The 57,671-nt window shown below is 42.3% G+C and carries 58 protein-coding genes, 1 other RNA gene, 2 pseudogenes and 2 other annotated features (1 of these 63 running past the window's edge); of the genes and pseudogenes, 49 read left to right on the plus strand and 12 right to left on the minus strand.

The genetic code is table 11. The features are described 5' to 3' along the window. The first annotated feature begins 348 nt into the window (after nucleotides 1-348). From AOQ70_RS01890 to dtd, 6 genes and pseudogenes are all read left to right on the plus strand, one after another. Nucleotides 349-837, plus strand: coding sequence for a cation:proton antiporter regulatory subunit (locus tag AOQ70_RS01890; RefSeq protein WP_058838998.1), 489 nt, complete (start codon nucleotides 349-351; stop codon nucleotides 835-837). Nucleotides 838-938: 101 nt separating this feature from the next. Continuing rightward, nucleotides 939-1,289, plus strand: a complete 351-nt coding sequence (locus AOQ70_RS01895) for a LapA family protein (RefSeq protein ID WP_039180309.1) — start codon at nucleotides 939-941, stop codon at nucleotides 1,287-1,289. A gap of 81 nt (nucleotides 1,290-1,370) precedes the next feature. Then, nucleotides 1,371-3,694 (plus strand): annotated as a pseudogene (gene recJ, locus AOQ70_RS01900) (single-stranded-DNA-specific exonuclease RecJ). A 23-nt stretch (nucleotides 3,695-3,717) separates the two neighbouring features. Next, the gene (locus AOQ70_RS01905; RefSeq protein ID WP_024423133.1) at nucleotides 3,718-4,230 is read left to right on the plus strand and encodes an adenine phosphoribosyltransferase; all 513 of its coding nucleotides are present in this window, start codon (nucleotides 3,718-3,720) and stop codon (nucleotides 4,228-4,230) included. Between the two features lie 142 nt (nucleotides 4,231-4,372). Beyond that, nucleotides 4,373-6,583, plus strand: a complete 2,211-nt coding sequence (locus AOQ70_RS01910; RefSeq protein ID WP_024427858.1) for a RelA/SpoT family protein — start codon at nucleotides 4,373-4,375, stop codon at nucleotides 6,581-6,583. 18 nt (nucleotides 6,584-6,601) lie between these two features. Further along, a complete protein-coding gene (gene dtd / locus AOQ70_RS01915) occupies nucleotides 6,602-7,045 on the plus strand; it encodes a D-aminoacyl-tRNA deacylase (protein ID WP_059374662.1) in 444 nt (147 codons plus the stop codon). 98 nt (nucleotides 7,046-7,143) lie between these two features. Here the strand turns inward: dtd and AOQ70_RS01920 are convergent. After that, nucleotides 7,144-8,723, minus strand: a pseudogene (locus AOQ70_RS01920) (SH3 domain-containing protein). A 137-nt stretch (nucleotides 8,724-8,860) separates the two neighbouring features. Between AOQ70_RS01920 and AOQ70_RS19640 the strand changes: the two are divergent. From AOQ70_RS19640 to AOQ70_RS01940, 5 genes are all read left to right on the plus strand, one after another. Next, nucleotides 8,861-9,031 (plus strand): YrzK family protein, encoded by a 171-nt coding sequence (locus tag AOQ70_RS19640; protein ID WP_003216250.1) that lies wholly within the window; start codon nucleotides 8,861-8,863, stop codon nucleotides 9,029-9,031. 58 nt (nucleotides 9,032-9,089) lie between these two features. Further along, nucleotides 9,090-9,328 (plus strand) — a binding site (T-box leader). Between the two features lie 73 nt (nucleotides 9,329-9,401). After that, the gene (hisS, locus tag AOQ70_RS01925) at nucleotides 9,402-10,676 is read left to right on the plus strand and encodes a histidine--tRNA ligase (RefSeq protein ID WP_024423129.1); all 1,275 of its coding nucleotides are present in this window, start codon (nucleotides 9,402-9,404) and stop codon (nucleotides 10,674-10,676) included. Between the two features lie 18 nt (nucleotides 10,677-10,694). Beyond that, a complete protein-coding gene (gene aspS, locus AOQ70_RS01930) occupies nucleotides 10,695-12,473 on the plus strand; it encodes an aspartate--tRNA ligase (protein WP_099663571.1) in 1,779 nt (592 codons plus the stop codon). Between the two features lie 77 nt (nucleotides 12,474-12,550). Further along, a non-coding RNA gene (ssrS, locus tag AOQ70_RS01935) (6S RNA) lies at nucleotides 12,551-12,731 on the plus strand. 92 nt (nucleotides 12,732-12,823) lie between these two features. After that, nucleotides 12,824-13,588, plus strand: a complete 765-nt coding sequence (locus AOQ70_RS01940) for a tRNA threonylcarbamoyladenosine dehydratase (protein ID WP_039180291.1) — start codon at nucleotides 12,824-12,826, stop codon at nucleotides 13,586-13,588. 37 nt (nucleotides 13,589-13,625) lie between these two features. Here AOQ70_RS01940 and AOQ70_RS01945 read toward each other — a convergent pair whose 3' ends face one another. Continuing rightward, nucleotides 13,626-14,891 (minus strand): replication-associated recombination protein A, encoded by a 1,266-nt coding sequence (locus AOQ70_RS01945; protein WP_059374664.1) that lies wholly within the window; start codon nucleotides 14,889-14,891, stop codon nucleotides 13,626-13,628. A 208-nt stretch (nucleotides 14,892-15,099) separates the two neighbouring features. Between AOQ70_RS01945 and cymR the strand changes: the two genes are divergently transcribed. The 8 genes from cymR (at nucleotide 15,100) to AOQ70_RS19040 (ending at nucleotide 22,155) form a co-directional block, all read left to right on the plus strand. Next, the gene (gene cymR / locus AOQ70_RS01950; RefSeq protein WP_024423125.1) at nucleotides 15,100-15,519 is read left to right on the plus strand and encodes a cysteine metabolism transcriptional regulator CymR; all 420 of its coding nucleotides are present in this window, start codon (nucleotides 15,100-15,102) and stop codon (nucleotides 15,517-15,519) included. 18 nt (nucleotides 15,520-15,537) lie between these two features. Further along, nucleotides 15,538-16,680, plus strand: coding sequence for a cysteine desulfurase family protein (locus AOQ70_RS01955; RefSeq protein WP_059374666.1), 1,143 nt, complete (start codon nucleotides 15,538-15,540; stop codon nucleotides 16,678-16,680). Nucleotides 16,681-16,774: 94 nt separating this feature from the next. Next, complete coding sequence (gene mnmA, locus AOQ70_RS01960) at nucleotides 16,775-17,893, plus strand: tRNA 2-thiouridine(34) synthase MnmA (RefSeq protein ID WP_039180282.1); 1,119 nt, start codon at nucleotides 16,775-16,777, stop codon at nucleotides 17,891-17,893. 60 nt (nucleotides 17,894-17,953) lie between these two features. Next, nucleotides 17,954-18,607, plus strand: a complete 654-nt coding sequence (locus AOQ70_RS01965) for a tetratricopeptide repeat protein (protein WP_025092425.1) — start codon at nucleotides 17,954-17,956, stop codon at nucleotides 18,605-18,607. A gap of 19 nt (nucleotides 18,608-18,626) precedes the next feature. Continuing rightward, the gene (recD2, locus tag AOQ70_RS01970; protein WP_024423121.1) at nucleotides 18,627-21,011 is read left to right on the plus strand and encodes an SF1B family DNA helicase RecD2; all 2,385 of its coding nucleotides are present in this window, start codon (nucleotides 18,627-18,629) and stop codon (nucleotides 21,009-21,011) included. Between the two features lie 268 nt (nucleotides 21,012-21,279). After that, nucleotides 21,280-21,798: a PRC-barrel domain-containing protein gene (locus tag AOQ70_RS01975; RefSeq protein ID WP_052196552.1), complete on the plus strand. Its 519-nt coding sequence runs from the start codon at nucleotides 21,280-21,282 to the stop codon at nucleotides 21,796-21,798. Between the two features lie 13 nt (nucleotides 21,799-21,811). Beyond that, complete coding sequence (locus AOQ70_RS01980) at nucleotides 21,812-22,003, plus strand: hypothetical protein (protein WP_003216308.1); 192 nt, start codon at nucleotides 21,812-21,814, stop codon at nucleotides 22,001-22,003. Between the two features lie 20 nt (nucleotides 22,004-22,023). Next, complete coding sequence (locus AOQ70_RS19040) at nucleotides 22,024-22,155, plus strand: YrzQ family protein (RefSeq protein WP_064497881.1); 132 nt, start codon at nucleotides 22,024-22,026, stop codon at nucleotides 22,153-22,155. Nucleotides 22,156-22,240: 85 nt separating this feature from the next. Here AOQ70_RS19040 and AOQ70_RS01985 read toward each other — a convergent pair whose 3' ends face one another. The 4 genes from AOQ70_RS01985 to AOQ70_RS02000 all read right to left on the minus strand — a co-directional run bounded on the left by AOQ70_RS01985 (nucleotide 22,241) and on the right by AOQ70_RS02000 (nucleotide 25,189). Beyond that, nucleotides 22,241-22,891 (minus strand): amino acid ABC transporter permease, encoded by a 651-nt coding sequence (locus tag AOQ70_RS01985; protein WP_059374669.1) that lies wholly within the window; start codon nucleotides 22,889-22,891, stop codon nucleotides 22,241-22,243. Nucleotides 22,892-22,906: 15 nt separating this feature from the next. Further along, nucleotides 22,907-23,560 (minus strand): amino acid ABC transporter permease, encoded by a 654-nt coding sequence (locus AOQ70_RS01990; RefSeq protein WP_039180271.1) that lies wholly within the window; start codon nucleotides 23,558-23,560, stop codon nucleotides 22,907-22,909. Nucleotides 23,561-23,637: 77 nt separating this feature from the next. Then, entirely contained in the window at nucleotides 23,638-24,447 is an 810-nt protein-coding gene (locus AOQ70_RS01995; RefSeq protein ID WP_059374671.1) for a transporter substrate-binding domain-containing protein, read from the minus strand. A 13-nt stretch (nucleotides 24,448-24,460) separates the two neighbouring features. Next, nucleotides 24,461-25,189, minus strand: coding sequence for an amino acid ABC transporter ATP-binding protein (locus AOQ70_RS02000; RefSeq protein ID WP_024423116.1), 729 nt, complete (start codon nucleotides 25,187-25,189; stop codon nucleotides 24,461-24,463). A 230-nt stretch (nucleotides 25,190-25,419) separates the two neighbouring features. On the opposite strand from AOQ70_RS02000, the gene AOQ70_RS02005 reads away from it, so the two are divergent. The 13 genes from AOQ70_RS02005 (at nucleotide 25,420) to udk (ending at nucleotide 38,671) form a co-directional block, all read left to right on the plus strand. Continuing rightward, nucleotides 25,420-26,484, plus strand: coding sequence for an AI-2E family transporter (locus AOQ70_RS02005; RefSeq protein WP_059374674.1), 1,065 nt, complete (start codon nucleotides 25,420-25,422; stop codon nucleotides 26,482-26,484). A 44-nt stretch (nucleotides 26,485-26,528) separates the two neighbouring features. After that, nucleotides 26,529-26,736, plus strand: a binding site (T-box leader). 80 nt (nucleotides 26,737-26,816) lie between these two features. Further along, nucleotides 26,817-29,453, plus strand: a complete 2,637-nt coding sequence (alaS, locus tag AOQ70_RS02010) for an alanine--tRNA ligase (RefSeq protein ID WP_059374675.1) — start codon at nucleotides 26,817-26,819, stop codon at nucleotides 29,451-29,453. An 89-nt stretch (nucleotides 29,454-29,542) separates the two neighbouring features. After that, nucleotides 29,543-29,809, plus strand: a complete 267-nt coding sequence (locus AOQ70_RS02015; protein ID WP_008358522.1) for an IreB family regulatory phosphoprotein — start codon at nucleotides 29,543-29,545, stop codon at nucleotides 29,807-29,809. A gap of 3 nt (nucleotides 29,810-29,812) precedes the next feature. Then, entirely contained in the window at nucleotides 29,813-30,229 is a 417-nt protein-coding gene (ruvX, locus tag AOQ70_RS02020; protein WP_034279935.1) for a Holliday junction resolvase RuvX, read from the plus strand. 15 nt (nucleotides 30,230-30,244) lie between these two features. Next, the gene (locus tag AOQ70_RS02025; protein ID WP_024423112.1) at nucleotides 30,245-30,526 is read left to right on the plus strand and encodes a DUF1292 domain-containing protein; all 282 of its coding nucleotides are present in this window, start codon (nucleotides 30,245-30,247) and stop codon (nucleotides 30,524-30,526) included. Between the two features lie 154 nt (nucleotides 30,527-30,680). Then, the gene (locus AOQ70_RS02030; RefSeq protein WP_059374677.1) at nucleotides 30,681-31,247 is read left to right on the plus strand and encodes a biotin transporter BioY; all 567 of its coding nucleotides are present in this window, start codon (nucleotides 30,681-30,683) and stop codon (nucleotides 31,245-31,247) included. Next, a complete protein-coding gene (locus AOQ70_RS02035; RefSeq protein ID WP_059374705.1) occupies nucleotides 31,247-32,707 on the plus strand; it encodes an acyl-CoA synthetase in 1,461 nt (486 codons plus the stop codon). Before AOQ70_RS02030 ends, AOQ70_RS02035 begins: the two co-directional genes overlap by 1 nt. Beyond that, nucleotides 32,695-33,783 carry an acetyl-CoA C-acyltransferase gene (locus AOQ70_RS02040; protein ID WP_059374680.1) on the plus strand — a complete coding sequence of 363 codons (1,089 nt, stop codon included), beginning with the start codon at nucleotides 32,695-32,697 and terminating at the stop codon, nucleotides 33,781-33,783. The genes AOQ70_RS02035 and AOQ70_RS02040 overlap by 13 nt, the downstream gene beginning before the upstream one ends. 73 nt (nucleotides 33,784-33,856) lie before the next feature. Then, nucleotides 33,857-34,939: an endolytic transglycosylase MltG gene (mltG, locus tag AOQ70_RS02045; protein ID WP_039180252.1), complete on the plus strand. Its 1,083-nt coding sequence runs from the start codon at nucleotides 33,857-33,859 to the stop codon at nucleotides 34,937-34,939. Nucleotides 34,940-35,150: 211 nt separating this feature from the next. Continuing rightward, nucleotides 35,151-35,816: an O-methyltransferase gene (locus AOQ70_RS02050; RefSeq protein WP_039180249.1), complete on the plus strand. Its 666-nt coding sequence runs from the start codon at nucleotides 35,151-35,153 to the stop codon at nucleotides 35,814-35,816. After that, the gene (locus AOQ70_RS02055) at nucleotides 35,813-36,742 is read left to right on the plus strand and encodes a peptidase U32 family protein (protein ID WP_059374682.1); all 930 of its coding nucleotides are present in this window, start codon (nucleotides 35,813-35,815) and stop codon (nucleotides 36,740-36,742) included. The genes AOQ70_RS02050 and AOQ70_RS02055 overlap by 4 nt, the downstream gene beginning before the upstream one ends. 20 nt (nucleotides 36,743-36,762) lie before the next feature. Beyond that, nucleotides 36,763-38,031, plus strand: coding sequence for a peptidase U32 family protein (locus tag AOQ70_RS02060; protein ID WP_059374684.1), 1,269 nt, complete (start codon nucleotides 36,763-36,765; stop codon nucleotides 38,029-38,031). A gap of 7 nt (nucleotides 38,032-38,038) precedes the next feature. Continuing rightward, the gene (udk, locus tag AOQ70_RS02065) at nucleotides 38,039-38,671 is read left to right on the plus strand and encodes a uridine kinase (RefSeq protein WP_024423106.1); all 633 of its coding nucleotides are present in this window, start codon (nucleotides 38,039-38,041) and stop codon (nucleotides 38,669-38,671) included. 52 nt (nucleotides 38,672-38,723) lie between these two features. On the opposite strand, the gene AOQ70_RS02070 is transcribed toward udk, so the two are convergent. Further along, complete coding sequence (locus tag AOQ70_RS02070; RefSeq protein WP_059374687.1) at nucleotides 38,724-39,071, minus strand: Ig-like domain-containing protein; 348 nt, start codon at nucleotides 39,069-39,071, stop codon at nucleotides 38,724-38,726. 623 nt (nucleotides 39,072-39,694) lie between these two features. Here AOQ70_RS02070 and greA point away from each other — a divergent pair. The 3 genes from greA to AOQ70_RS02085 all read left to right on the plus strand — a co-directional run bounded on the left by greA (nucleotide 39,695) and on the right by AOQ70_RS02085 (nucleotide 42,694). Then, nucleotides 39,695-40,168: a transcription elongation factor GreA gene (gene greA / locus AOQ70_RS02075; RefSeq protein ID WP_047202506.1), complete on the plus strand. Its 474-nt coding sequence runs from the start codon at nucleotides 39,695-39,697 to the stop codon at nucleotides 40,166-40,168. Nucleotides 40,169-40,218: 50 nt separating this feature from the next. Continuing rightward, the gene (locus tag AOQ70_RS02080) at nucleotides 40,219-41,961 is read left to right on the plus strand and encodes a peptidoglycan D,D-transpeptidase FtsI family protein (protein WP_059374688.1); all 1,743 of its coding nucleotides are present in this window, start codon (nucleotides 40,219-40,221) and stop codon (nucleotides 41,959-41,961) included. 67 nt (nucleotides 41,962-42,028) lie between these two features. Then, nucleotides 42,029-42,694, plus strand: coding sequence for a YrrS family protein (locus tag AOQ70_RS02085; RefSeq protein ID WP_058839014.1), 666 nt, complete (start codon nucleotides 42,029-42,031; stop codon nucleotides 42,692-42,694). 38 nt (nucleotides 42,695-42,732) lie between these two features. Here AOQ70_RS02085 and AOQ70_RS02090 read toward each other — a convergent pair whose 3' ends face one another. Then, the gene (locus AOQ70_RS02090; RefSeq protein WP_024423103.1) at nucleotides 42,733-42,936 is read right to left on the minus strand and encodes a YrzA family protein; all 204 of its coding nucleotides are present in this window, start codon (nucleotides 42,934-42,936) and stop codon (nucleotides 42,733-42,735) included. A gap of 186 nt (nucleotides 42,937-43,122) precedes the next feature. Here AOQ70_RS02090 and AOQ70_RS02095 point away from each other — a divergent pair, with 186 nt between their 5' ends. From AOQ70_RS02095 to AOQ70_RS19500, 7 genes are all read left to right on the plus strand, one after another. Next, nucleotides 43,123-43,764 carry a class I SAM-dependent DNA methyltransferase gene (locus tag AOQ70_RS02095; RefSeq protein WP_059374690.1) on the plus strand — a complete coding sequence of 214 codons (642 nt, stop codon included), beginning with the start codon at nucleotides 43,123-43,125 and terminating at the stop codon, nucleotides 43,762-43,764. Nucleotides 43,765-43,779: 15 nt separating this feature from the next. Continuing rightward, nucleotides 43,780-44,475 carry a 5'-methylthioadenosine/S-adenosylhomocysteine nucleosidase gene (gene mtnN / locus AOQ70_RS02100; RefSeq protein WP_024423101.1) on the plus strand — a complete coding sequence of 232 codons (696 nt, stop codon included), beginning with the start codon at nucleotides 43,780-43,782 and terminating at the stop codon, nucleotides 44,473-44,475. Nucleotides 44,476-44,521: 46 nt separating this feature from the next. After that, the gene (locus tag AOQ70_RS02105) at nucleotides 44,522-45,445 is read left to right on the plus strand and encodes a PLP-dependent cysteine synthase family protein (protein WP_059374692.1); all 924 of its coding nucleotides are present in this window, start codon (nucleotides 44,522-44,524) and stop codon (nucleotides 45,443-45,445) included. Between the two features lies 1 nt (nucleotide 45,446). Then, complete coding sequence (locus AOQ70_RS02110; protein ID WP_059374695.1) at nucleotides 45,447-46,595, plus strand: bifunctional cystathionine gamma-lyase/homocysteine desulfhydrase; 1,149 nt, start codon at nucleotides 45,447-45,449, stop codon at nucleotides 46,593-46,595. A gap of 72 nt (nucleotides 46,596-46,667) precedes the next feature. Next, on the plus strand, nucleotides 46,668-46,898 hold the full coding sequence (locus AOQ70_RS02115) for a YrhC family protein (RefSeq protein WP_034279976.1): 231 nt from the start codon (nucleotides 46,668-46,670) through the stop codon (nucleotides 46,896-46,898). Nucleotides 46,899-47,348: 450 nt separating this feature from the next. Continuing rightward, nucleotides 47,349-47,483: a YrzI family small protein gene (locus tag AOQ70_RS19045; protein WP_064497892.1), complete on the plus strand. Its 135-nt coding sequence runs from the start codon at nucleotides 47,349-47,351 to the stop codon at nucleotides 47,481-47,483. 160 nt (nucleotides 47,484-47,643) lie between these two features. Further along, a complete protein-coding gene (locus AOQ70_RS19500) occupies nucleotides 47,644-47,805 on the plus strand; it encodes a hypothetical protein (RefSeq protein ID WP_155267112.1) in 162 nt (53 codons plus the stop codon). Between the two features lie 43 nt (nucleotides 47,806-47,848). Here the strand turns inward: AOQ70_RS19500 and AOQ70_RS20145 are convergent, their stop codons facing one another. Then, nucleotides 47,849-47,974, minus strand: a complete 126-nt coding sequence (locus AOQ70_RS20145; RefSeq protein WP_008342643.1) for a YjcZ family sporulation protein — start codon at nucleotides 47,972-47,974, stop codon at nucleotides 47,849-47,851. A gap of 267 nt (nucleotides 47,975-48,241) precedes the next feature. Between AOQ70_RS20145 and AOQ70_RS02120 the strand changes: the two genes are divergently transcribed. From AOQ70_RS02120 to AOQ70_RS02150, 7 genes are all read left to right on the plus strand, one after another. Then, nucleotides 48,242-48,844: a class I SAM-dependent methyltransferase gene (locus tag AOQ70_RS02120; RefSeq protein WP_059374696.1), complete on the plus strand. Its 603-nt coding sequence runs from the start codon at nucleotides 48,242-48,244 to the stop codon at nucleotides 48,842-48,844. Between the two features lie 413 nt (nucleotides 48,845-49,257). Continuing rightward, nucleotides 49,258-50,472, plus strand: coding sequence for a formaldehyde dehydrogenase, glutathione-independent (fdhA, locus tag AOQ70_RS02125; protein ID WP_024423097.1), 1,215 nt, complete (start codon nucleotides 49,258-49,260; stop codon nucleotides 50,470-50,472). 85 nt (nucleotides 50,473-50,557) lie between these two features. Further along, the gene (locus tag AOQ70_RS02130; protein WP_059374698.1) at nucleotides 50,558-51,331 is read left to right on the plus strand and encodes a class I SAM-dependent methyltransferase; all 774 of its coding nucleotides are present in this window, start codon (nucleotides 50,558-50,560) and stop codon (nucleotides 51,329-51,331) included. Between the two features lie 45 nt (nucleotides 51,332-51,376). Next, nucleotides 51,377-52,126: an SDR family NAD(P)-dependent oxidoreductase gene (locus AOQ70_RS02135; RefSeq protein ID WP_059374707.1), complete on the plus strand. Its 750-nt coding sequence runs from the start codon at nucleotides 51,377-51,379 to the stop codon at nucleotides 52,124-52,126. A gap of 373 nt (nucleotides 52,127-52,499) precedes the next feature. After that, complete coding sequence (locus AOQ70_RS02140) at nucleotides 52,500-53,720, plus strand: MFS transporter (RefSeq protein WP_059374699.1); 1,221 nt, start codon at nucleotides 52,500-52,502, stop codon at nucleotides 53,718-53,720. Between the two features lie 70 nt (nucleotides 53,721-53,790). After that, nucleotides 53,791-54,831 (plus strand): 2,3-butanediol dehydrogenase, encoded by a 1,041-nt coding sequence (locus AOQ70_RS02145; RefSeq protein WP_017358082.1) that lies wholly within the window; start codon nucleotides 53,791-53,793, stop codon nucleotides 54,829-54,831. 126 nt (nucleotides 54,832-54,957) lie between these two features. After that, nucleotides 54,958-55,788, plus strand: coding sequence for a manganese catalase family protein (locus AOQ70_RS02150; RefSeq protein ID WP_058839021.1), 831 nt, complete (start codon nucleotides 54,958-54,960; stop codon nucleotides 55,786-55,788). Nucleotides 55,789-55,823: 35 nt separating this feature from the next. Here AOQ70_RS02150 and AOQ70_RS02155 read toward each other — a convergent pair whose 3' ends face one another. The 3 genes in view from AOQ70_RS02155 to AOQ70_RS02165 are tightly spaced (at most 13 nt apart) and all read right to left on the minus strand, a layout consistent with a single transcriptional unit that may run on beyond the window. Beyond that, entirely contained in the window at nucleotides 55,824-56,537 is a 714-nt protein-coding gene (locus AOQ70_RS02155) for an amino acid ABC transporter permease (RefSeq protein ID WP_058839022.1), read from the minus strand. Between the two features lie 13 nt (nucleotides 56,538-56,550). After that, the gene (locus AOQ70_RS02160) at nucleotides 56,551-57,249 is read right to left on the minus strand and encodes an amino acid ABC transporter permease (protein WP_059374700.1); all 699 of its coding nucleotides are present in this window, start codon (nucleotides 57,247-57,249) and stop codon (nucleotides 56,551-56,553) included. Further along, nucleotides 57,246-57,671, minus strand: the end of a protein-coding gene (locus AOQ70_RS02165; protein WP_039180202.1) for an amino acid ABC transporter substrate-binding protein. 435 nt of this gene lie beyond the right edge of the window; 426 of the gene's 861 nt are visible here — the last part of the coding sequence; its start codon lies off the right edge, out of view; the stop codon is at nucleotides 57,246-57,248. The genes AOQ70_RS02160 and AOQ70_RS02165 overlap by 4 nt, the downstream gene beginning before the upstream one ends.

The following is a 57,671-nucleotide window of genomic DNA, read 5'->3' on the forward strand; positions in this document are numbered from 1 at the left end:
TCGTTGCCTTGGCAGTCTCAGCGTGTAGACAAACCCTCGCATTCTTTGTCGGTCCTGCGTGCCGGTGCTCACGAATGTCAAATTCGCTCCGCTCCGGTACTCGTCCTTCCTAGGGCTGCAAAGGTTTTCTATCACGCTGAAAAGAAGAAAAAGGGCTAAAATAAATATCATTTTAGCCCTTTTTCAACAATCTGAGACTGCCTTATCGGCAGTCTTTTTCTATTGAAAAAACATTTCGGGTTTCATTGATCTTAAAATGGTCTTTTGCTATAATGACTTACGTTTAGATCAGTATAGAAAGCGGGTGTCTGTTTAAGGCATTTTGCTTTATTCATTGGAGGGGCTGTGATGAAGGTTCGGGAAACTGAACTGCCAGGTATCGGTCATAAAGCCGAAATGATCACAAGAAATAATGAGAAGCTTGCCATCATTACACATAATGACGGCAGAAGAGAAATGTATCATTTTCAGGAGGACGACCACGAAGAAACGATTTCTGGTATCCTGCTAAACGATGAAGAAGCAAGACAAATTGCGGCTATTTTAGGCGGCATGGTCTATAAGCCGAAAGCGCTTGAAACCGTAGAGGTAGCCATTGATGATCTAGTGATTGAATGGTTTAAAATTGAAAAGAATGCACCAGCTGTTCAGAGAAGCATCGGTGAACTCAATGTCCGCCAAAACTATCAAGTAACAGTCATCGCCATTATGAGAAAATCACACGAGAAGATTTTAAATCCAGGACCAGATACCATCATCGAAGAAGGCGATACCCTTGTTATTTCTGGAGAAAGAAAAGAATTAAAGAACCTGATTAAAGAAAAACTCAGCAGCTGATGAAGCCCATGCTGATAGGTTTTCTTCCGCTGCTTTCTTTCTGTGTTTAAAAAAGGCAGTGAAAAGGGAAGAATAAAAGAAAAAGCTTGGGGGATTTGTAGATGAACAAACAACAATGGACCATCATACTCGCATTTATTTTCGTATTAATTGTCTCAGTATTTGCCGTGATTAATGTACGGCCTGTCGAGGTAGACTACTTATTTGGAACGGCTGAATGGCCGCTGATCCTCGTCATTATCGGTTCTGTTTTAATGGGCGGACTGATTGTGGCATTTGCAGGGATCTTCCAAATTGTGAAACTGAAACGTGAACTAAAGGCATTAAAAGCTGAGCGTGCAGCCGCTGCACCTGCTGCTTCGACGAAAAAGGCAGACAAAGATCTTCAAAAAAAATCGCATGTTACGCCTTTAAAAGAACAGCCAGCATCATTTGACCGGAAGGAAAAATAATCTTCCAGCACAATTTCATAAAATAAAAATTGAAACCCCTCAGGCCACTCTAGTATAATAGTGTGGTTGAGGGGTGAATTTATGTTATTATCCAAAATGCGCTGGGAATATGAACATCCAAGCGAAGAAAAAGTGAAATCACTCTCTGAAAATCTGAATATTTCAGCGCTGACTGCATCGCTTCTCGTAAAAAGAGGACTTGAAGAAGTAGAAGAGGCGAGGTCTTTTTATTTGATCAAAAAGCCGAATTTCATGATCCATTCTTATTAAAAGGAATGAAAGAAGCAGTAGAGCGCATCAACAAAGCGATCGAAGAGCAGGAATCGATTGTGATCTTCGGAGACTATGATGCAGATGGTGTGACAAGTACGTCTGTACTTTTACATACATTAAAAGAGCGGTCTGCGATAGTAGACTTTTATATTCCAGATCGGTTTAAAGAAGGCTATGGGCCTAATGAACAGGCTTTTCGATATATCAAGGAGCAAGGAGCATCGCTTGTCATCACGGTTGATACAGGCATTGCTGCTGTAAATGAAGCACGTATTGCAAAAGAAATAGGGCTAGACCTGATCATTACAGATCACCATGAACCAAGTGAGGAGCTGCCTGAGGCACTTGCCATTGTCCATCCTAAGCAGCCAGGCTGTGAGTATCCCTTTAAAGAACTTGCTGGTGTAGGTGTAGCGTTTAAAGTGGCGCATGCACTTCTTGGGGAGCTGCCAGTTCAGCTGTTAGATCTTGCAGCAATCGGGACAATTGCGGATCTTGTACCGCTTCATGATGAGAATAGATGGCTCGCCAAAAAAGGGCTTATGCAGCTTCGTCAGTCGAATAGACCGGGGCTGAAAGCGTTATTGAAAGAAGCGGGAGCCACTTTAGAAGAAGCGAACGAGGAAACGGTCGGCTTTCAAATTGCGCCAAGGCTGAATGCTGTAGGACGAATTGAACAGGCAGATCCAGCTGTTCACCTTCTTATGACTGAGGATAAGGATGAAGCAGAAGAGCTCGCTCGTTTTGTACAGGAACTGAATAAAGAACGACAAAAGATTGTCAGTACGATCACAGAAGAAGCCATTCAAATGGTGGAAGAGGCAGGCGATGACCAGTCTGCGATCGTTGTAGCGAAAGCTGGCTGGAATCCGGGCGTTGTCGGAATTGTTGCCTCTAAATTGACGGATACTTTTTCTCGTCCGGCGATTGTGCTTGGAATAGATGAAGAAACGCAAATGGCAAAAGGATCAGCCCGGAGCATTCCTGGCTTCGATCTATTCTTCCATCTAAGCAAATGCCGCGACATCCTGCCGCATTTCGGCGGGCATCCGATGGCAGCAGGGATGACACTTCGAGCGGATGATGTCGCTTTACTAAGGGAAAGATTAAATCAATATGCCAATGAAACATTGACGGAAGAAGATTTTATTCCCATTCAGCGGGTCGATGCTGTGTGTAAGGTAGACGAATTGACGGTTCAAGCGATTGAAGAAGCAGGGATGCTGTCACCATTTGGTATGTCAAACCCAAAACCGTTCATTATGATTGAAGATGCGAAGCTTGAAGATATCCGAACAATTGGGGCAAATCACAACCATATTAAAATGTCTCTGAAAGACGAAGACAAGCTGCTTGACTGTGTCGGCTTTCACCAAGGGAAATTAAAAGAAGAAATTGTTCCAGGAAGCCGCATTTCCGTGATTGGAGAAATGTCCGTCAATGAATGGAATAACCGGAAAAAGCCCCAGCTGAAGCTAAAAGATGCACGAGTTGATGAATGGCAGCTGTTTGATCTGCGCGGGAAAAAGGATTGGGAGAAGAAAGTTTCGACGCTTGATTCAGAAAAATCTTTGGTTGTCTGTTTTGATGAAGCAACGAAACAAAACGTCGATATCCCCATTCATCATGTTCATGCAGAAAATGTATCAACATTTGATGTACACGGAAAGTATGTGGTCTTTGCGGATGTTCCGGCAGATGAGCAATTGCTGAAGCAGCTTTTAGAAAATCAGAAGCCTGCCAGAATTTATACGGTTTTTCAAAGAGAAGAAGATCATTTTATGTCCTCTTTCCCAAGCCGTGATCAATTCAAATGGTTTTATGGGTTCTTGTTTAAACGGGGAAGTTTTCCTATCAAAGAACAAGGAATGGAGCTTGCCAAACATAGAGGCTGGACAAAAGATACAATCATTTTTATGACAAAGGTGTTTTTTGAACTCGGTTTTGTTAAAATAGAGAATGGTGTGCTGTCAATAGTACTTGATGCCCCTAAAAAAGATTTAACGGCATCAGCGTCCTATACAGCAAAACAACGATTGATGGAACTCGATCAAACACTAACATATTCCTCAGCTAAAGAGCTGAAGGAATGGCTGAATAGCATGATGAGCGAAGTCTCACCTGTGCTTTGACGTACGAGGAGGAAAAGGAAAAGATGGATTTAAAACAATATGTGACAGTTGTACCTGACTACCCAAAGGAAGGTGTACAATTTAAAGATATTACAACGTTAATGGATAAAGGCGAAGTGTACCGTTATGCAACGGATCAGATCGTTGAATACGCGAAGGAAAGAGACATTGATCTCATTGTTGGACCTGAAGCGCGTGGATTCATTATTGGCTGCCCTGTAGCATACGCACTTGGTGTAGGTTTTGCACCGGTTCGTAAAGAAGGAAAGCTTCCTCGTGAAGTCATTAAAGTCGATTACGGCTTGGAATATGGTAAAGATGTATTAACGATTCATAAAGATGCGATTCGTCCTGGTCAGCGTGTCCTGATTACAGATGACTTACTGGCAACTGGTGGAACAATTGAAGCGTCCATCAAGCTTGTAGAGGAATTAGGCGGCGTTGTGGCAGGGATTGCATTTTTGATTGAGCTGACGTATCTGGACGGCAGAAAGAAGCTTGACGGCTACGACATCATGACGTTAATGCAATACTAATGGAGTTTTTCGTAAAAAGCACTCAGTAAGAAGGGTGCTTTTTTCCTATCAAAAATCTTTTAGCGGACTTCTTCTCTTTACATCTATCGAATTTTTCTTGATAATAAACTACAATACAGTTTTCATTTAAAAAGGTGATTCCATGGCGAACGAACAAGTTTTAACGGCGCAGCAGGTCATTGACAAGGCAAGAGAATACCTGTCCGCTGAACATATTCAATTTATAGAGCGAGCATATGAATATGCTGAAAATGCACACAAGGAGCAATACCGGAAATCTGGTGAGCCCTATATTATCCATCCAATTCAAGTGGCGGGCATTCTTGTTGACCTTGAAATGGATCCATCAACCATTGCAGGCGGTTTTCTGCACGATGTAGTTGAGGATACAGATGTGACATTACAGGATTTAAAAGAGCATTTTAACGAAGAAGTAGCAATGCTTGTTGATGGTGTCACAAAGCTCGGGAAGATTAAATATAAATCACAAGAAGAACAGCAGGCCGAAAACCATCGAAAAATGTTTGTTGCAATGGCGCAAGATATCCGCGTGATCTTGATTAAGCTGGCAGACCGTCTTCATAACATGAGAACGCTCAAACATCTTCCGCAGGAAAAGCAGCGGAGAATTTCAAATGAAACACTTGAAATCTTTGCACCGCTTGCCCACAGATTAGGGATTTCAAAGATTAAGTGGGAGCTTGAAGATACAGCACTCCGCTATTTAAATCCGCAGCAATATTACCGAATTGTGAATCTGATGAAGCGTAAACGAGCGGAACGTGAGGAATACTTGGACGAGGTTGTCAATGAAGTGAAAGACCGCGTGTCTGAGGTGAACATCAAGGCCGAATTTTCTGGAAGACCAAAACATATTTATAGCATTTATCGCAAAATGGTCTTGCAAAATAAGCAGTTTAATGAAATTTATGATCTGCTTGCCGTTCGTATTTTGGTCGACAGCATTAAAGACTGTTATGCGGTGCTCGGTATTATCCATACATGCTGGAAACCGATGCCAGGCAGGTTTAAGGATTATATTGCGATGCCAAAGCCGAACATGTACCAATCTCTTCATACAACGGTGATTGGGCCAAAAGGTGATCCGCTTGAAGTTCAGATCCGTACAGTGGAAATGCATGAAATTGCAGAATATGGGATTGCGGCACACTGGGCATATAAGGAAGGCAAAGAGTCAGCAGAATCAACGGAAGAAGCGGTCTTCCAGAAGAAGCTTTCTTGGTTTAGAGAAATTCTTGAATTCCAAAACGAATCCACAGATGCAGAAGAATTTATGGAATCGTTAAAAATCGATCTCTTCTCTGATATGGTGTTTGTGTTTACACCAAAAGGAGACGTCATTGAACTGCCGTCGGGCTCAGTTCCGATTGATTTCTCTTACCGAATTCACTCGGAAATTGGGAATAAAACGATCGGTGCCAAGGTCAATGGCAAAATGGTCACACTCGATCACAAACTAAAAACAGGTGACATTATTGAAATTCTGACATCAAAGCACAGCTACGGACCAAGTCAGGATTGGGTCAAGCTTGCCCAAACCTCCCAAGCGAAGCACAAGATCAGACAGTTTTTCAAAAAACAGCGCCGTGAAGAAAATGTCGAAAAAGGCCGAGAGCTCGTAGAAAAAGAAATCAAAAACCTTGAGTTTGATGTCAAAGACATTCTGACCGCTGAAAACCTGCAAAAAGTGGCTGACAAATTTAATTTTTCAAACGAAGAGGACATGTATGCAGCTGTTGGATATAACGGCATTACTGCACTACAAGTCGCCAATCGTTTAACGGAAAAAGAAAGAAAACAAAGAGATCAAGAAGAGCAAGAGAAAACCGTTCAAGAAGTGACGGTGGAACCAAAGACGTATCACGGGAAAAAACGGGAAGCTGGCGTAAGGGTCAAAGGGATTGATAACCTGCTTGTCCGCTTATCTAAGTGCTGTAACCCTGTTCCTGGCGATAGCATTGTCGGCTTTATTACGAAGGGCCGAGGCGTATCTGTTCACCGTGAGGACTGTCCGAACGTGAAGACAGGAGAAGCACAGGAGCGGTTAATTCCGGTCGAGTGGGAGCATGAGCAGCCTGCTCAAAACCGTAAAGAATACAATGTGGAAATTGAAATATTAGGATATGATAGACGCGGCTTACTCAATGAGGTGCTTCAAGCAGTTAACGAAACCAAAACGAACATCTCCTCTGTTTCTGGGAAGTCTGATCGTAACAAAGTGGCGACGATTCATATGGCGATCTTTATCCAAAATATTAATCATTTGCACAAAGTAGTCGAACGCATTAAACAAATCAAAGACATTTACTCTGTTCGCCGATTCATGAATTAGAAAGGAAGTATATCGTCTATGAGGCTTGTTGTGCAGCGTGTGACAAATGCATCTGTGAAGGTAGAAGAAGAGATCACAGGTGCCATAAGCGATGGATATATGGTGCTTGTTGGTGTCACACACGAAGATACAGAAGAAGATGTGCTTTACTTAGCTGAAAAACTTGCACATTTACGTATTTTTGAAGATGAAAACGGGAAAATGAATCGTTCACTATTGGACATAAAAGGAAGCGTTCTGTCTGTGTCGCAATTTACCCTTTATGGTGATACGAGAAAGGGCAGACGGCCGAATTTTATGAAAGCCGCCAAGCCGGATGCAGCCAATTCGCTTTACGAATGTTTCAATAAAACCCTTAGAGAAAAAGGCATCCATGTTGAAACTGGCCGTTTTGGTGCGATGATGGACGTGTCATTGACCAATTCAGGACCAGTCACGATCTTGATGGACAGCAAAGAATAGATTCTCTTTAGACTGTAGATGAACTCATGCGGGAGTTTGTTTAGAGTCTTTTTCTTTTGTGGTCAAATAAAAAAAGAGGCGCAGAGGCCTCTTTCTTTTTAACGGAAATATTTGTTTATCCTTCAGTCATTCCTTCTGTGACTCGTTCTTGGTAAGAGGCGCTATAAATGATCGCTTCCTCCTGAGGATTGCTTAAATACCCGAGTTCATATAAAAGGGAAGGGCGTTTGTTTTCTCTTAAAACAAAGTAATCTCCGAATTTGACACCCTTATCAGGGATTTGAGAGCGTTTTGCGACTTCGGAATGAACGCTTGACGCTAATTGCTGATCTTTTGCTGCGTGATAATAATACGCAGTACTTCCTCTAACACTTTGGTCCATAAAACTATCATAATGAAGACTAATAAATGCATCTGCATTTCGGTAATGAGATGTCGCCACCCTCGATTGAAGGCTGATAAATGTATCGTCACTTCTAGTTAAATATACATTTGCACCAGAAGCTCTTAATTTGCCTGCTAGTAAATTGGCGGTTTTGATGGTGATGTTCTTTTCAAAAGCACCGTCTGCGCCAATTGTGCCGCTGTCTTTTCCGCCATGACCAGGGTCAAGAACAATCGTTTTTCCTTTTAAAGAACCAGTTCCAGACGATGAATCATGCTGAGGTCTTGGCGCTTCGCTGCTATTTTTCTTCGTTTGAACGACCCAGCTCGCCACATAGCCAGTCCCGCCGTTCGATAGTGTCACCTCGTACCAGTCACCTTGCGTCCGAACAATGTGATAGGCAGTTCCTTTTGTTGCTCTTTCTGCAATCCCAGCAGAGGTAGAAGCGCTTTTTCGAATGTTGGTGCCATCATAGACAATGTACGCTTTTTGCTCAGAAGCCGAAGAGGATGAACTCTTTTCAGGTGCAGAGCCTGCTCCTTTGCCTGTGACAATGTAATAGCTTGCAACCCAGCCTTTTACGCCTTTCCCCTCAATTTCATACCAGCCGTTCTGCTCTCGCAAAATGGTGATCTGTGTGTTGCGGGCAAGTGAAGCGATGACTTGTGCATTTGGTGCCGCGGATTGCCTCACATTCAAGCTCGATACGCCAACTGTGCCTGTCTGGTTAGAGCGAGAAGACCCACCGGAGCTTGATTGAGGAGTTTTCTGCCCCCCTGAAACATAATCAGAGTGAACCCAGCCTTCTGCTTGTTTATAAGAAATTTTCGTCCATTCGCCGCTTGTCTCGAGCTTTTTAGCGGAAGCGCCTTGCGGGAAAGTACCAATCACTTGATAGGAAGTCCCAGGGCCTGTCCGGATGCGAAGGTCGGAAGCTGTCGATGTAATGGTACTGCCTCCAGCCGTGCTTTGACTTTGCGCCTTTGGTTTCTCTGTTTTTTGAGCGCCGGATGATGTGGTGATCAGCCATGAGACGACCCAGCCTTTTTGTCCGTTTGATAATTGGATCTGCACCCATTCTCCTTGTTCAGTGAGAATAGGATAACTTTCGCCGCGTTTTACAACAGCTGCAATTCCATAGCTTAAACCAGGGCCCGTTCTCACATTGATTTCATCTGTTGCGACCACAGCTTGATCTGTTTGTGCTGTAGCATGTGTCATAGGCAAAGAACTCGCGATGAGAACAAAACAAGTAAGCAGCATCATCATTTGATTGTGTTTTTTCAGATTCAAAACGGTGTTTTCCCCTCCCTTGTAAAACCGATGAATGTTAATTCGTTATGTAGTGGATGAATTCCTTGCAGTTTCCCTAATAAAAATGAATCAATCTGTTTATACTAAATAAAAATGTGATAAAAGGATGTACAAACATGAGATTAAGCAGAAAATTAGGACGAGTGCAATATAATGGACATCGTGATATCGACCGCTGGCAGCACGACGAAATGGATCAGCCAGGCTTCCTTGAAGAAACCGCATCTGAATACGGATGTACGTCAAAAGAAGAGCTGGAAAAGAAAAAGAGGCACGGCAAGGGTTGACAGAGTGGCAGCACCGACCTTATTATAATATAAATCAACACACTTGAAAATTTAAAATGTGGAACTGATGATAGAGAATAGTAGGGTAAATTGCGTGAGCAGAGAGGACTCGCCTTAGGCTGAAAGCGAATCCGCATGGCATTTATCACGAAAGAACACTCTGTAGGTTTCCTGCTGAACGCTCGAAAAATGAGTCAATAGGCGGAGAACGTGAATCTGCGTTAAGGATTTGAGCGGGAACATGCTTGATCATGTTCCAACTAGGGTGGCACCACGGGTATAACTCTCGTCCCTACTATACACATAGTAGAGGCGGGGGTTTTTTATATGTCCACATAAAAAATGAATGATGGTCGTAGGAGGACGAAAAATGAGTTTTAATATTCCAAGAGGCACACAGGATATTTTACCTGGAGAGTCAGAACGCTGGCAGTATGTTGAACAAATTGCGAGAGATACATGTGCAGCCTTTCAATACAAAGAAATCCGCACACCGATTTTTGAGCATACAGAGCTGTTTGCACGGGGAGTAGGCGAATCAACTGATATCGTTCAAAAAGAGATGTACACATTTGAAGATAAAAAAGGACGTAGCATCACACTCCGTCCAGAGGGAACAGCTTCAACCGTCCGTTCTTATGTTGAAAATAAATTGTTTGCACAGCCGGCTCAGCCAACTAAGCTGTATTACATCGGACCAATGTTCCGCTATGAACGTCCGCAAACAGGAAGATATCGTCAATTTTATCAATTTGGGATCGAAGCGATTGGTTCCAAAGATCCTGCCATTGATGCAGAGGTCATTTCACTGGCGATGAGTGTGTATGAGAAAGCAGGCCTTTCTAACTTAAAACTCGTCATTAACAGCCTTGGTGACAAAGAGAGCCGTGCAGACTACCGCACAGCACTGGTCAAGCACTTTGAGCCAAGAATTGAGGAATTCTGTCACGACTGTCAAACTCGTTTACACCAAAATCCGCTGCGTATTCTTGATTGTAAAAAGGATCGTGATCATGAACTGATGACAACAGCTCCATCCATTCAAGATTACTTAAATGAAGAATCACGGACGTATTTTGAAAAGGTCAAACAATACTTATCAGATATAGGCATTGAGTATGTCGTCGATCCAAATTTAGTGCGCGGTCTTGATTACTACAATCACACAGCATTTGAGATCATGAGTAATGCAGAAGGCTTTGGTGCGATTACAACATTAGCCGGCGGGGGCCGTTATGATGGACTCGTTGAAGGAATTGGCGGTCCTGAATCACCAGGGATCGGATTTGCGATGAGTATTGAGCGTTTCCTATCAGCGATCGATGCTGAAGGAATTGAGCTTCCTCTGCAAGATGGTATTGATCTATACATTGCTGCTCTCGGAGATGAAGCGAAGGATTATTCTGTTTCTTTATTAAACCGTCTGAGAAAAGAAGGTATCTCAAGTGAAATGGACTATACAGGGAAGAAACTAAAAGGACAATTTAAAGCAGCTGATCGTTTAAAAGCCAAATTTATTGCAGTTCTTGGTGAAGATGAACTTGCACAGCAAATTGTGAATGTGAAAGATACAACTACGGGTGAACAAATTGAAGTGAAGCTTGATGAGCTGATTCAAATGTTGAAGGCCCACCAGAAAGCGTAAAGAAGGAGTGGAATGTTTGTGTTTGGTAGAACTTTTTATTGTGGAGAAGTAACAGAAGACCAAATCGGTCAGTCAGTTGTATTAAAAGGATGGGTTCAAAAAAGGCGTGACCTAGGCGGTTTAATCTTTATTGATTTGCGCGACCGTTCAGGGATTGTACAAGTTGTCTTCAATCCAGACTTATCAAAAGAGGCGCTTGAGACAGCAGAATCAATTCGTAACGAATATGTCCTTGATATTAAAGGAACGGTTGTCGCAAGAGAAGAAGCAACGATCAACCCAAATTTAAAAACGGGCAAAATTGAAATTCAAGTCGAAACGGTCACCGTTTTAAATGAAGCGAAGACTCCTCCATTTGTGATTTCAGATCAAGCAGACGAGGTATCAGAAGATGTTCGTTTAAAATATCGTTACCTAGATCTTCGCCGCCCTGCAATGTTTGAAACAATGAAAATGCGACATGAAGTCACAAAAGCATTCCGCCATTTCTTAGACGACAACGGCTTTCTAGATATTGAAACACCAATTTTAACGAAAAGTACGCCAGAAGGTGCGCGTGACTATCTTGTTCCAAGCCGTGTACACGAGGGAGAATTTTATGCACTGCCTCAGTCTCCGCAATTATTTAAACAATTGCTGATGGTTTCTGGGATGGACCGTTATTATCAAATTGCCCGCTGCTTTAGAGATGAAGATTTGCGTGCTGACCGTCAGCCGGAATTCACACAAGTCGATATTGAAATGTCCTTTATGAGTCAAGAGGACATCATGACGCTTGCTGAAGAGATGATGGCGAAGGTAATGAAAGATGTCAAAGGTGTAGACCTTACATTGCCATTACCTCGTATGACATACGATGAAGCCATGAATTCCTATGGATCTGATAAACCGGATACACGTTTTGAGATGAAGCTGGTTAACATTTCAGATACGGTAAAAGACTCCGATTTCAAAGTGTTTAGTGGAGCTGTGAAAAATGGTGGAGCTGTGAAAGCCATCAATGTAAAAGGGGCTGCATCGAACTACTCAAGAAAAGACATTGATGCACTTGGTGCATTTGCAGCGAACTACGGTGCAAAAGGTCTAGCTTGGCTAAAAGCAGAAGGGACTGAATTAAAAGGTCCGATCGCTAAATTCTTTGATGATGCAAAGCAAGCTGAATTAAAAGAACAGCTGCAAGTTGAAGAAGGCGACCTTTTACTCTTTGTCGCAGATAAGACGTCTGTTGTTCATGATGCACTTGGTGCGCTTCGCTTAAAACTTGGTAAAGAGCTTGAACTGATCGATGAGTCTGTATTCAATTTCTTATGGGTTGTCGATTGGCCGCTGCTTGAAAAGGATGAAGAAGAAGGCCGCTTCTATGCTGCCCATCATCCATTCACAATGCCAGTTCGCGATGATCTTGAATTAATTGAAACAAGCCCAGAAGATATGAAGGCACAGGCTTACGATCTTGTGCTAAATGGCTACGAGCTTGGCGGAGGTTCTATTCGTATTTTTGAAAAGGACATTCAAGAAAAAATGTTTGGCTTACTTGGTTTTTCAAAAGAAGAGGCCTACGAACAATTCGGCTTCCTTCTAGATGCGTTTGAGCATGGTGTTCCTCCGCATGGCGGAATCGCGCTTGGGCTTGATCGTTTAGTGATGCTGCTTGCAGGCCGCTCTAACTTAAGAGATACGATTGCATTCCCGAAAACGGCAAGTGCGAGCTGCGTTCTCACAGATGCCCCTGGCCATGTGAGCGAGGCGCAGCTTGATGAACTGAGTTTAGCGATTAAAACAAAAGTAAAACAGTAAAATAGGTGCATGTTTATAGGTATGTAAACGCTTGAAAAAGAAATATGCCTATGATATGCTTTCATCAATCAATAAATAAAGTCCTGATACGTACGGTGGTTACCTAGTTTTGACCGAACATTTTTTTATACGGGAGCTTGCCTTTCCTTTCTGCATAAATGCCTCATTAGAGGACTTATAAAGTCAGGAAGAAAGCACCCACCTGCATGGTGCGGGGTTCAAAACGAAGGAAATGCTGGCGGCGTCATCGGGACTTTTTTGTGTTTTTTTCTTTTAGAGAAGGATGACGGAGAAGTCTGAATATGATATGATTCTTTCGATTCATTTTAAATAAAGGTGGAGTGAGGCACTTGTTACATCAGTTTTCAAGAAACGAGCTTGCCATTGGCAAGGAAGGCTTAAATATACTAAAAAACAGTACAGTTGCAGTGCTTGGTGTGGGCGGCGTTGGTTCATTCGCAGTAGAGGCACTCGCTCGTTCAGGCGTTGGCCGTATTGTTCTTGTTGATAAAGATGATATTGATATTACAAATGTAAACCGTCAGCTTCCAGCATTGTTATCAACAGTTGGCCAGCCAAAGGTTGACTTAATGCAGGCGAGAATCGCTGATATTAATCCAGAATGTGAAGTTGTTGCGCTTAAGATGTTTTATACAGAGGAAACATACGAGCAATTTTTTGAGTATCCGCTTGATTATGTCATTGATGCCTCAGATACCATTCACTATAAAATTCATTTAATGAAAGAGTGTCTGAACCGCGGTGTGAACATCATTTCAAGTATGGGAGCTGCGAACAAAACAGATCCGACACGCTTCAAAATCGATGATATTTCAAAAACACATACCGATCCTATTGCAAAAGTCGTGAGAACACGTCTGCGTAAGGAAGGGATTCGTAAAGGAATTGAAGTCATTTTCTCTGATGAAAGTCCGATTGTCATTCGCGAAGATGTCAGAAAAGAAGTTGGAAATGATGAAGCGAAGATTCGCAAGGCGCAAATGCCGCCATCATCCAATGCGTTCGTTCCGTCAGTTGCCGGACTGATCATGGGTGGTCATGTCATTATGAAGCTTTTAAAGGATATTCCGATTACACGTGTGAAGGATAAATAAACAGCCCGCCCGCCTGCTAATATGCAGGGGGCTTTTTTTATTTTTGGCGTTTTAAATTTTCATAGACCTGTTTCAATGCACCTTCAAATTTTCCGGTTTGCTTCGGTACATAGTATTGCTTGTTTTTCAGCGGATCAGGTAAATATTGCTGCTTCACCCAGCCGTTCTCGTAATCATGTGGGTATAAGTAATCGACACCTCTTCCGAGTGCAGTGGCGCCTTTGTAGTGTGCATCCTTTAAATGGACTGGAACTTCACCAATTTTCCCTGTACGAATGTCACCAAGTGCCGCATCAATCGCCTTATATGCCGAATTGGACTTAGGAGAAAGACACAGTTCAATTACTGCGTTCGCCAGCGGAATCCGTGCTTCTGGGAAACCGACTCTTTCTGCTGTTTGTACTGCGCTTAACACGCGGGGGCCTGCCTGCGGACTGGCTAAGCCAATGTCCTCGTAAGCCATCACGAGTAATCTTCTTGAAATGCTTTCAAGGTCTCCTGCTTCGATCAGTCTGGCAAGGTAATGCAGCGCCGCATCTGTATCAGATCCCCTAATGGATTTTTGAAAAGCCGAGAGGACATCATAATGAGCATCACCATTCTTGTCATGTGAGAAGCTCTTTTTTTGTAAGCATTCTTCTGCTGCGGCAAGAGTAATTTTGATATGCCCGGTCTCATCAGGTTTTGTCGATAAGACAGCGAGTTCTAGTGCATTTAAAGCAGAACGCACGTCTCCTCCGCATCCATTGGCAAAATGATTCATCGCTTCATCGTCCACGGTCACCTCATAACCGCCAAGCCCGCGATGCTCATCCTGTAAGGCTCTTGTTAACGCAGCTTTGATTTGCTCTGTTTCAAGCGGCTTCAGCTCGAATATTTGTGTCCGGCTTCGGATGGCGGGATTGATCGCATGATAGGGATTAGCCGTCGTTGCGCCAATTAAAATGATCATGCCATTTTCTAAATAAGGAAGGAGAAAATCCTGCTTTCCTTTATCAAGCCGGTGGACTTCGTCTAAAATAAGGATCACCTGTCCGCTCATTTTCGCTTCAGCGGCGACAGCTTCCATATCCTTTTTGTTATGAATGACCGCATTCAATGTACGAAAAGCAATGCTAGTACTACCAGCGATCGCCGTTGCAATCGATGTTTTGCCAATGCCCGGCGGTCCGTATAAAATCATCGAGGATAAATGTTTTGCCTCGACCATTCGTCTAATAATTTGACCTTCTCCAACAAGATGCTCCTGCCCAATAATGTCTTCAATATGACTTGGGCGCATCCGGTACGCTAAAGGTTTCATAATTATCTCTCCTAAAGCAATGTCTTGTTTGTATAGAGTACCGAAATTTCTTCAAATAGAAAAGGGTTGCGTCCTTCTATTATGCTCAGTACCCGTAAATGAAAGTTGGCTGAAAGTATGATATAATTGCTTTTGGTCTATATATCAGCGTATATGAAATCAGAAAAATAATTGATGACATAGAATAGAAAACGCAGAGGTGTTTAACTTGAAAATATCAACTAAAGGCAGATATGGTCTAACGATCATGATCGAATTAGCCAAAAAACATGGCGAAGGCCCTACATCATTAAAATCAATCGCTCAAAACAATGATTTGTCTGAGCATTATTTAGAGCAGCTTGTATCACCACTCCGCAATGCCCGTCTTGTAAAAAGTATCCGCGGTGCGTATGGCGGCTATGTTCTTGCACATGAACCAAACGAGATCACAGCAGGTGATATTATTCGTGTATTAGAAGGACCAATTAGTCCTGTTGAAGTCATCGAAAACGAAGAACCAGCAAAGCGTGAACTATGGATTCGTATTCGTGATGCAGTAAAAGACGTACTAGACAATACAACTCTTGAAGACTTGGCAAGCTACACAGATGACGGGGATCAAGACTCGTATATGTTCTATATTTAGATCAGAGGTGTACCGGAAATGGAACGAATCTATTTAGATCATGCAGCCACAACGCCGATGGATCAGCGTATTGTGGACAAGATGATGCCGTACTTTACAGAGATATTTGGCAATCCCTCTAGTATTCATTCATATGGGCGCGAGGCAAGAAAGTGGCTCGATGAAGCAAGAGAAGTCATTGCAGGAGAATTACACTGTAAACCACAGGAGATCATCCTCACAAGCGGAGGAACTGAGGCGGACAACCTGGCAATCACAGGTGTTGCCATGGCAAGACAGCATGAAGGAAAACATATCATCACAGTGAAAACAGAGCATCATGCGGTGCTGCATACATGTGAACGCCTAGAGAAGCTAGGATTTGAAGTGACGTATTTAGATGTGGACAAAACGGGATTGATTCATCTTGATCAATTAAAACAAGCATTGAGAGATGATACGATTCTTGTGACCGTCATGTACGGCAATAATGAAACAGGTGTGATTCAGCCAATCAAAGCCATTGGCGAACTTCTACATGATCACACTGCTCATTTTCATACAGACGCAGTACAGGCGTTTGGCACAGTGCCTATTGATGTAGCAGATCTCCATATTGATCTTTTATCTGCTTCTGGCCATAAGCTGAACGGTCCGATGGGAACAGGCTTTTTATATGTAAACGAAGGCGTGAAACTTTCTCCGCAAATATTCGGAGGGGAACAAGAAAGAAAGCGCCGTGCTGGCACTGAAAATGTGGCAGGAATTGTTGGACTTGCAGAAGCTGTTCAATTAACGAAGCAAAATAGAAGAGAAAAATCGATGCATTATGGTAAGCTCAAAGAAACTATGCTGCAAGTATTCGAAGAGGAATCTCTTAATTTCTCTATCAATGGACATCCGAAAGAGACATTGCCGCACATTTTAAATGTTCATTTCCCGGGCGTCTCCATTGAATCGCTGCTTGTGAATTTAGATATGGAAGGAATTGCTGTTTCAAGCGGATCGGCATGTACGGCTGGATCTGTCCTTCCTTCGCACGTGTTAAGCGCCATGTATGGCGAAGAAGCAAAAGAGCTGACATCCTCAGTCAGAATAAGCTTCGGTCTTGGGAATGAAGAGGATCATGTGAAGCAGGCGGCACGTAAGATAGCAGCTGTTGTCAAACGCCTAGCCAAATAAGTGCTTCCTTTTGTTCGTGTGTGAAAAATGAAACAGCGAAGCACCTGAAGAACGAAACGCGTATGTTGTTTCATTGAAATTGGAGTTGATGAAGATGACAAAAAGACCAGAAGATACAAGAGTTGTGGTCGGTATGTCCGGAGGAGTCGATTCATCAGTTGCCGCTCTTATGCTAAAGGAGCAAGGCTATGATGTCATCGGCATATTTATGAAAAACTGGGATGACACTGATGAAAATGGTGTTTGCACAGCAACGGAAGATTATGAGGATGTCATCCGCGTGTGTAACCAAATTGGAATCCCATATTATGCAGTGAATTTCGAGAAGCAATATTGGGACAAAGTGTTTCAATATTTCCTTGATGAATATAAAGCGGGCAGAACGCCAAATCCAGATGTCATGTGTAACAAAGAAATTAAGTTCAAGGCATTCCTTGAGCATGCATTGTCACTTGGTGCGGATTATTTGGCAACAGGACACTATGCCCGTGTTGATAGAACTGGTGATGAAGTCAAAATGCTGCGAGGTCTTGATGCAAACAAAGACCAAACGTATTTCTTAAATCAGCTGACTCAGGAACAACTTGATAAAGTCATGTTCCCAATCGGTGATTTAGAGAAAAAAAGGGTTCGTGAATTGGCAAAAGAAGCAGAGCTCGCAACAGCAACGAAAAAAGATTCAACAGGTATCTGCTTTATTGGAGAAAGAAACTTTAAAACGTTCCTCAGTCAATATTTGCCTGCACAGCCTGGTGTGATGCAGACAATGGACGGAGAAGTAAAAGGGGAACACGATGGACTGATGTATTACACGATCGGTCAGCGCCAAGGACTTGGCATTGGCGGCAGTGGTGATCCTTGGTTTGTCGTTGGGAAAGACTTGGAGAAAAACATCTTGTTTGTTGAACAAGGCTTCCACAATCCACTTTTATACTCTGAAAGCATTTCAGCTGTTAATATCAGCTGGACTCGTCCTCATATTGTCGGGGAAAACGGTGAATTAACGTGCACAGCAAAATTCAGATACCGTCAAGAAGATCACCATGTGAAGGTCAAAATGACAGGTGAGCAAGAAGCGATGGTTATTTTTGATGAGCCTGTTCGTGCTGTTACTCCGGGACAAGCAGTTGTTTTTTATGATGGTGACGAATGTCTTGGCGGCGGTACAATTGACGATGTCTTCAAAGATGGTCAAAAGCTGTCGTATGTGTAGCATGTTTTCAAAACCTCAACGTCGCTGTTGAGGTTTTTTAATGAAAGGATGAGAGAGCGAATGAATCATAACGAAATCGGCATAGAAGCCTTGAATCAAGGGAATATCGAAAAAGCAGCTGAAGCTTTTACAAAAGCGATCGAAGAAAGCCCGAAGGATCCGGTTCCATATATTAACTTTGCGAACTTACTTTCAAGTATCAATGAATTTGAACGTGCTTTAAACTTTTTTCAAAAAGCAATTGAACTTGATCACACTGCTGCCGCAGCCTATTACGGGGCAGGAAATGTGTATACATTAAAAGAAGACTTTATGAAAGCGAAAGATTATTTTGAACAAGCACTAAAAGCGGGCATGGAAAATAGTGATTTGTTTTATATGCTTGGGCAGACGCTCATCAAATTAGAGCAGCCAAAGCTTGCGATGCCGTATCTTCAGCGTGCCGTTGAACTAAACGAAGAAGATAATGAAGCTAGATTCCAATTTGGCATGTGCTTAGCCAATGAACACATGCTGGAAGAAGCGGTGACAACTTTTACTGAAGTCATCACGCGTGATCCGCAGCATGCAGACGCCTTTTATAATTTAGGGGTTGCGTATGCGTACTTAGAGAAAAAAGACGAAGCGCTTGAGATGCTGGGTAAAGCCATTGACGTGCAGCCTGACCATATGCTTGCACTACATGCGCAAAAGCTGATTCAAGAAGCAGAATAGATGGAAGGAGGGAAGACCTGTGCAGGAACATCCAGATCAAATGAAGCTTGAGGACGAACCGTTTTTAAAGGGGACCATTCAAGCCGTTATTTTCCATAATGAAAGTAATTTATACTCGGTGTTAAAGGTGAAAGTCATTGAAACATCGGAAAACTTAGAGGAAAAAACAGCATCTGTCACAGGCTACTTCCCCGCACTTCATGAGGAGGAAACCTACACCTTTTATGGCAAAGTCACAAGCCATCCGAAATTTGGTGAACAGTTTCAGGCCACTCATTTTCAAAAGGAAGTACCGACAACGAAGCAAGGAATCATACATTATCTCTCAAGTGATTTATTTGAGGGGATAGGAAAAAAGACGGCGGAAGAAATTGTGGGACAGCTTGGCAATCAGACGCTTCATAAAATTATGCGTGACCCAGCTGTTTTGTACGATGTACCGCGCTTATCCAAAAAGAAGGCGGATAAGCTGGCCGCAGCGCTTCAGGAACATCAAGGACTGGAACAAATCATGATCAGCCTGAATCAATATGGCTTTGGTCCGCAGCTCAGCATGAAGATTTACCAAGTGTACGAGAGTGAAACGCTGCAAAAGATCGAGGAAAATCCGTATCAGCTTGTTAAGGATGTTGAGGGGATCGGATTTATTAAGGCGGATGAGCTCGGCGCTAGAACAGGCATCTCAGGTAATGATCCAGAGCGGATTCGCGCAGCCTTGCTATATACAGTGGAGACAGCCAGTCTACAGGACGGTCATACGTACATACAAACGAAAGATTTGATCGTCGAAACCCGCAAGTTGCTCAACCAAACAGGCAATGATTACAAAGTGACTGAAATGGATGTTGCCAATCAGATCATTGCACTTGGCGAAGGAAAAGAAATGATCATTGAAGATGACCGCTGCTATCATCCATCCTTATTTTACGCGGAGCAAAGTGTTGCCAAACGCATTCAAAAAATCGTCTCCCAAACAGAATACGCGGATCAATTTCCTGAATCAGAATTCCTGCTTGCACTTGGTGAGCTGGAGGAGCGGTTAGGCGTCCAGTATGCACCGACTCAAAAGGAAGCGATTCAAAAGGCACTCATGTCCCCGATGCTGCTTTTAACAGGTGGACCTGGTACAGGGAAGACGACAGTCATTAAAGGAATTGTCGAGCTTTACAGTGATCTTCACGGTGTATCTCTTGATCCAAGTGATTATAAAAAAGATGAATCCTTCCCATTTGTACTTGCGGCACCAACTGGCCGGGCGGCTAAACGGATGACAGAATCAACAGGGCTTCCAGCTGTCACCATTCACCGGCTGCTAGGCTGGAACGGTTCGGAGGGCTTCTCGCATGATGAGGAACAGCCGATTGAAGGAAAGCTTGTCATCATTGATGAATCAAGTATGTTGGATATTTGGCTGGCGAATCATTTGTTTAAAGCCATTCCTGATCATATCCAAGTGATTATGGTAGGGGATGAACATCAGCTTCCGTCTGTAGGACCCGGTCAAGTTTTAAGGGATTTGCTTGCCTCAAAAGCTGTGCCGGCTGTTACTCTGACAGATATTTACCGGCAGGCAGACGGCTCAACTATTGTTGAACTTGCCCATGATATGAAAAATGGTGTGCTGCCAAAGGATATTACTGCACGCTCAAAGGATCGGTCCTTCATTCAATGTTCAGCTGATCAAATGAAAGAAGTCATTGAGAAAGTCGTCAGCAATGCTGCTCAAAAAGGGTTTTCGGCAAAGGACATTCAAGTACTCGCACCTATGTATAAAGGAAAAGCAGGCATCAATGAGCTCAACAAAATGCTGCAGCACATTTTGAATCCTAAAAAACCAAAAGGAAGAGAAATCCCGTTTGGTGATGTGGTGTACCGGACTGGTGATAAGGTGCTTCAGCTTGTGAATCAGCCGGAGAACAATATTTTTAACGGCGATATCGGCGAAATTGTCTCGATTTTTTATGCAAAAGAAAATACAGAAAAAGAAGACATGGCCGTGATCTCCTTTGATGGAAATGAAATCACCTTTACGAAAAAGGATTTTCATCAATTTACTCATGCCTATTGCTGCTCCATCCACAAATCACAAGGCAGTGAATTCCCCATTGTTGTGCTGCCAGTTGTGAGGAGCTATTACCGAATGCTTCGGCGGAATCTGCTGTACACAGCGATTACACGAAGTAAAAAGTTTTTAATATTGTGCGGCGAGGAATCAGCGCTGGAGTGGGGCGTGAAAAACAATGAGGATTCCCTCAGACAAACGTCCTTAACGATGCGGCTTGTGCAAACCGAACAAATCATGGATGCAGAACTTGAAGCGCTCCAAAAAGAGCTTCCGTTTAGCGTACATGACGCAAATATTGGCATGGAGGGAATCACTCCGTTTGATTTTATGCATGAGTAGAAGGCTTCCATACGGAAGCCTCAGCGTGTAGACAAACCCTCGCATTCGTTGTCAATCCTGCGCTCCGGTGCTCACGAATGTCAAATTCGCTCCGCTCCGATGCTCGTCTTTCCTAGACTGCAAAGGTTTTCTATCACGCTGAAAAGAAGACAAAGGGCTAAAATCAAGATCATTTTAACCCTTTGTCAACAATCTGAGGCTTCCATACGGAAGCCTTTTAGCGTGGAAAGAACTTCTTCCATTCCGTTCATGGAAGCCATTTCTTCGTATGAGTCATGAAGCAAACGCACACGATAAGACTGTTCCGCAAAAGGTGGTTGAGCACATTTTGAGAACATGCCGAGAACTTGAAGGAATGACGATCTATTCAGATGAGCTGTCCCAATCGCTTGGTTCCATAAAAGATATTTGCTTTTTAGCCGGAGGCAGCTGCGGAGGATATGTGTTAGAGGGGAAAAAGAAAGACTGTGCACTCATTCCATTCTCTGGATTTGATCAGCTGACAGACAAAGGTTTATATGTGAGCTGCCAGGAGGGAGTAGGCATGGATTCCTCTGCTCCATTCTTGTTATTTTCGAAATTAAAAAAGAAAATGATGCAGTCGCCTGATGGTGAAAATTTAGGCATTTTGGAAGATGTATACTTCTGTACAAATTCGGGCACAATCGTAGCATATGAACTCTCGGACGGCTTCTTTACAGAGCTATCAGGGATTCGGAAACAGCTGCAGGCTGCCGGAACCTTGATGAACGTTCAAAAGGAAGCACTGGTTCTAAACCGAACGTAAAGAGGTGCTGATTATGCTCATTTGCCCAAATTGCAAATGTAAAGACATCGGAAAAATTGGGGTCAATCAATATTATTGCTGGGGCTGTTTTATTGAATTGACGCTGTCAAAAGGCAAAATATCGACACACCAAGTGGAGGAAGACGGGACACTAAGCAGCTTAGATGATCTGTTTAGTGACGATGAACGTTCAATTCAACTATAAGTGTTAAGGGGGAATTTCGAATGGGCAAAATGACTTCTTCACTATTAACGCTTGGTGCAGGTGCACTTGCATATCACTTTGCAAGCCGATATGATATGCCATCAAAGCGGGATATGAAAAAGCTAAAAAAACGTGTTATGAGAATGATGTAAACACAAAAGGGCTAAAATGAATCTCTATTTTAGTCCTTTGTTTTTTTTCAGACCAGGACGCAGTGTTTGTCTATAAGCTGAGGTGTTACGCTTGCCTGTATTCTAATCGTCTTGCAAGAATGGATAAGCTGAAATTGACGACAAAATACATCATAGCCGCCAATAGGAAAATCGGCAGTAAATAGGATTGGCTTTGACCGTTTAATATTTGTGCGTGATGTAATAATTCTGGAAGCGCAATGACGACGGCAAGCGACGTATCTTTTAAAAGAGATATGAATTGACTGACAATTGGCGGCACCATTCTGCGAAGTGCCTGCGGCATAATAATCATTTTCAATGTTTGAATATAGGTTAAACCAGAAGACCTGGATGCTTCGATCTGACCCTTATCAATTGATTTAAGGCCGCTTCGAATAATTTCTGACAGCATCGCGGATTCAAACACAGTTAAAGCCGCAATGGCAGAGGCTGTGATGCTTAGCTTGATGCCGATTTCAGGCAATGCAAAATACGTGAAAAAGATGATCAGTAAAAGCGGCAGGTTCCGAATAGTTTCTACAACAACCGCAAGCACTTTTGATAAAACCGGGATTTGAGCGAACCGCAATGTGCCGACGACTAATCCAATGATAAAGCTCAAAATGATGGAGATAAAAGCCACTTTTAAGGTGACAGCAAATCCTTCAAGTAAAAAGGCGAGATGATCAGGCTGGTAGGCACCTATAAAATCCAAGATATTTCCTCCTCTCTAGTGGCTTCTTGCTAATCTTCTTTCTAAATAACCAACGCCTAGACTAAGCGGAATGGTTAATAGCAGATAGAACATGGCAACAAAGATGTAAACATCAAACGTCACAAATGTTCTAGATGCAATAAGGTCACCTTGATACATGAGGTCAAACCCTGCAATGACACCCAAAATCGAGGAGTTTTTGACAAGGTTAATAAATTGATTGCCAAGAGGGGGAATGACGATTTTAATCGCCTGCGGCAAAATGATATACCGCATCGTCCCGCCATATGACAGACCTGAAGCGCGGGCTGCTTCCATTTGTCCAAGCGGTACAGCTTGTATCCCTGCGCGAATGGCTTCAGCAATAAAGGCAGACGTATAAATGGCAAGAGCAATCGTCCCAGCAGTAAAGCCATCTGCTACAATACCTAGCACGGGTAAACCAAAGAAGAAAACAAAGGTGATCAATAATAACGGAATATTCCGAATAAATTCCACATAAGCCGTTCCGAACCAGTTGAGCGGCCTAAATGGCGCAATTCTCATAATGGCAATGAGTGTACCGATCAAAAAGCTTCCAATCAGAGCAATGACACTTGCACCAATGGTATATTTAAAGCCTTCTAAATAAAGATGAAAATTTTCAGTGAGAATGGAAAACCGCAGCAATCAGTTCACTTCCTTCCTGATCAACAGGGGAGCCATTGAGCGGCTCACCTGAGGCATTGATGTTAACCAATCAAATGTTATTCTTTGATCCATTTTTTAAGAATTTTGTCATATTCACCATTGTCTTTTAACGTTTTTAAGGCTTTATTGATCGCATCAGTTAATTCTTGATCCCCTTTTTTCACAGCAATGCCATAAGGCTCATCTGTAAAGGTGCCGCCGACCACTTCATAATTTGAATCTTCATCTGCCATACCAAATAAGATCGCATTATCAGTTGTCAGCACTTGCCCTTGATTTGATTTTAATGCTGTAAAAGCCTCTTGATAGTTCTCAAATTCTAATACGGATACTTCAGGTGCTTTCTCACGGATATTTTGAGAAGAAGTAGATCCTTTCACGGCCAGCACCTTCGTTCCTTTTTTAAGATCATCAATGGATTGAATGTCGCTTCCTTTTTTCACAAGCAGTGATTGTCCTGCTTCAAAGTAAACATCTGAGAAATTGACTTCTTTTTTACGCTCTTCTGTAATTGTCATGGTCGCAACAATCGCATGGATATCCCCTTTTTGAAGCAAAGGAATTCTTGTTTTAGATGTCACTTCCTTAAATTCTGCTTTTCCTTCATCGCCGAGTATTTCCTTTGTGATGGCTTTTGCAATATCAATATCAAATCCTTCAATATCACCGCTGCTCGGATTTTTTAGACCGAATAGACGTGTGTCATTTTTTACACCGAAAATGATTTTTTTGTCTTTCTTAATGGTTTCTAATGAGCTTCCTTGTTTTGCATCAGTTGAACCTTTTTCTGTAGATCCACAAGCAGTCAAAGCGGCGATGCAGCAAGTCATAAAGAGCAGCAGGCCAAAGCGTTTCATTTTTTTCATTAAACCATTCCCCCTAGTGATTTAAAATACGGCTTAAAAATAATTGAGCACGTTTCTCTTGCGGTTTTTCATAAAATGCAGCCGGTGTTGATTCTTCAAGAATTCTGCCCTCATCAATAAAGACAATGCGGTCGGCCACTTCACGGGCAAAGCCCATCTCATGCGTGACAACAACCATGGTCATGCCTTCACGGGCCAGCTGCTTCATCACATCTAATACCTCGCCGATCATCTCTGGATCAAGTGCAGATGTCGGTTCGTCAAAAAGCATCACCTCTGGTTTCATCGCAAGCCCTCTTGCAATGGCAACGCGCTGCTGCTGTCCGCCTGAGAGTCGTGAAGGGTAGGTGTCTGCTTTTTCAGGAATGCCGACTTTATTTAAATAAAATTCAGCTGTTTCCTTTGCTTCTTCCTTGCTCACTTTTTTGACCTTCATCGGCGCAAGCATAATGTTTTCAAGCACCGTCTTATGCGGATAGAGGTGAAAATGCTGAAAGACCATTCCGATATTTTGCCTGACAAGATTGATGTTGGTCTTCGGATGCTGAACAGACACTTGGTTGACGAGAACTTTTCCCGCATCAATGCTTTCAAGACGATTGATACACCTGAGCATCGTGCTTTTACCAGATCCTGAAGGACCGATGATCACAACAACCTCCCCTTTTTGAATATGTAGGTTAATGTCCTTAAGTACATGGAACTGGCCATAATGCTTGTTGACTTCTTCGAATGTGATCATGAAGAACCTCCTCTTGTGTTTCATTGGCTAAAGCTAAAGTGGATTCTAGCACAACTTGTGTAAAAAGAAGTAAATGATGGAATATTTTCTGACGAGATTTTACAGCAAATAGTGACTTTGGATGGAGCTGTATGATTCATGTGTATTCATTTTTAACAAAGTTAGGACAAATTTTATTTACGTGGATAATTGCAGAAGATGGTTAAACAATAAGAAAAGAGGTGAAAAAGGTGAAGAAACGTCCGATCCAATTTCTGATATATGCTGCAGGGATCTTGCTTGTCCTTGCATCCTTGCTCATTTTACTTCAGCTCGACGAGTTATGGATGCCTGTTTTTTTATTGCTGAAGGCGGTTCTCATTCCGCTTCTCATCGCCATTTTTATTTCTTATCTGCTTTATCCGATTGTGGAAAGACTTCATGCACGAGGGCTGCCGAGAACAGTCAGTCTCTTACTCATCTATGTCCTGTTTTTTGGCGGGATTGGGTTTGCGGTTTATAAAGGAGCGCCTGTGATGATCGCACAGTTAAATGAGCTGTCAGAACAAATTCCTGTCCTCGCCGAAACTTATAATGGCGCTTTATCACATATTCATCGTCATACGAGCCACTGGCCTGACGGACTTCACGACCGCTTGGACCGCTTCATTGTTCAATTGGAGACATATGCAGCCAATAGTGCTGAGCGGATGATTCTTAGCTGTAAGGTTTTATTTGATTACGCATTAGTCGCAGCACTCATTCCTTTTCTTGTTTTTTATATGGTGAAGGATATGAACACGATGAAGCGGGCGGCATGGTATTTAACGCCGCCATCATTTAGAAAGAGGGGAAAAGCTTTTGTCAAAGCAGTGGATGAATCGCTTGGTGATTATATTCGAGGGCAGCTGCTTGTTTGTTCTTTAATCGGGGGTGCAGCAGCCATTGTGCTCTGGCTTTTTCATATCCCGTATCCGCTTGTTCTTGGGATGCTGATAGGGGCAACGAACGTGATTCCTTATTTTGGACCGATTATTGGCGCAGTTCCTGCCATCTTTATTGCGTTTACCATCTCGGTGAAATCGGTCATCATTGTACTAATCACAGTAGCGGTGCTGCAATTTTTAGAGAGTAATGTCCTCAGCCCAATCATTGTAGGGCGAAGTCTTCATATGCATCCTGTCGTCATTATGCTTGTCTTGCTTGCAGGAGGAGAGCTGTTTGGCTTAATTGGGATGATTTTAGCCGTACCAGCAGCTGCAATTATCAGGGTGATCATTGTGCAATATATCCTGATGAGACGAAGCGTTCATTGACAAGACGAGCCGAGTTGTCTATAATAATTTCGATTCATACATATTGAAATTCAATGACGGACCCGAGTACGTTAAAAAGCTGTTGCAGAGAGAGGCTTTATTTGCTGAGAAAAGCCTTATCAGACCTTTAACGGAAGCTAGTCCCGAGTGCAGATAAACACTGCCGCTCTCTTCCGGCGTTATCGGATGTGAAGGTGATAGACGAATTTGTCTATAATCAGGGTGGTACCGCGAGAACATCTCGTCCCTGTGTAAGTCGTTTTGTGCTTGCATAGGGCGGGATGTTTTTTCGTTTGTGTGGAGATTGATGAATGATAAGGGAGGATTTTTGAATGAAAACTTTAACTTCAGCTCAAGTACGTCAAATGTTTTTAGACTTCTTTAAAGAAAAAGGACATGCTGTAGAACCGAGTGCGTCTCTTGTACCGCATGACGATCCGACACTTTTATGGATCAACAGTGGTGTGGCAACATTAAAGAAATACTTTGATGGTCGCGTCGTACCTGAAAATCCGCGTATTTGCAACGCGCAAAAATCGATTCGTACGAATGATATTGAAAATGTAGGGAAGACAGCACGCCATCACACGTTCTTTGAAATGCTTGGCAACTTCTCTATTGGTGACTACTTTAAAGAAGAGGCCATTGAATGGGCGTGGGAATTCCTCACAAGTGACGAGTGGATTGGCTTTGATCCGAATTTGTTATCTGTGACAGTCCACCCAGAGGACGAAGAAGCGTATATCCTTTGGAGAGATAAAATTGGTGTGCCTGAAGAACGTATTATCCGTCTGGAAGGCAACTTCTGGGATATAGGCGAGGGCCCAAGCGGACCGAATACAGAAATTTTCTATGACCGCGGTGAATCATACGGTCACGACATGAACGATCCAGAATTATATCCAGGCGGGGAAAACGAGCGTTATTTAGAAGTATGGAATCTCGTGTTCTCTGAATTCAACCATAATCCAGATGGATCATACACACCACTGCCGAAGAAAAACATTGATACAGGTATGGGTCTTGAACGAATGGTATCTGTCATTCAAAATGTGCCGACGAACTTCGATACAGACCTATTCATGCCAATTATTCGCGCAGTCGAAACGATCTCTGGAGAAAGCTATGGCGAAACAAAGGAAAAGGATACAGCATTCAAAGTGATTGCTGACCACATCCGGACAGTTGCCTTTGCTGTAAGTGACGGAGCGCTTCCTTCCAATGAAGGCCGCGGATATGTATTAAGACGTTTGCTGCGCCGTGCTGTGCGTTATGCAAAAACGATCCATATCCACCGTCCGTTTATGTATGATTTAGTGCCAGTTGTTGCTGAAATCATGAAAGACTTCTACCCAGATGTACAAGCAAAAGAAGAATTTATTGCGAAAGTCATCAAAAACGAAGAAGAACGTTTCCACGAAACACTGAACGAAGGGTTAGCCATTTTGTCAGAAGTGATCAAAAAAGAAAGAGACAAAGGCAGCTCAAAAATTTCAGGTGAAGATGTATTTAAGCTGTATGATACGTATGGATTCCCTGTCGAGCTAACAGAAGAATACGCAGAAGATGAGAACATGACAGTTGATCGAGAAGGCTTCCAAGCGGAAATGGAGAAGCAGCGTGAACGAGCAAGAAATGCGAGACAAGATGTCGGCAGTATGCAGGTTCAAGGGGGCGCTCTAGGCGATATTAAAGTAGAAAGCACCTTCGTTGGCTATGAAAATCTAACAGCAGATGCCCGTATCATTGAATTGCTTCAAAATGGTGAAATTGTCTCGGAAGCACATGAAGGAGACACGGTGCAAATCTTGTTAGATGAAACTCCATTCTATGCGGAAAGCGGCGGACAAGTAGCGGATAAAGGGACACTAAAAAGTGCAGAAGCCATCATTGAGATCAAAGATGTGAAAAAAGCGCCAAACGGTCAGCATGTCCATGAAGGAGTCGTCGTAAGCGGTACGGCTCAAAAAGGTCTCGAAGTCACTGCAGAAGTGGAATCAGCTCTTCGAAAAGGTATTGTGAAAAACCATACAGCGACACACCTTCTGCATCAGGCGCTAAAAGATGTATTAGGCAGCCACGTGAACCAAGCAGGGTCATTGGTGAATGAAAACAGACTTCGTTTTGATTTCTCTCACTTTGGACAAGTGACGAAAGAAGAATTGTCTCAAATTGAAAAAATCGTGAACGAAAAGATTTGGGAAGGCATTTCGGTTGCGATTGACCTGAAGCCAATTGCTGAAGCAAAAGAAATGGGCGCAATGGCGCTGTTTGGCGAAAAGTATGGCGATATTGTCCGCGTAGTCCAAGTCGGCGATTACAGCATCGAGCTATGCGGCGGCTGTCACGTGCAAAACACTGCGGAAATCGGTTTGTTTAAAATTGCGTCTGAGTCGGGTATTGGTGCTGGAACACGCCGTATTGAAGCTGTGACTGGTCAAGGTGCCTATGAAGAATTAAATGACCAGCTGGCGATTTTAGAACAGGCAGCAAATGAGCTGAAGTCAAATACGAAGGACGTTCCAAAACGAATCGCTTCATTACAGGCGGATTTAAAAGAGGTTCAAAGAGAAAACGAATCTCTTCTTGCGAAATTAAGCCAAGCAGAAGCAGGCTCTATTTTAGAGAAAGTGACTGAAATTGGCGGAGTAAAAGTATTAACTGAAAAAGTAAATGCTAAAGACATGAACCATTTAAGAACAATGGTTGATGACTTGAAAGCTAAATTAGGATCAGCTGTCATCGTCCTGGGAGCCGTTCAAAACGGAAAAGTAAACATTTCAGCAGGAGTGACAAAAGACGTGATCGAAAAAGGTCTGCATGCAGGGAAGCTTGTGAAGCAGGCAGCTGAAATCTGCGGCGGAGGCGGAGGCGGACGTCCAGATATGGCACAAGCAGGCGGAAAACAACCAGAAAAACTTGAAGAAGCACTGGCATCTGTCGAAGAATCTGTCAAATCCGTTTTATAATCAGGCGATGTAGTGTAGAATAATGGTATTAGATGAGCGGTTAGAAAAAAGCTTGCTAGTAGAATGTTGGAAGAGAGGTGCAAGAAGCAGTGAGTTCATTTGATAAGACAATGAAGTTTAACTTCTCTGATGATTCAGCTGAAACCAATGTGAATGAAGTGCTCATTACAGTTCATGACGCACTCCAAGAAAAAGGATACAACCCGATCAATCAAATTGTCGGATACTTGCTGTCAGGCGACCCTGCTTATATTCCAAGACATCAGGATGCACGCAACCTAATTCGTAAACTAGAACGAGACGAATTAATTGAGGAATTGGTTAAATCGTACTTAGAGACACATAAAGAGGCGTAAAACATGAGAATTTTAGGCTTAGATTTAGGCACGAAAACCCTTGGTGTTGCGATCAGTGATGAAATGGGATGGACAGCGCAAGGGATTGAAACAATTAAAATTGATGAAGCAGGCGGAGACTTTGGTCTCAGCCGCCTGTCTGAGATTGTTGCAGAATATGGAGCGGATAAAATTGTACTTGGCTTTCCAAAAAATATGAACGGCACGGTCGGTCCTAGAGGCGAAGCCAGCCAATCATTTGCGAAAGTGCTAGAAAACACGTACAATGTTCCTGTTGTGCTTTGGGACGAGCGTCTGTCAACAATGGCAGCGGAAAAAATGCTCATCTCTGCAGATGTGAGCAGACAAAAGCGTAAAAAAGTCATTGATAAAATGGCGGCTGTTATGATCCTGCAAGGATATTTAGACAGCTTAAATTAAAATGAGGTGAATCAAATGGAACACGGAGAAAAGCAAATTACAATCGTTGATGATAATGGAAATGAACAGCTTTGCGAAGTACTATTTACTTTTGAAAGCGACCATTTTAACAAATCTTATGTTCTTTACTACCCAATTTCTGAGCAAGACAATGAGGAAATTGAAATTCATGCATCAAGCTTCACACCGAACGAAGACGGTGAAGATGGCGAGCTAGAGCCGATTGAAACGGATGAAGAGTGGGACATGATTGAAGAAACGTTAAACACGTTCTTAGATCAAGAAGACGAAGAATAGAACGAATAAAAGGCCTGTGAACAGATCTTCTTGATCTTTCTTCACAGGTCTTTTTTTACGATCATTATGTTAACTTAAATTTATTTCATGTTGACATAATGAACTGTACCTTTTACTCTATTTTTAACAATAAATTGAGTGAGGGGCATGAATATTGAGAATTCAAGATATGATGCAAATAGCGTTAATGACAGCGGTTATCGGGATGTTAGGCTTGATCCCGCCGATTTTACTGACATTTACACCTGTACCGATTACATTGCAAACCGCAGGTCTTTTGCTTGCTGGGGGGCTGTTAAAGCCAAAGCAAGCACTGATCAGTTTATGTCTTTTTCTTTTGGTTGTGGCAGCAGGCGCACCTCTTTTGTCAGGTGGGAGAGGCGGGATAGGGGTCTTTTTTGGTCCAAGTGGTGGTTTTCTTCTTGCTTATCCTGTTGCTGCCTTCATGATCAGCTTATGGGTGAACCGGCTGAAAAAAGTAACCGCACTGCGTCTTTTTGTGATCTATGCGGTTTGCAGTATTGTGATTTTGTATATGAGCGGTATTCCTTTTCAAGCCATGATGATGCATATTAAGGTGTCGCAGGCGGCTTTCCTTAGTTTGATTTATCTTCCAGGTGATCTCATCAAAGCGGGAATGTGCGCTTTCTTTACGGTCAAAATCATACAGGCCATGTCCTATCGAAAAAGGGATTTGCCTAAAGGGAGGCGAGCAGTTTGATCAGAATAACGGAAAGCTATGCAGTACATGCAGAAATGAAACGAGATCAGATTGCCATCATAGATGAGCAAGAAAGCATTACATATGAAGATTGGTATGAACGTGTGCAGAGAGCGGCACAGTGGTTACAAGGAACGGATTATCAGCAAAAAAGAATCGCTTTTTTATTATCAAATGGTGCTTCTTTTCTTCAAATATTTGCGGGCGCTGCTTGTGCAGGGTGGACAGCCGTTCCGCTTGATCCGAGATGGAGTCATCAAGAATGTGTCGAAAAGCTCTTGTTAAGTGAGGCGGATCTCGCCATTATAGAGGATCGATTGATGAAAAGATTTGAACAGGGAAGCGTGGACATGCCGATTCTTTCTTTATCTGAATGGAAGGAAAGAATGAGCTTTCTCACAGACAGACCATATAACACCTGCGATACCGAGAAGGACCCTGTCTTTTATATGGGATTTACGTCAGGTTCAACAGGCTCACCGAAAGCCTTTATTAGACGTCAGCAATCATGGATCGAGAGCTTTCGAATGACAGCTGCTTCATTTGGAATCACTCATCAAGATCATGCTCTTATATTAGGTACACTCTTATCCTCTCACTTTTTATATGGTGCCATCAGTACATTATACTTTGGCGGCACAGTGACACTTTTAGAAAAATTTGTGCCGGGAAAAGCGAAGCAAGCCTTAGAGACAGGTGATATCACCGTGATGTATACTGTCCCAACAATGACAGAAACGTTACTGCAAATCGATGCTTTTAAAGAAGACAATCCGCTTCTTGTCATGTCATCGGGAGCAGATTGGAGCATCTCGTCAAAAGAACAGCTCGTCTCCAACTATCCACATATCACTTTTTTTGATTTTTATGGCACATCAGAGTTAAGTTTTGTCTCTTATTTGTCTTCAAATGACTTTCTGCAAAAACCTTCTTCTGTTGGACGGCCTTTCTCCTCCATTCAAGTAGAAGTAAGGCGGCCCGATCAATCTGTCTGTCAGCCAAATGAAACAGGAAGGATTTATGTAAAGAGCCCAATGACTTTTTCAGGCTACTTGCATGAGCAGAAACCGCCGCAGGAGTGGCTGACTGTTTACGATATGGGGTGGCTGGATGAAGACGGTTATCTGTATATGAGCGGTCGTGAGAATGGCATGATCGTCTATGGAGGACTGAATATTTTCCCAGAGGAAATTGAGCGTGTGCTAAATGAACAGCCAGAGGTGAAGCGGTCAATTGTGGTGGGCGTTCCTGACCCATATTGGGGTGAAATCCCTATTGCCATACTGGAGCAAGTGCCGCAAATAAAGGCGGTTCGACAAGCTGTTAAAGAAAAGCTTGCGGCCTACAAGGTACCAAAAAAATGGCTTGTGATTGATCAAATGATTGAAACATCCGGCGGGAAAATTGCCCGCGTGAGCATGAAAAGGTGGGCGGAGGAGCAATTGTCATGCAAGCGGTGATCGTACAAGCAAAACGAACACCCTTCGGTGACAAAAATGGGATGCTGAAAAATTATCGCCCAGAGCAATTAGCCGCTCCCCTTATTCGGCATTTGTCTCAGGACATGACACCGGATGACGTCATATTAGGCAATGTCGTCGGAGGCGGTGGAAATATGGCCCGTCTGTCCTCATTAGAAGCAGGGCTTCCTTTACACGTTCCCGGTATGACGATTGACAGGCAATGTGCCTCTGGTCTTGAAGCGATCCGAACAGCTTGCATCATGGTTCAATCGGGGGAGGGCTCGATGTATATCGCTGGCGGAACTGAGAGCATTTCCAGATCACCAATGAAAGAAAGAGCCCGCTTTTCACCGGAGTGGATAGGAGATCCACATATGGGAGAAGCAGCAGAGCTGACCGCGTCGGCATTTTCTGTTACAAGAAAAGAACAAGATGACTATGCCCTTTTAAGCTGGGAAAGGAGTTTAGCCGCATTTAAACATGGTACATATGCAGAAGAAATCGTTTCGGTAGACGGGCTGAGTATAGATCAAGCAGCTGCTAAAATAAGACCAATGACAAAGCTGATCAAGCGGGCAAAACCTGTATTTTTGCCGGGGAAAGGAACTGTGACCACCGCCAATAGCTGTAAGGAAGCAGACGGAGCAGCTGCTGTCGCTGTGATGGAAAGATCGTTAGCGGAAGCAAGTGGATGTAAGGCGATGCTGCGGTATGCCGGAAGTGCTGTGACAGCGATACATCCTCATTTTCCAGCTGCTTCACCGATTGATGCGATCAAGAAACTTTTACATCAAGAGAACATCAAGGCAGAGGAAGTGGCGCTTTTTGAAATCAATGAAGCATTTGCGCTGAAAGCAGCACTTATTGCCCGCATGCTGGGGATACCATATGACCGGATCAATAGAAGAGGCGGTGCACTATGCCTTGGGCATCCATACAGCGCGTCAGGAGCTGCTATGATGGTGAGATTATTTTATGAAGCGCACACCTTACCGAATGGAAGCTATGTCATGGCTGCTATTGGAAGCGGTGGCGGTGTTGGTTTAGCCGTTTTGTGGCAAGTTTTGTCATGACATGCATGAGCAAGGAATTGCCGAACTCCGTCGAATCATGTACTATAAAAGCTAGATGTGAGGAGGGCCATGCATGTTTTCAGAACAAAAGAAACGACCATTCTTCAAAAGAAAAATGGGGATCGTCCTGTTATCTGTCCTTGCTGTCATCATCATTGCAGCATTATCAGGCTTTTTATATGTTAAATCAGCACTCGGACCGGTCGATCAAAAAAGTAAACAAACGATTAATATTCATATTCCAAATGGGACATCTGTGCGCGAAATTGCGGGCATTTTAAAAGAAAATGGGCTCATTTCGAATGACACGATTTTCACTTATTATGCGAAATACAAAAATGCGTCCGGCTTTAAAGCGGGTTATTTTCATTTGAAACAAACAATGGACGCAGACACGCTGATCAAAAAGCTGACATCTGGCGGAACAGATTACGCCTTTCAGCTTGTGATTCCAGAGGGAAGACAGCTATCTGATATTGCAGCGATTATTGCAAATCAGACGAATTTTTCAGCGAAGGAAGTTGAAGCAAAGCTGGATGATCCTGCTTTTATTCAAACACTAATGAAAAAATATCCGAAAACCGTGACATCACAGGTGAATGGGAAACAGGTGAAACATCCGTTAGAGGGTTACTTATTCCCTGCTACGTATCCATTTTATCGTGAGGATGAATCACTCGAGACGATCATTGAAACGATGATTAAACAAACAGATCAATACGTGAAAACGTATGAAAAAGACATGAAAAAGAGAAACATGTCCATACATGATGTGTTAACGATGGCATCACTCATTGAAATGGAAGCAACAGAAAAGACAGATCGGGCAAAAATCTCAAGTGTATTCTATAACCGGTTGAAAAAGGACATGCCGCTTCAAACTGACCCAACCGTTCTTTATGCACTTGGTGAGCATAAATCCCGCGTTTATTACAAAGACCTAAAAGTGAAATCTCCTTATAACACGTATAACAACAAAGGGCTGCCGCCTGGACCTATTGCAAATGCTGGTGAATCCTCTTGGAAAGCAGCACTGCATCCAGAGAAAACGGATTACGTTTACTTCCTTGCGAAGAAAAATGGAGAAGTCGTATTTACGAAAACGTTAAATGAGCATAATAAAGCAAAAGCGAAATACATTACAGGCAGCAATTAACGTACAAGTGAATCGAAAAAGACTGTAGACAATACGAGATTGCCTGCAGTTTTTTTCGTTGGAATATCCATTTTATAGGTTCGCAATTACCACTTCTTTGTGGTAAAATATATCGGGTTGTTTTTACTTAGATGAACGAAAGATTGACGAGAAAGAGAGCTGCAATAGGCAGGACTCTTCTTTTTCAGGTCATGAAGGAGCTAGACAGATAATGACTATCGAAGATGATCGAATAAATGATTATATTGAACATTTAATTCACCCAAGTCCTGATGCAATCGCTCAATTAGAGATATATGCAAAAGAGCATCATGTGCCAATTATGGAAAAGGTGAGCATCGAGCTTTTACTGCAGCTTCTTTCGATGAAAAAGCCGAAGAAAATTCTTGAGGTTGGGACAGCGATTGGCTATTCCGCCATTCGAATGGCAACAGCTCTGCCAGATGCTGAGATTTATACGATTGAGCGAAATGCAAAGCGCTATGAAGAAGCGACACGGAACATTGAGGAATTAAAGTTAAAAGAAAGAATACACGTGTTTTTTGGTGATGCGATGGAATCGGCTAAAACGGTCCAAACGATGGCGCCCTATGATGTGATTTTTATTGATGCTGCAAAAGGGCAGTACAAGCGTTTTTTTGAATTGTTTGAACCGATGCTTGCTCATGACGGAATGATTATTACAGACAATGTATTATTCAAAGGCTTAGTGGCAACGAATTATGAAGAAGAAATTGAAGATAAACGAAAAAAACAATTAATTGGAAAAATTGATCGATACAATCAATGGCTCATGTCAAACCCTGATTTCCAAACGTGCATTATTCCAGTTGGAGACGGGATCGCCATTAGTACAAAAAGAGGTGACCAATCATGAAGAAACCAGAATTGCTTGTAACGCCAAGCAGCGTGTCAGACGTCATGCCATTAATTGAGGCAGGAGCTGATGCATTCTTAATAGGCGAACAAACATACGGTATTCGTCTTGCGGGTGAGTTTTCAAGAGAAGATGTGAAACAAACGGTTGAGCTTGCACATGCCCATCACAAAAAAGTGTATGTGGCGATGAATGCAATTTTTCATAATGACCGCGTCCAGCTGCTTGGAGATTATTTAACTTTTCTCGATTCATTAAACGTGGACGGTGTCGTCTTTGGAGACCCAGCCGTGATCATGGCTGCAAAGGAAACAGGAGTGAACCTGAATCTTCACTGGAGTACAGAAACGACTGGGACAAACTATTACACTTGTAACTACTGGGGTAAAAAAGGTGCATCGCGTGCTGTTCTTGCAAAAGAGCTGAATATGGACAGTGTGATCGACATCAAAGAAAATGCTGAAGTGGAGATTGAAATCCAAGTCCATGGCATGACATGTATGTTTCAATCAAAACGTACGCTCATCGGCAACTACTTTGAATACCAAGGCAAACAAATGGATGTCGTAGGCAGACATATGGAGGAAGGGCTATTCCTGCATGACCAAGAGCGTCAAAACAAATACCCTATTTTCGAGGATGCCAACGGGACACATATTATGAGTCCAAATGATGTGTGTATGATTGACGAATTAGAAGAGTTTGTTGACGCAGGCATTGACTCATTTAAAATTGACGGAATTTTAAAGTCACTTTCTTATATGACAGAGGTAACATCACTTTATAGAAAAGCAATTGATTTACTAACGACTGACAAAGACGCGTATGAAGATCAGAAAGAGGACTGGGTGAAGCGGATTGAAGAGATTCAGCCAGTGAATCGTTCGATTGATACAGGATTCTTCTTTAAAGAAACGGTTTATTAATATAAGAGGAGGCAGAGGAAATGGCATTATTGAAAGATGGTATTTCTGAAATGATTGATGGGAAACGTGTCATTACAAAAAAACCAGAACTGCTTGCACCCGCAGGAAACTTGGAAAAGCTGAAAATTGCTGTACATTATGGAGCTGACGCTGTTTTTATTGGCGGGAAAGAATTTGGGCTTCGCTCTAATGCAGATAACTTTTCAATTGAAGAAATGGCAGAAGGCGTCGCATTTGCAAACAAATATGGCGCACGCATTTATGTGACAACGAATATCTTCGCCCACAATGAAAACATGGACGGGCTGGAGGAATACCTTCAAGGGATTGAAGGTGCTGGAGTAGCAGGCATTATCGTAGCTGATCCACTGATCATCGAAACATGTAAACGTGTTGCACCGAAGCTTGAAGTCCACTTAAGCACACAGCAATCTCTTTCAAATTGGAAAGCTGTTCAATTTTGGAAGGAAGAAGGGCTTGAGCGTGTGGTGCTTGCACGTGAAACAAGTGCGCTAGAAATTAGAGAAATGAAGGAAAAAGTCGATATTGAAATCGAAACATTCATTCACGGTGCGATGTGTATCGCATACTCTGGCCGCTGCGTGCTCAGTAACCATATGACGGCAAGAGATTCTAACCGCGGAGGCTGCTGCCAGTCCTGCCGCTGGGATTATGATCTTTATAAACTAGAAGGTTCTGAGGAAGCACCTTTATTTGGTGAAGAAGATGCACCATTTGCGATGAGTCCAAAAGATTTGAAGCTTATTGAATCCATTCCTCAAATGATCGAAATGGGAATTGACAGCTTAAAAATCGAAGGACGGATGAAATCCATTCATTATGTTGCCACTGTTGTCAGTGTGTATCGTAAAGTCATTGATGCGTATTGTGCTGATCCAGACAATTTTGTCATTCAGCAGGAATGGTTAGATGAATTAGATAAATGTGCAAACCGTGACACAGCACCAGCCTTTTTCGAAGGCGTACCAGGAACAGATGAACAAATGTTTGGCATTCATGGAAAGAAAACCACATTTGATTTCGCAGGTCTTGTTCTTCATTATGATGAAAAAGAAAAAATCGTGACATTGCAGCAGCGTAACTTCTTTAAGCAAGGCGACGAAGTCGAATTCTTCGGACCAGAAATTGAGAATTTCACATGCAAAATTGAGACGATTTGGGATGAAAAAGGCAATGAACTAGATGCCGCTCGTCATCCGCTGCAAATCGTCAAATTCAAGCTTGATCAAAAAGTATACCCTAGCAACATGATGAGAAAGGGGAAATAACAGCCACATGAGGAGTAAACCAGTTGTCATTGGTATTGCTGGCGGCTCGGGTTCAGGTAAAACGAGCGTCACCAATTCAATCTATGAAAAATTTAAAGGACATTCCATCCTCATGCTTCAGCAAGATTTATATTACAAAAATCAAAGTCATATGCCATTTGAAGAGCGCCTGCTCACGAACTATGATCATCCGCTTGCATTCGACAATGACCTGATGTTTGAGCATTTGGAACAGCTCTTAAGGTACGAATCCATTGAAAAACCAATATATGATTTTAAACTAAACACACGTTCAGAAGAGACGGTTCATGTTGAGCCGAAGGATGTCATCATCGTTGAAGGCATTTTTGCACTAGAAGACGAACGTTTGAGAGACTTAATGGATATTAAACTGTATGTCGATACAGATGCAGACCTTCGCATCATCCGCCGCATTTTACGCGATACGAAGGAAAGAGGCCGGTCGATCGATTCTGTGATTGAACAATATGTATCTGTTGTCAGACCGATGCATAATCAATTCATTGAACCGACGAAACGATACGCCGATATCATCATCCCAGAAGGCGGCCAAAACCATGTGGCGATCGACTTAATGGTGACAAAAATTCAAACGATTCTTCAAAACCGAGCAGAGTAAATGGTGGCGAAGAAAAAGACCTTTACAGTGTAAAGGTCTTTTCAGCATCATATTAATAAACAGTCACGAAAACTTGTCCTAAGATAGACGATCCTTTATAAAGAGTGATAGTGGCTTTACCAGTTGAATGAGCGGTCACTAGTCCACTAGAGCTAACAGAAGCTACACTCTGGTTATCTGTCCAATAACGTGTAGCTGCAGAATCATAGACCGAGTACCGCTCACCAACTCTTAAAGGTAAACTGTAATCTTGAATCGAAATCACATCTAAAGTTTGAAATCCAGAAGAACTGTGATTGACTGTGAAATCCGCTGTTTCTTTGGCTGAAGCCATGCCCATTAGTGAAAAAGATAAGGTAGAGATGGATAGAACAGAAACAATTGTTTTCTTCATGTTCATTTAAAACACTCCCTAGCATATATTTGGTCTTGCATTGATAGAATTCAACAAAAACCAAATATTTCCTTGTTAATATTTGTTAATGATATGTGAACATTTATGAAAGCAGCATTATCGGAAAAAATCTTGAGGGTTTGATATGATAAGAAAACAATGAAGAAAAGAAGAGTTGGAGAAATCACTACCACATAGCGAAAGAATGAAGTTGAAAAAGTATATTAAAAAAACGACAAACAAATCATCACAAATTTTCAAACAATTCTTGATCAAAACGCAATTTTGTAATAATATAGCATAGACATATCGTACACTGACCATATTATGTATTGGAAGATGGAGAATGGGTAAGCTATTCTTCTACATATGATCGAAATGGCCGAACGAGGTACAGGAGCTTCCTGTGCCTTTCCACAGTTTGTGCGATTTTAGACCGCTGCGGAGTGGTCCTGTCTAATAAAAGGCATAATAGTTGCATCTAAAAGGGACGCCATGTAAGATGGACTTTTACGAATATGGGACAGAAGGAATGAGGGCCTGAACATGTCCTCATTCTTGTATATTTCAGTCGTCACTCACGTGCAGAAATTTGTATGATGAGGATTAATAGAAGGAGTGAATGATTCATGGCACAAGAGAAAGTATTTCCAATGACAGAAGAAGGAAAGCGTAAATTAGAAGAAGAACTTGAACATTTGAAAACGGTTAAACGTAAAGAGGTTGTAGAGCGTATTAAAATCGCTAGAAGCTTTGGAGACCTCTCTGAAAACTCGGAATATGATTCTGCTAAAGAAGAGCAGGCGTTTGTAGAAGGCCGTATTACAACGCTTGATAATATGATTCGTAATGCCAAAATTATCGAAGATGAAGGAAATTCAAATGTTGTTTCACTTGGTAAAACGGTGACATTCGTTGAATTACCAGACGGCGAAGAAGAGTCTTACACCATTGTGGGAAGTGCAGAAGCTGATCCGTTTGAAGGCAAGATTTCAAACGATTCACCGATTGCAAAAAGCCTTTTAGGTAAACAAGTAGACGACAAAGTAACCGTTCAAACACCTGGCGGAGAAATGTTCGTCCAAATTGTAAAAATTTCATAATCACGTTTATCACGTAAACACCTCGTCCACAATAGGGACGAGGTGTTTTTATGCGCAAAAAAAGAAGAATTCAATGGACAGGTGCGATTATTTTTATGCTATTTCTCGGTCTTCTGATGAGACTGGCAGAAATTCAGCTGTTCTTCACAGAATCGTTTTCAAAGCTTGATATCAATTTAATACAAGAAAGTGTCAAACAGCGAACAGAAGAAGTCGTCATTTCAGACGGACGCGGTGAGTTTTTAGATCGAAACGGCCAAGCACTTCTTACAAAAGAACAGCCCGCGGTTATCTTATTTCCTTTCCTGCAATATGATCTTCCGCGCTTGCAGCAAACTGCCTCAATTCTTGAGATGGAAGAGAATGAACTCAAAAAACAGTTAACAGAAACGAAAAAACCGCTCATTTTAAAAGATGACATTTCGAAAAAAAAGCTGAAAGACATCAATGATATGAAATATTCAGGTGTGTACGGCGTATATATGAAAGAGAAGGACAAAAAAAGACTTGCCCTCCACACATTAGGTTTCACAAGCGAGAATCCAGAACTATTGAGAAAGCGTTATCCTGACAAAAAAGAGCTTTCCATTCGTACTGAAATCGGCACATTTGGGCTGGAAAGCACCTTTGACGAATTTCTATTACCCGAGCAAGACACAAAATTGTTATATCATGTGGACGGAAGGGGAAACCCTTTGTTCGGTATGGACGTCAAATATACAGCAGAAGCTCATTCCTTTTATCCACTTCAGGTACAGACAACAATAGATGAAGACATGCAGGCTGAAATGGAAAAGGTGCTCAAAGAACAAGGCGTTGAAAAAGGCGGTGCCGTTCTGCTTGACATTGAAAAAAGCAGTGTGCTGGCGATGGCGAGTACCCCAAATGTCACAAGCAAAAACCGGCACGAGGCAAGAAATTACATGCTGACAGCGATTGCACCAGGCTCTGTCTTTAAAACGGCTGTGCTTGCCGCAGCAATCGAAAAAAACCTTGACCAGCCACAAACCATGTATGACTGTCGAAAGAATTTATATGGAGAGCCTGAAGGAAAACAGGAAGTGCTAAATCTGACGGACAGTTTCTCAGAGAGCTGCAATTATACCTTTGCGACACTTGCTGAAAGGCTCATTCAAGCAGATGATCAAATCATCGAAAAGACGGCTGCAAAGCTTGGACTCTTAGATCGAGCTGGCTGGGAAGGGGATGTCTATCATAAGCAGCACTTCAAACAGTTTGATCGTGAAGAAACAGGCAGTGTGTGGGGAGATAAAAGAGACAAGCATGTCAAAAAAGCCATTGCACAAACCGCAATAGGACAAAAAAATGTCAAAACGACTCCTCTGCAAATCGCGAATATGATGGCTACGATCGCAAGAGGAGGAGAACGAAAAGAAGTGAAAATCGCAGAAAAAGTGCTGTATCAAAACGGAACAACGATGCTGTCCTTTCAAAACAAACGGCCTGAAGGGAGCAGCATAGACCGCTATACAGCTCAAAAGCTGCAAAAATTCTTAAGACAGGTGGTGACCTCTGACAAGGGAACCGGAAGAAGGTTTCAAGATTTGCCATACGATGTAGCGGGGAAATCAGGTACTGCCCAAACCGGCGGTCAAGACAAAAAGGGGAATCCGCTTTATCATAAGTGGTTTGCTGGATACTTTCCGGTAGAAAAACCAAAATACGCCCTTGTCGTTGTTCACCTTGACGAGACAAGTGGCCGGGCTAAGACAAATGATGCGTTTTATGATATTGTAAAAAAGGTCAATGAAATTGAAAAGAAACAGACATAGAACATCCCTTCATGACATGTTAGAATAGTAACGACTTAGGGAACAGAGGCAAAGGAGTGCAGAGATTTTGAGTAGAAATTCTCGATTTGAACATCGTGATAAGCGCAGAAAGGCAAATATGGTGCTTAACATATTAATTGGTATCGTTGTGGTGCTTATTTTGGTTGTCGCATCGAGTTTGTTAATTTTTAATAAGCCGAAAGATACAGATGTAGCGGATGCACCATCAAAAACGGCACCTGCAACAAGTGAAAATAAACAAAACTCAGAAGAAGATGTGAAAGATCCAAAGAAAGACACATCCGATGATTCAGATGCAAAAAAAGATGATTCATCTGATCAAGACGACGATACGAAGAAGACAGATGATGAAGAAAAACCTAATAAAGATGCGTTAAAAGACGCCAAAGAAACAGACGGCGGCAAAACAAGTGACGTCGACAAAACATACGAAAACGATGACTGGGAGCCTGTAGGAACAGAGCAATCCGGTTCACATACAGCAACCTATGATTCGAGCTCAACAGACTGGAAAGAAATGATCAAAGCGATGTCTTATGCGACAGGGATTTCAGAAGATCAAATGACCGTTCTTTGGTTAGGAAATAACGGAGGTCCTCAAGATGCAAAAGGAACCATCCGTGATAAATCAACAGGTGAACGCTACCGCGTGGAAATTACGTGGGTAGATGAAAAAGGCTGGAAACCTGTGAAGGTTGAAAAATTAAGATAAACATGAAAAAAAGATAGCAGATATGCTATCTTTTTTGTTTAAACATTCGCTTTAAAATGAACAACTGCTGTATACAAAATCCGCTCATCGATCACAGTCGTTTGATGACTGACAGAATGAACGGTCAGCAGAATCGCCTGATTATGTTCAATTTGTTTTTGGATCTTTTGTTCAAGTTCTTTTAAAGATGTTGCTTCAAAAAATTCAATTTTATCCTTTAAAAAATCCAGCTGAAAATCCATTTGATTCACCTCTCTATACTCTTCATTCATCTTAATCTCTCTCCCTCAGAAGGGCAAATATTTTTCTACCTCTCCCAGTATTTTTTAGTAGGAAAGAAACAGAAGTTGTGGTAGGATAGGAACTGTTCGACGGAATAAAACATACTATACGCATAGGAATAAAAAGATAAAGTGGAGGGAAAGAAAATGGGACGTGAATTTCTTTCTTTATTTGATCATTGGGCTGACTCTTATGACGACACGGTGAGTGGTCATGACGAGCAGTATAAAGAAGTGTTTCGCCGGTATCCGGCTATTTTAAAAGAAATTACCCGCCGTTCAGGCCAATATGTTCTTGAGTTTGGAAGCGGTACGGGGAATCTAACAGCGCTCCTGCTTGCAGCTGATAAAAACGTGTTTGGTGTTGAACCATCAGATGCTATGAAGAAAGCAGCTCTTCAAAAAGGAATACCAAATATACTTCATGATGGGGATTTTTTATCATTTCCAGCGCCGCCTTTTGAGCCGGATACGATCGTCAGCTCATATGCATTCCACCATTTAACGGATGAAGAAAAAAAACAAGCCATTCACACCTATAGCAACATCCTTCACTCAGATGGTAAAATAGTCTTTGCTGATACAATGTTTCAAAATCAAGCAGCACATCAAGCTGAAATCGACAAAGCGAGAGCTGCAGGGTTCGATCAGCTTGCAGAAGATTTAGAAACGGAATATTATCCATCCATTGATGTGCTAAAGGAAATCTTTGAAGAAGAAGGTTTTAGCACATCCTTTCATCAAATGAATGATTTTGTTTGGATCGTAGAAGCGAAGAAAAGGGAATGAAAGGATGTTTTTGTTTTGAAAATCGCAGTTATAGGTGCAATGGAAGAAGAAGTGACGATTTTAAGAGATCAACTAAAGAATGCTACACAAGAAAACATCGCTGGGTGTGAATTTACAACAGGTGTTTATGAAGATAAAGAAGTGATTTTATTAAAATCAGGGATTGGAAAAGTAAATGCAGCGGTCAGCACAACATTACTGCTTGACCGCTTTCAGCCAGATTATGTGATCAATACAGGATCTGCTGGCGGTTTCCATCACTCATTAAATGTAGGTGATATTGTCATCTCTACTGATGTGAGACATCATGATGTAGATGTGACCATCTTTGATTACGAATATGGACAAGTGCCGGGACTTCCAGCTGCTTTCATTGCGGATGAAAAGCTTGTGAAGCTTGCAGAGGAATCTGCTTTAGAGATCGATCATATTCAAGTGGCAAAAGGAACGATTGCAACAGGAGATTCATTTATGAATGATCCGGATCGTGTAGCGTTTGTAAGAGAGAAGTTTCCAGAGCTATATGCGGTGGAAATGGAAGCTGCAGCTGTTGCACAGGTCTGTCAGCTCTTTGGTACGCCATTTGTTGTCGTTCGTGCGCTATCAGATATTGCAGGGAAAGAATCCAATATCTCCTTTGATCAATTCCTTGAGCAAGCAGCGATTCACTCAACCGACCTTGTCTTGCGTATGATAAAGCAAACACAATAAAAGAAGGGGTTTCCCCCTTCTTTTCCATGCAAAGGAAGGGAATTATATGGCTGTCATAAAGGATATTACCGAATTAATTGGCCGCACACCGCTTTTAAAGCTGTCAGGGATTGGCGTCCCAGAAGGCGTTGAGGTGTATGCAAAGCTTGAGATGATGAATCCAGGTGGAAGTATTAAAGATCGTTTAGGTGATATGCTCATCAGAGAAGCATTAGCATCTGGCAAACTGCGTCCAGGCGGAACGATTATTGAAGCAACTGCTGGAAACACAGGAATTGGGCTTGCCCTAAGTGCAAGAAAGCATCAATTGCAGACCATTTTTTGTGTACCAGAACATTTTAGTCAAGAAAAACAACAGGTGATGAAGGCGCTCGGTGCAGAGATTATTCATACGCCAAGAAATGAAGGCATGAAGGGTGCGATTGATCGAGCCCTTGAACTAGAGGCAAGCCTTGACAATGCCTATTGTGTTTTACAATTTAAAAACCAAGTAAATCCATTGACTTACTACAGAACGCTCGGTCCGGAATTATGGTCCGACTTAAAAGAGAATATCGATGTATTCGTCGCAGGAGCAGGATCTGGCGGGACTTTTCAAGGTTGTGCCGCCTATTTAAAAGAGCAGCATCCGTCGTTAAAAACGGTTGTTGTGGAGCCTGAAGGGTCAATTTTAAATGGTGGGGATCCGGGCCCGCATAGAACGGAAGGAATTGGTCTTGAATTTATCCCAGATTATATGGAGCAGGCTTTATTCGATGAGATTTACACTGTCAGTGATGATGATGCGTTTCGAATGGTGAAAGAAGCAGCTGAAAAAGAAGGTGTTCTCATCGGCAGCTCTTCTGGTGCTGCTTTATTTGCCGCTTTAGAGGAAGCAAAGAAAGCAGCACCTGGGTCAGTCATTGTGACCATTTTTCCTGACAGCAGTGAGCGATATTTAAGTAAAGGAATTTATGAGGGAGGAAAATAGAATGAAACCAAAAACAATGATGATTCACAGCGGAACAACGGGTGATGAAAGAACAGGCGCCGTGTCTGTACCTATTTACCAAGTGAGCACGTATAAGCAGCCAAAAGCAGGCGAACATACGGGGTATGAATACTCCAGAACAGCAAATCCAACAAGAACCGCACTGGAAACAGTCATTCGTGATCTTGAAGGAGGAGCAAACGGCTACGCATTTGGTTCAGGAATGGCAGCCATTACGGCGGTGATGATGCTGTTTAACAGCGGGGATCATATTGTCCTGACAGATGACGTGTACGGCGGAACCTACCGCGTCATCACAAAGGTGCTAAACCGAATTGGCATTACTGCAACCTTTGTTGACACAAGTGATCCTGAAGCGGTGAAAAAAGCCATTTTACCTGAAACAAAAGCCGTTTACATTGAATCACCAACCAATCCTTTACTCAAAATGACGGATCTAAAAGCGATCGGCGAATTGACAAAGGAAGCCAACATCTTGATGATTGTCGATAATACATTTTTCACACCGTATTTCCAAAAGCCGATTGAATATGGTGCGGACATTGTTCTGCACAGTGCGACTAAATATTTAGGCGGTCATAGTGATGTTGTGGGCGGGCTTGTCGTCACAGCGACGAAAGAGCTTGGAGAAGAACTGCACTTTGTTCAAAACTCGACAGGCGGAATTCTTGGACCGCAGGATTCATGGCTTCTCATGAGAGGGATGAAAACACTTGGACTAAGAATGGAAGCACATCAACAAAATGCACAGAAAATCGCTGAGTTTTTAAAGCAACATCCAGCTGTCACACGTGTTTATTATCCAGGTCTCGGTACTCATCCTGGCCATGAACTTGCGAAAACACAAGCATCTGGCTTCGGTGGAATGATCTCTTTTGATATTGGAAAAGAAGAACATGTTGATGTATTTTTGAAACAGCTAAAGCTGTTTACGATCGCAGAAAGCCTTGGAGCTGTTGAAAGCTTAATTTCTGTCCCTGCCCGGATGACCCATGCGTCCATTCCAAAAGACCGCAGGGAGGAGCTTGGCATCACAGATGGTTTAATTCGTATTTCCGTTGGGATTGAAGATGTTGATGATTTACTACATGATATCAAGCAAGGACTAAGCGCGCTGGCGAATGGATAGATTTACATGCTCCTCGCTTTCTCTCACTATGTTAAGCTATGAATAGACATTGATAACTGGAAGGTGAAACAAGTGAAGAAAAAGTGGAGTGATTTAGTGACAGATTACAAGCAGTACGCTTTTATTTTGCTTGCTGTCAGCACCTTTTTATATATTGGTACGATCTTACCGAACCAGCACATCGAAGCATCTCCAAAAATGCTGATGATGGGAATAGATTGTGTTTTCTTATTAGCAGCTTTTGTTTGTGTTAAACGTGCGATTTTCTTTCAAAAGAAACTGCAAGAATTAGATGAAGATTAATTCGAAAGTCTCCTCATGTGCCTGAGGGGCTTTTTTCATTGTATTGGACAATCGGACAAGAATAACTGTAGAAATTTAGTCAAAAACACAAAAATCATCTATATTACTAAAAACAGGTTTACAAAATGGTGCTTGCTGGATATACTTACAAAGTAATTAAAAAAACGTAAAGGAGGCTGAAGAATATGTTATTCGTATCTACTTGTGATCAATTCAACCAACAATTTCATCATGTCATCAGCCTGTGGAAGAGTTCGTGTTCTTCCTTTGCCTTATACGGTGCACGCTTTATAACTGTTTAAGTAGTAAACGAGGATTTCACACGTATCATCCATTGCAGGTTGGAAGACAATGTCTTTTGAGCTGTATTTTTGTGTGCCCGCAGGTCAACTGATAAAGAAGATCTGCGGGCTATTTCGCGTGCTGCGAACTGAAGGGAGGTGAGCGTATATGACAATCCATTTATTTTTTATTACATTGACGATTAAACGTAAATACAAGGATATTGAGACTGTTCTTTACGAACAAGAAGTCGAAACATTTTATGAAGAAATGAAACAGAAACAACTAAAGTATATGAACTAAAACAGGAAATGAAAAAAGTGAAAAGGAGGAGATTGACATGTTTATGATGCTTGCCATGCTTGATTGTTATACGAGGGAGAAGGACCAGGTTTAGACACGCTCCACATTGATCACCTGCACATATGATAACCGTAAAAGGAGATTGTGAGGTGATCAATAAATGTCGATGTCACCCTATATGAGATTTCCGTCTGTGGGGCACGGATATGCATCTATTCCGCATTCCTTAAAGCACGGGTACGGCAATCCATACCGCATGCAAAGAGAGCAAGAGGAAATGCTCAGACGTTATATGTATCAGTACCGGACTTATTGGTATTAAAGAAAAGGAGCAGGAAACCATGACGTTTCCTGCTCCTTTTACATTAGCAAATCCAGCTTGCACCAATGATGATCAACAAAATGAACAGTACAACAAGCAATGCGAATCCGCCTGCAAAACCGCCACCGTAGCCACCGCAGTAGCCTCCAGAATAACCGCCAAAGCCCATAATCTAGCACCACCTTTATCTTATCAAGATACATTTATAAATTATGCAGCTCATGCAGAAAACGAAATCAATCTGAGCACAAATAATGAAAACGCCTATTCAGGTCAAAAAATTTTCACTTTCTGCGAAACATTTTCTGAAAAGGAGCGTCTTATAAAGGACAAATAAATTAGGACTAGGTCTTAATTTTTGTTAGATGAGAGCCGATATGAAAAGTAAGAAAATTTGTAAATAGTTATATTTACTGGTGAAAAGCAGGTGTTAACATTGATTCAAAGTTGGATTGGAAAACAAATGAGGGAACCAAAAGGCTTGTTCTCAAAATGGGTTGCCCGCTATATGGAAAAAAATCATCATAATATCAATGAATGGACGCTTCAACTCTTAAATATACAAGAAAATGACAAAATTTTAGAAATTGGGACTGGAAGAGGCATCACCTTATCAAAGGTAGCAGAAAAACTTGACCGCGGAAAAGTATATGGAGTAGATGCCTCTCGTCATATGATTAAATATGCAAAAAGAAAACATAAGAAGCTTGCGGAACAGGACAAAGCCGTTATTACGCTTGGTAAAGCTGAGCAATTACCTTTTGAAGACAGATCATTCAATAAATTATTTACGGTGCAGACGATCTATTACTTGAAGGATATTGAGCAAGTTATGAAGGAAGTATACCGCGTCCTTCAAGTGGATGGTGAAGTATTTTTATCTTTTCAAAAGCAGGAGCTGATAAAGGAACAAAAACGGTCAACATCTTTTTCATCGTACAGTGAACAAGAGATCAGCCGTCTGTTTTCAGCATATCACTTTAGAGAAGTCTCGGTTTATCACTATGATACATACATCTGTATCAAAGCTTTAAAATGATGAAAATATTTCCCAGGTAATGAACAAGCACTCAAAAAGAGGCTCTTCGTCAGAGGAGCCTCTTTGCCTACAATCGAATGTAAAAATAAATAAAGGCTCTTCATCAGAAGAGCCTTTTGTATGTAAGGTAGGCGCCAGCCAGGTGTGTAAGGAATGATAGTATATATAAGGAATTTGTTTGTCGATTAAGGATACCTGTCTGGCTTATTTCTTATATCGACACCATTCTGCAAAAGTTTAGCTTTTTTTTCAATATTTTCTTTTTTATTTCACTGGAAGACACATTTTTCTTTCTCACGTAGACATGTACCCCCTTCTTTTTCACATAACTTGCGGTTTGAAGAAGGAAATTGCTTAAGAAATAGAGAAAATTGTAGAGACTTCATTTTTAAACAAAAGGGAGGAATGAAATCATGTCGGGAAACAAAGGTGTCGTTTATAAAGGAGCAGGAAAAGTAGCAGTTGAGGATATTGGATACCCTGATTTGGTCTTAAAAGATGGCCCGGGTGTACCTAAAGCCAATGTGGGGCGCAAATGTGAGCATGGCGTCATTTTAAAAGTAGTGACGACGAATATTTGCGGAAGTGATCAACACATGGTAAGAGGGCGTACGACTGCACCTGAAGGACTTGTCCTTGGTCATGAAATTACAGGTGAAGTCGTTGAAGTTGGGCGAGATGTGGAATTTATTCAAAAAGGAGATCTCGTGTCCGTTCCGTTTAATATTGCATGCGGACGCTGCGTCATGTGTAAGGAACAAAAGACCCATGTGTGCTTAAATGTAAACCCGGACCGTCCAGGCTCTGCTTATGGATATGTAGATATGGGCGGATGGGTTGGCGGTCAATCCGAGTATGTCATGGTTCCATATGCAGATTTTCAGCTGCTCAAATTTCCAGACAAAGATCAAGCGATGGAAAAAATCCTTGATCTCACAATGCTTTCCGATATTTTCCCGACAGGTTTTCATGGTGCTTATACGGCAGGAGTAAAGCCTGGTTCGACCGTATATATTGCAGGTGCTGGTCCAGTAGGTCTTGCAGCAGCCCATTCGGCTCAGCTTCTTGGCGCATCTGCTGTGATTGTTGGAGATCTGAATGAGCAAAGACTGGAGCAGGCAAGAAGCTTCGGCTGCGAGACGATCAATTTACGAAAACATGATCGAATCGGCGAACAAATCACGAATATTTTAGGGGAGCCAGAAGTCGATTGTGCTGTCGATTGTGTCGGCTTTGAAGCTTCGGGTCATGGAGATCAGGGAGAAGCACCAGCGACCGTTTTAAATACAATTATGGATATTACCAAAGTTGGCGGCAAGCTTGGAATTCCAGGGCTTTACGTCACAGAAGATCCAGGAGCAGTGGATGCCGATGCAAAAGTCGGTTCTCTGAAAGTGCGAATTGGACTTGGCTGGGCGAAAGCTCATACCTTTGTGACAGGTCAAACCCCTGTTATGCAATATCATCGCAGTCTAATGAAATCCATTTTAAGCGGAAGAGCACAGATCGCCAAAGCCGTCAATGCGACCGTCATTGACCTTGATCAAGCCCCTAAAGGATATAGTGACTTTGATTCGGGTGTGGCGAAGAAATTTGTCATTGACCCGCACGGGATGCTTTCTCGATAATTTTTAACATGAAAGGAGCCGCTCAATAAAATGGGACGGCTCTTTATTGTGGAAAATCCAATCTATTTCAAAGGGGAGGAATCAGATGAATGCAGATCAAGCCAAAAGAAGAGTTATAGAACAATTTGGGAGAAATGCAGAAAAGTATGTGACGAGTCAAACTCATGCAAAAGGAGCAGACCTAGATCTCATTGTTGAATGGACAGCTCCAGAAGAAAGCTGGGTCGTTCTCGATATAGCAACTGGTGGCGGGCATACCGCAAAAACACTGGCCCCATATGTGAAACAAGTGTTTGCGACGGATTTAACAAAAGAAATGCTTTCTCATACATCACTTCATTTAAAAGCGTATCCACAAATTTTTTATGTAGTAGCGGATGCAGAAAGCCTTCCTTTTTTAGATGGCACATTTGATATGGTCACATGCCGAATTGCAGCACATCATTTCCCGCACCCTGAACAGTTTGCCAAAGAGGCATCTCGTGTATTAAAGTCAAATGGTCTGTTTTTCTTTATTGATAATGTTTCGCCAAATGATGAAGAGCTTTCACTATTTATCAATGAGCTGGAACGATTGAGAGACTCAAGTCATGTCTCCTGTCTATCGACAAAACAATGGGGGAAATTGTTTTTAGAAGAGGGATTAAAAGAAGTGAGATCAATGGAACGAAAAAAACGTTATCCTTTTCAGGAATGGGTCAAGCGAACAACGAAAACTTTAAAGGAAGAAGAGATCGTTACAAAATACTTGTTAGATGCTAACGAGAAAATAAAGCAATATTATAGATTAAAAATGACAGAGGATCAAATAGAATCAATAGAGGTAGATGACTGGATTGCTCTTTTCAGGAAAGGGTAAAAGTAAATCATTCAAACCAGTCATAGAAAGGAATCAAATCAAATGCTGAATTTTAAAGGAAAAACCGTCATCATCACAGGCGCAGCCAATGGAATTGGTGAAGCGGTCGCCTGCGGCTATGCAAAAGAAGGGGCGCGTGTGGTGCTTGCTGATATTGATGAAGAAAAGGGAAAGCGTTTGGAGGAGCAGCTGAGAAAAGAGTCCTATGAAGTTTATTTCTTCAAAACGGATGTGAAACAGGAGAAGGATATTCAGCGCTTAATGTCGTTTGCGGCGGAGCGCTGCAAAACGATTGATATTCTCATCAACAATGCTGGTGTCATGTTCACAGCATCGCCTTATGAGTTGACGGTCGATGAGTGGGATCATGTGCTGCATACAAACATAAGAGGGACTTTTTTATGCGCTAGAGAAGCAGCACGTTATATCAAAGAGAATCCAAACGGCGGTTCCATTGTGAATATTTCTTCTACCCGTGCGACCATGTCAGAGCCTCATACAGAAGCATATGCTGCATCAAAAGGCGGGATTTCAGCGCTTACTCATGCCTTGGCGGTTTCTTTTAGTCAGGATCACATTACGGTGAATAGCATTTCCCCTGGGTGGATTGAAACGAAGGATGAGAAAAGTCTTCGAGAAATTGACCATCATCAGCATCTTTCCAATCGAGTCGGCACGCCAAAGGATATTGTGAAAGCTTGTTTTTATTTAACAGATGAAGACAATCAATTTGTGACCGGCACAGATTTGGTTGTTGATGGTGGCATGACTAGAAAAATGATTTATGCGGATTAACATGAAAAAAACATTGACGCTTTGATCAAGCGGCAGTACAATATGTAACAATTCAGCTGAAGATCGTGATGAAAAAAAGACACAGCGCCAATAGAGAAGAGTACATCATAGCTGCCCCACACAGAGAACTCCGTGAAGCTGAGAAGGAGCTGGGGAGCATGATGGAACCAAGCCTCTTAGCTCTGCACCGGATTCTCTCGGATGGTGGTGCAGCGAATTTCTCCCGTTACAGAGAAGGGTGAATGATCACCCGCTAAGGTTCATCTGGCAACAGATGAATGAACTGAGGTGGCAACGCGGAGTAAATCCCGTCCTCAAGACAGAAATGTCTTGGGGGCGGGATTTTTTTTATGACAAATAGGGGGGGACAATGATGAAAAAACATTGGCGGGATATGAGTATTTTGCTTGGAGCCATCGGGATCGCAAACATAGGAGAATGGATTTATATGATTGCCCTCCATCTGCTTATTTTTCAAGAAACGGGCTCTGTACTTGCTGTAACAGCAGTTTATTTGCTAAGACCGGCAGCTTCTCTTTTGACCAATAGCTGGTCTGGCAGTTTGATTGACAGGCTGAATCAGCGGAATGTGATGATCAGTTTAGATATTACCCGTGCTTTGCTCATTGCATGCATCCCTTTTGCCTTATTTTCAGGACATCTGCTCATCCTGTATGTCATGGTGTTTTTCATACAGATGGCACAAGCGATGTTTCATCCAGCGTCGATGGTGTATATGACAGGACTCATCCCGGCCGATAACCGAAAACGGTTTAATGCCATTCGCTCTTTATTACAATCCGGTGGATTTTTACTTGGACCCGCAGCAGCAGGTCTACTTTTTCTCATCGGGACGCCTGTTCTTTCAATTTATGTAAATGCGTTCTGCCTTTTGATATCTGCTCTGTTAACGATGTGTTTACCGAATTTGCTCAAAACAGATGCTGGCCAAAAGGGGTTTTCCCTTTCAATGTTAAAAGAGGATGCCAAGCTTGTTCTGCGATTTAGTCTGACGTCACGCCAGATCATGGCGGTATATTTATTATTTAGTGCGGCGATATCGGTCCTTCCTACGGCCATTGACTCACTTGAAACAGCCTTTGCAAAAGAAGTATTGATGCTGACTGATACACAATATGGCCTTCTTGTTAGTGTGGCTGGAGCAGGCATCATCGCAGGGGCAAGTCTTAATTCGGTCATTGTCGAAAGGCTGTCAGTTTCGCTGATGCTTGGAGTCGGCAGTTTGTTTGTGGCGTTTGGCTATCTTATTTATGCATTTTCCAGCACAATATTTGTAGCAGCTGGTGGATTTTTTGTTTTAGCCTTCTTTTTAGCTTTTGCAAATACAGGTTTTATGACGTTCTATCAAACAAATATCCCAGTAGAGGTGATGGGAAGGATAGCCAGCTTTTATGCTCTCATTGAAGCCATTTTGACAATAGCTATGACAGGAATATTCGGCGGGCTCGCTCATGTTTTATCGATCAGAATGTCTGTCATCATTGGGTGTATATGTATGCTTCTTATCTGTCTATTGCTATGTTTTGTCATCTTTCGTCCATTGACTGTCAAAAAAATAGTGCATCCTACTTAGAAAATTAAAAAAATTATGTTATCATTATTTAAGTAAGTTAATTAAATTGATGAGAAAAGGAGTCTTACAAATGAAAGCACTACGCTGGCACGATCAAAAGGACATTCGACTAGAGGAAATTGACGAACCAACAGTTGCTCCAGGTAAAGTGAAACTGAAAGTAAAATGGTGCGGCATTTGTGGTAGTGATTTACATGAATATTTAGGCGGACCGATCTTCATTCCTGTGAATGAACCTCATCCACTTACAAAAGAAAAAGCACCAATTACATTGGGACACGAGTTCTCTGGGGAAGTTGTTGAAGTAGGAGAAGGCGTGAGCAATTACAAAGTAGGCGATCGAGTGGTTGTTGAACCTATTTTTGCAACTCACGGGCATCAAGGTGCTTATAACTTAGATGAAAACATGGGCTTTTTAGGACTTGCCGGAGGCGGCGGTGGATTCTCTGAATATGTATCAGTTGATGAAGAATTACTTCATTTATTACCAGACGAAATCTCATATGAGCAAGGCGCGCTTGTTGAGCCTTCTGCAGTTGCTTTATATGCGGTACGTTCTAGTAAAGTACAAGCTGGAGATACAGCGGCTGTGTTTGGCTGCGGACCAATTGGTTTACTTGTCATTGAAGCATTAAAAGCAGCTGGTGCTACAGATATTTATGCAGTTGAATTATCAAAAGAACGCCAAGAGAAAGCAAAAGAGCTTGGAGCGATCATTGTAGATCCTTCTCAATATGAAGATGTTGTTCAAGAAATCGCACGCCGTACAAACGGTGGCGTCGATGTTTCTTTTGAAGTGACAGGTGTACCTGTTGTATTGAAGCAAGCAATCCAATCAACTAGAATTTCAGGTGAAACCGTCATTGTAAGTATTTGGGAAAAAGGCGCAGAAATTATGCCGAATGATATTGTCATTAAAGAACGTACAGTGAAAGGAATTATCGGCTACAGAGACGTATTCCCATCTGTATTAAACTTAATGAGAAAAGGCTATTTCTCTGCAGACACACTCGTCACGAAAAAAATCAAGCTGGACGATGTGATCGAGGATGGCTTCCATGCTTTAATCAATGAAAAAGATCAAGTGAAAATTTTAGTCAGTGCTGAATAAGTAAGATAACAAAGGGAATGGCATAAGCCATTCTCTTTTTTTATGTGATCAGGTCATTTTCATAAAGAGAGCTGCGGTTGAATAGTGATAATTGAAAAGATGTTTCATGATAAGGGAGATGACATCATGTTTTATCACATCAAAGAATTGCAATATGAAGCAAAGCCCTCAAAGCCTGATCCGCTTTACGCGAAAAAGCTGCAAGAAGTATTAGGCGGTCAATATGGTGAAATCAGTGTGATGATGCAATATTTATTTCAAGGCTTTAATTGCCGGGCAGACCAAAAATATAGGGATTTATTATTTGATGTTGGGACAGAGGAAATTGGTCATGTCGAAATGCTGGCGACAATGATTGCACGTCTACTTGATAAAGCACCGGTAAAAGAACAGGAACAGGCGTATCAAAGCGATCCAGCACTTGCGGCTGTTATGGGTGGAATGAATCCGCAGCATGCAATTGTTGCCGGTTTAGGGGCGATGGCAGCGGATAGTCAAGGGTATCCGTGGAATGCCAAGTATATCATTGCAAGCGGAAATTTAATGGCGGATTTCAGAGCCAATTTAAATGCAGAATCACAGGGGAGACTTCAGGTCACAAGGCTTTATGAGATGACAGATGACCGCGGCGTCAAAGATATGCTTTCCTTCCTCATTGCTCGTGATACATATCATCAAAATATGTGGCTTGCGGCAATTAAGGAATTAGAAGAGCGGGAAGGGGATGTCGTCGTACCAACTACTTTCCCTCGTTCACTAGAAAAACAGCAAGTATCCTATGATTTGTTTAACTTTTCAAGAGGGGAAGAAAGCAAGGAAGGCAGATGGGCACATGGCCGCAGCATGGATGGAAAAGGAGAGTTCAGATATATTTCTGCACCTGTCGTATTCGGCTCAGCACCAAAGCTCAATCCCGCACCAAAAGAACTGTTTAACACACCAAAAAAGGGTGAATAAAAAAGTCGATCAGGTTTTTGTGCCTGATCGACTTTTTAACGTCCGAGAGTTCTGCCGTACACGCTGACACGTTTCTCTAATAATGCAAAAGCTAATTCAAAGACAATGCTCAACAGCCAATAGATCAAAGCAGAGACGAGATAAGTTTCTAAAAACTGATAGCCGTCATTTGCAATGATCCGGGAAATACCCATGATTTCGAGTACCCCAATTGTAAACGAAAGAGATGTCGCTTTTAATAGCTGAACGAGCTGATTGCCTAGGTTCGGTAAGGCCACAACAAATGCCTGCGGCAAAATAATGCGAAGCATCGCCTGCCTTGTGGTCATGCCTACAATTTTTGCCGCTTCCAGCTGCCCTTTGTCTACTGCCAGAAGTGCACTTCGGACCACCTCTGTTAAATGGGCGGCTGAATGCAGGCTGAAGGTAATGAGGGCAACAGCTAATGGGGAGACCATGTCCGGGTGAAAGGTCAGCCCGAATGTGCCGCTCATGCTAGTTAGAACAAAAGGAAGCCCATAAAAGAAAGCAAACAGTTGAACAATTAGAGGCGTACCTCTAAAAAAGGAGACGTAGAGCGTGACCAGCTGCCTGAGTACAGGGATGCGAAAGAGACGAATAAAAGCAAAAACAGATCCGATCACAAGACTCACAGCCATAGAAACTAGTGCAATTAATAAGGTGAAAGGAACGCCTTTTAGAATATGAGGTACTTGGTCAATCGCAAATGGAATATCAATGGTTTGCATCTAAATCGCCTCCTTAATGTGACAGGCTGGTGCGGCCTTTTACAAATTTCTTTTCAAGCAGCATGGTGACTAGTTCAATGCTCATACAAATGAGCCAGTACACAATCGCAATGATTACATACACTTCAAACATGCCGATTCCATAGTTATTTCCTAAGATGATCTTCACCTGTCCCATAATATCGATGAGCCCGATCGTAAAGGCAATCGCCGTGTCTTTCACAAGATCAATGGTGTAATTTCCGAGGTTTGGTAGGGCAATGAGAAAGGCCTGCGGGATAATGATCCTGATCAAGGCCTGTGTATCTGTCATCCCAACAATGTAGGCGGCTTCCAGTTGATCTTTTCCAACTGATGAATACGCACTGCGAAAAACTTCAGATAAATAAGCACCCGTATGTAAAGAGAACGTCATCATCACAAATAACACACGATCCCAATGGTTGATTTGAATTCCTGCCACAAGTAAAAGCTGAGGCAGTCCAAAATAAATTAAGAATAACTGAACAATTAATGGCGTACTTCGTGTAAAAGATAAATAGACAACAGCCAATTGCTTCAGCACTGGGATTTGCTTAATACGAATGCATGCAAATAAAAGCCCTATCAAGATGGCAAAAAACAATGACACTACAATAATGAGAAAAGTGAGTGGCAGGCGTTCAAGCACCTGTAAAAAGATCCGCAGCCAATCTCCAGCTGTAAACGTCATGACGCTTCCTTCCTTTCTTCATATTGATAGCCTTGCTCTGAGATGTAGTCAATATCTTGAAAGAAATCAACCCCAAACCACTTTTTCGCAAGCTTAGGCAATGTTCCATCATCAATCATCTCTTGTGTAACCCGGTCCAAATCTGCTGCAAGCTGTTTTTGACTTGGCTGTAAGACAAGATAGATCGGCTCCTTTGACACGATCCCGCCCACTTTGACCTTCAGGTTCAGATGCTTTTGAATGGTATCAAAGGTCGAAATATTCATAAAGGCCGCATCGGACCTTCCGCTTTCAACGCGCTTTAAGTTGAGTTCATTTGAAGGGCTCTCAATGGTTGTCAGCGGAATATCTGGATCATGTTCTTCATTATATTGATTTAATATGGAACGCAATCCGCCGCTAGGACTTACAGGAGCCAGCTT

The organism is Bacillus sp. AM 13(2015) (genome assembly GCF_001518755.1).
In the GTDB taxonomy this organism is placed as follows: domain Bacteria; phylum Bacillota; class Bacilli; order Bacillales; family Bacillaceae; genus Bacillus; species Bacillus safensis.

Bases quoted from the DNA above. Each gene is read 5' to 3' on its own strand.
- fdhA (WP_024423097.1), top strand. From the start codon at position 49,258: ATGTCGGGAAACAAAGGTGTCGTTTATAAAGGAGCAGGAAAAGTAGCA.
- AOQ70_RS01910 (WP_024427858.1), top strand. From the start codon at position 4,373: ATGGCGAACGAACAAGTTTTAACGGCGCAGCAGGTCATTGACAAGGCA.
- AOQ70_RS02095 (WP_059374690.1), top strand. From the start codon at position 43,123: ATGGGACGTGAATTTCTTTCTTTATTTGATCATTGGGCTGACTCTTAT.
- AOQ70_RS19040 (WP_064497881.1), top strand. From the start codon at position 22,024: ATGGGCAAAATGACTTCTTCACTATTAACGCTTGGTGCAGGTGCACTT.
- AOQ70_RS02040 (WP_059374680.1), top strand. From the start codon at position 32,695: ATGCAAGCGGTGATCGTACAAGCAAAACGAACACCCTTCGGTGACAAA.
- AOQ70_RS02055 (WP_059374682.1), top strand. From the start codon at position 35,813: ATGAAGAAACCAGAATTGCTTGTAACGCCAAGCAGCGTGTCAGACGTC.
- AOQ70_RS02140 (WP_059374699.1), top strand. From the start codon at position 52,500: ATGAAAAAACATTGGCGGGATATGAGTATTTTGCTTGGAGCCATCGGG.
- AOQ70_RS01895 (WP_039180309.1), top strand. From the start codon at position 939: ATGAACAAACAACAATGGACCATCATACTCGCATTTATTTTCGTATTA.
- AOQ70_RS02110 (WP_059374695.1), top strand. From the start codon at position 45,447: ATGAAACCAAAAACAATGATGATTCACAGCGGAACAACGGGTGATGAA.
- AOQ70_RS02160 (WP_059374700.1), bottom strand. From the start codon at position 57,249: ATGACGTTTACAGCTGGAGATTGGCTGCGGATCTTTTTACAGGTGCTT.
- AOQ70_RS01955 (WP_059374666.1), top strand. From the start codon at position 15,538: ATGGAACGAATCTATTTAGATCATGCAGCCACAACGCCGATGGATCAG.
- mltG (WP_039180252.1), top strand. From the start codon at position 33,857: ATGTTTTCAGAACAAAAGAAACGACCATTCTTCAAAAGAAAAATGGGG.
- greA (WP_047202506.1), top strand. From the start codon at position 39,695: ATGGCACAAGAGAAAGTATTTCCAATGACAGAAGAAGGAAAGCGTAAA.
- mnmA (WP_039180282.1), top strand. From the start codon at position 16,775: ATGACAAAAAGACCAGAAGATACAAGAGTTGTGGTCGGTATGTCCGGA.
- AOQ70_RS19500 (WP_155267112.1), top strand. From the start codon at position 47,644: ATGTCGATGTCACCCTATATGAGATTTCCGTCTGTGGGGCACGGATAT.
- AOQ70_RS02090 (WP_024423103.1), bottom strand. From the start codon at position 42,936: ATGGATTTTCAGCTGGATTTTTTAAAGGATAAAATTGAATTTTTTGAA.
- AOQ70_RS19640 (WP_003216250.1), top strand. From the start codon at position 8,861: ATGAGATTAAGCAGAAAATTAGGACGAGTGCAATATAATGGACATCGT.
- AOQ70_RS01945 (WP_059374664.1), bottom strand. From the start codon at position 14,891: ATGAAACCTTTAGCGTACCGGATGCGCCCAAGTCATATTGAAGACATT.
- AOQ70_RS01980 (WP_003216308.1), top strand. From the start codon at position 21,812: ATGCTCATTTGCCCAAATTGCAAATGTAAAGACATCGGAAAAATTGGG.
- AOQ70_RS01975 (WP_052196552.1), top strand. From the start codon at position 21,280: ATGAGTCATGAAGCAAACGCACACGATAAGACTGTTCCGCAAAAGGTG.
- AOQ70_RS01995 (WP_059374671.1), bottom strand. From the start codon at position 24,447: ATGAAAAAAATGAAACGCTTTGGCCTGCTGCTCTTTATGACTTGCTGC.
- AOQ70_RS02070 (WP_059374687.1), bottom strand. From the start codon at position 39,071: ATGAACATGAAGAAAACAATTGTTTCTGTTCTATCCATCTCTACCTTA.
- AOQ70_RS02080 (WP_059374688.1), top strand. From the start codon at position 40,219: ATGCGCAAAAAAAGAAGAATTCAATGGACAGGTGCGATTATTTTTATG.
- AOQ70_RS19045 (WP_064497892.1), top strand. From the start codon at position 47,349: ATGACAATCCATTTATTTTTTATTACATTGACGATTAAACGTAAATAC.
- alaS (WP_059374675.1), top strand. From the start codon at position 26,817: ATGAAAACTTTAACTTCAGCTCAAGTACGTCAAATGTTTTTAGACTTC.
- ruvX (WP_034279935.1), top strand. From the start codon at position 29,813: ATGAGAATTTTAGGCTTAGATTTAGGCACGAAAACCCTTGGTGTTGCG.
- AOQ70_RS02155 (WP_058839022.1), bottom strand. From the start codon at position 56,537: ATGCAAACCATTGATATTCCATTTGCGATTGACCAAGTACCTCATATT.
- AOQ70_RS02050 (WP_039180249.1), top strand. From the start codon at position 35,151: ATGACTATCGAAGATGATCGAATAAATGATTATATTGAACATTTAATT.
- AOQ70_RS02025 (WP_024423112.1), top strand. From the start codon at position 30,245: ATGGAACACGGAGAAAAGCAAATTACAATCGTTGATGATAATGGAAAT.
- AOQ70_RS02150 (WP_058839021.1), top strand. From the start codon at position 54,958: ATGTTTTATCACATCAAAGAATTGCAATATGAAGCAAAGCCCTCAAAG.
- AOQ70_RS01905 (WP_024423133.1), top strand. From the start codon at position 3,718: ATGGATTTAAAACAATATGTGACAGTTGTACCTGACTACCCAAAGGAA.
- AOQ70_RS02145 (WP_017358082.1), top strand. From the start codon at position 53,791: ATGAAAGCACTACGCTGGCACGATCAAAAGGACATTCGACTAGAGGAA.
- AOQ70_RS01890 (WP_058838998.1), top strand. From the start codon at position 349: ATGAAGGTTCGGGAAACTGAACTGCCAGGTATCGGTCATAAAGCCGAA.
- AOQ70_RS02130 (WP_059374698.1), top strand. From the start codon at position 50,558: ATGAATGCAGATCAAGCCAAAAGAAGAGTTATAGAACAATTTGGGAGA.
- udk (WP_024423106.1), top strand. From the start codon at position 38,039: ATGAGGAGTAAACCAGTTGTCATTGGTATTGCTGGCGGCTCGGGTTCA.
- dtd (WP_059374662.1), top strand. From the start codon at position 6,602: ATGAGGCTTGTTGTGCAGCGTGTGACAAATGCATCTGTGAAGGTAGAA.
- AOQ70_RS20145 (WP_008342643.1), bottom strand. From the start codon at position 47,974: ATGGGCTTTGGCGGTTATTCTGGAGGCTACTGCGGTGGCTACGGTGGC.
- AOQ70_RS01965 (WP_025092425.1), top strand. From the start codon at position 17,954: ATGAATCATAACGAAATCGGCATAGAAGCCTTGAATCAAGGGAATATC.
- AOQ70_RS02105 (WP_059374692.1), top strand. From the start codon at position 44,522: ATGGCTGTCATAAAGGATATTACCGAATTAATTGGCCGCACACCGCTT.
- AOQ70_RS02000 (WP_024423116.1), bottom strand. From the start codon at position 25,189: ATGATCACATTCGAAGAAGTCAACAAGCATTATGGCCAGTTCCATGTA.
- AOQ70_RS02060 (WP_059374684.1), top strand. From the start codon at position 36,763: ATGGCATTATTGAAAGATGGTATTTCTGAAATGATTGATGGGAAACGT.
- hisS (WP_024423129.1), top strand. From the start codon at position 9,402: ATGAGTTTTAATATTCCAAGAGGCACACAGGATATTTTACCTGGAGAG.